General features: G+C 38.5%; 54 protein-coding genes, 3 tRNA genes, 2 rRNA genes and 2 pseudogenes (2 of these 61 only partly in view). 16 read left to right on the top strand and 45 right to left on the bottom strand.

Annotated elements, in window-relative coordinates; translation table 11 throughout:
* The 8 genes from NSU02_RS02525 to iolA form a co-directional block, all read right to left on the bottom strand.
* Positions 1–766: the 5' portion of a sugar ABC transporter ATP-binding protein gene (locus NSU02_RS02525; RefSeq protein WP_063387651.1), read on the bottom strand. The gene continues 719 nt to the left of window position 1, outside the view; the window shows 766 of its 1,485 coding nt (coding positions 1–766); its start codon is at positions 764–766; its stop codon lies off the left edge, out of view.
* 102 nt (positions 767–868) lie between these two features.
* Positions 869–1,888, bottom strand: coding sequence for an inositol 2-dehydrogenase (iolG, locus tag NSU02_RS02520; protein ID WP_094245025.1), 1,020 nt, complete (start codon positions 1,886–1,888; stop codon positions 869–871).
* 13 nt (positions 1,889–1,901) lie between these two features.
* Positions 1,902–2,900 carry a Gfo/Idh/MocA family oxidoreductase gene (locus tag NSU02_RS02515; protein WP_066248129.1) on the bottom strand — a complete coding sequence of 333 codons (999 nt, stop codon included), beginning with the start codon at positions 2,898–2,900 and terminating at the stop codon, positions 1,902–1,904.
* 157 nt (positions 2,901–3,057) lie between these two features.
* A complete protein-coding gene (iolE, locus tag NSU02_RS02510) occupies positions 3,058–3,951 on the bottom strand; it encodes a myo-inosose-2 dehydratase (RefSeq protein ID WP_339194106.1) in 894 nt (297 codons plus the stop codon).
* 15 nt (positions 3,952–3,966) lie between these two features.
* Entirely contained in the window at positions 3,967–5,877 is a 1,911-nt protein-coding gene (gene iolD / locus NSU02_RS02505; RefSeq protein WP_144598228.1) for a 3D-(3,5/4)-trihydroxycyclohexane-1,2-dione acylhydrolase (decyclizing), read from the bottom strand.
* 25 nt (positions 5,878–5,902) lie between these two features.
* The gene (gene iolC, locus NSU02_RS02500; RefSeq protein ID WP_063387633.1) at positions 5,903–6,880 is read right to left on the bottom strand and encodes a 5-dehydro-2-deoxygluconokinase; all 978 of its coding nucleotides are present in this window, start codon (positions 6,878–6,880) and stop codon (positions 5,903–5,905) included.
* Between the two features lie 26 nt (positions 6,881–6,906).
* Complete coding sequence (gene iolB / locus NSU02_RS02495) at positions 6,907–7,722, bottom strand: 5-deoxy-glucuronate isomerase (protein WP_144598227.1); 816 nt, start codon at positions 7,720–7,722, stop codon at positions 6,907–6,909.
* A gap of 179 nt (positions 7,723–7,901) precedes the next feature.
* The gene (gene iolA, locus NSU02_RS02490) at positions 7,902–9,365 is read right to left on the bottom strand and encodes a methylmalonate-semialdehyde dehydrogenase (RefSeq protein ID WP_063387635.1); all 1,464 of its coding nucleotides are present in this window, start codon (positions 9,363–9,365) and stop codon (positions 7,902–7,904) included.
* Between the two features lie 311 nt (positions 9,366–9,676).
* On the opposite strand from iolA, the gene NSU02_RS02485 reads away from it, so the two are divergent.
* Positions 9,677–10,441, top strand: coding sequence for a DeoR/GlpR family DNA-binding transcription regulator (locus tag NSU02_RS02485; protein WP_063387636.1), 765 nt, complete (start codon positions 9,677–9,679; stop codon positions 10,439–10,441).
* 793 nt (positions 10,442–11,234) lie between these two features.
* On the opposite strand, the gene NSU02_RS02480 is transcribed toward NSU02_RS02485, so the two are convergent.
* Positions 11,235–11,876 carry a cupin domain-containing protein gene (locus NSU02_RS02480; protein ID WP_339194102.1) on the bottom strand — a complete coding sequence of 214 codons (642 nt, stop codon included), beginning with the start codon at positions 11,874–11,876 and terminating at the stop codon, positions 11,235–11,237.
* A gap of 678 nt (positions 11,877–12,554) precedes the next feature.
* Here NSU02_RS02480 and NSU02_RS02475 point away from each other — a divergent pair.
* Entirely contained in the window at positions 12,555–13,724 is a 1,170-nt protein-coding gene (locus NSU02_RS02475; protein WP_021292746.1) for an ISL3 family transposase, read from the top strand.
* Between the two features lie 753 nt (positions 13,725–14,477).
* Here NSU02_RS02475 and NSU02_RS02470 read toward each other — a convergent pair.
* Both NSU02_RS02470 and NSU02_RS02465 read right to left on the bottom strand, forming a co-directional pair.
* Positions 14,478–15,032: a stage II sporulation protein M gene (locus tag NSU02_RS02470; RefSeq protein WP_339194100.1), complete on the bottom strand. Its 555-nt coding sequence runs from the start codon at positions 15,030–15,032 to the stop codon at positions 14,478–14,480.
* Positions 15,029–15,754, bottom strand: coding sequence for an ABC transporter ATP-binding protein (locus tag NSU02_RS02465; RefSeq protein WP_339194098.1), 726 nt, complete (start codon positions 15,752–15,754; stop codon positions 15,029–15,031). The genes NSU02_RS02470 and NSU02_RS02465 overlap by 4 nt, the downstream gene beginning before the upstream one ends.
* Before the next feature lie 108 nt (positions 15,755–15,862).
* Between NSU02_RS02465 and NSU02_RS02460 the strand changes: the two genes are divergently transcribed.
* Positions 15,863–17,009 (top strand): IS3 family transposase gene (locus NSU02_RS02460; RefSeq protein WP_339194096.1). Its coding sequence is split into 2 segments (ribosomal slippage): positions 15,863–16,132 and positions 16,134–17,009, totalling 1,146 coding nucleotides; the frame shifts between segments, so codons are not numbered across the junction.
* Positions 17,010–17,220: 211 nt separating this feature from the next.
* On the opposite strand, the gene NSU02_RS02455 is transcribed toward NSU02_RS02460, so the two are convergent.
* From NSU02_RS02455 to NSU02_RS02445, 3 genes are all read right to left on the bottom strand, one after another.
* On the bottom strand, positions 17,221–18,846 hold the full coding sequence (locus tag NSU02_RS02455; protein WP_339194094.1) for a hypothetical protein: 1,626 nt from the start codon (positions 18,844–18,846) through the stop codon (positions 17,221–17,223).
* Positions 18,847–18,971: 125 nt separating this feature from the next.
* Positions 18,972–19,103: a hypothetical protein gene (locus NSU02_RS02450; protein ID WP_339194092.1), complete on the bottom strand. Its 132-nt coding sequence runs from the start codon at positions 19,101–19,103 to the stop codon at positions 18,972–18,974.
* Between the two features lie 1,085 nt (positions 19,104–20,188).
* The gene (locus NSU02_RS02445) at positions 20,189–20,899 is read right to left on the bottom strand and encodes a M48 family metallopeptidase (protein WP_339194090.1); all 711 of its coding nucleotides are present in this window, start codon (positions 20,897–20,899) and stop codon (positions 20,189–20,191) included.
* Between the two features lie 125 nt (positions 20,900–21,024).
* Here NSU02_RS02445 and NSU02_RS02440 point away from each other — a divergent pair, with 125 nt between their 5' ends.
* Complete coding sequence (locus tag NSU02_RS02440) at positions 21,025–22,194, top strand: ISL3 family transposase (RefSeq protein ID WP_021292746.1); 1,170 nt, start codon at positions 21,025–21,027, stop codon at positions 22,192–22,194.
* 524 nt (positions 22,195–22,718) lie between these two features.
* Here NSU02_RS02440 and NSU02_RS02435 read toward each other — a convergent pair.
* Entirely contained in the window at positions 22,719–23,117 is a 399-nt protein-coding gene (locus NSU02_RS02435) for a hypothetical protein (RefSeq protein ID WP_339194088.1), read from the bottom strand.
* An 800-nt stretch (positions 23,118–23,917) separates the two neighbouring features.
* On the opposite strand from NSU02_RS02435, the gene NSU02_RS02430 reads away from it, so the two are divergent.
* Positions 23,918–24,745 (top strand): sugar phosphate isomerase/epimerase family protein, encoded by an 828-nt coding sequence (locus NSU02_RS02430; RefSeq protein WP_339194086.1) that lies wholly within the window; start codon positions 23,918–23,920, stop codon positions 24,743–24,745.
* Positions 24,746–25,793: 1,048 nt separating this feature from the next.
* Here NSU02_RS02430 and NSU02_RS02425 read toward each other — a convergent pair.
* Complete coding sequence (locus NSU02_RS02425; RefSeq protein ID WP_257790163.1) at positions 25,794–25,925, bottom strand: hypothetical protein; 132 nt, start codon at positions 25,923–25,925, stop codon at positions 25,794–25,796.
* 95 nt (positions 25,926–26,020) lie between these two features.
* Entirely contained in the window at positions 26,021–26,332 is a 312-nt protein-coding gene (locus tag NSU02_RS02420) for a transposase (RefSeq protein WP_339194083.1), read from the bottom strand.
* Positions 26,333–26,849: 517 nt separating this feature from the next.
* Between NSU02_RS02420 and NSU02_RS02415 the strand changes: the two genes are divergently transcribed.
* The gene (locus tag NSU02_RS02415; RefSeq protein ID WP_339194081.1) at positions 26,850–27,032 is read left to right on the top strand and encodes a hypothetical protein; all 183 of its coding nucleotides are present in this window, start codon (positions 26,850–26,852) and stop codon (positions 27,030–27,032) included.
* 44 nt (positions 27,033–27,076) lie between these two features.
* On the opposite strand, the gene NSU02_RS02410 is transcribed toward NSU02_RS02415, so the two are convergent.
* The 3 genes from NSU02_RS02410 to NSU02_RS02400 all read right to left on the bottom strand — a co-directional run bounded on the left by NSU02_RS02410 (position 27,077) and on the right by NSU02_RS02400 (position 29,386).
* Positions 27,077–28,654 carry an IS66 family transposase gene (locus NSU02_RS02410; RefSeq protein ID WP_094245431.1) on the bottom strand — a complete coding sequence of 526 codons (1,578 nt, stop codon included), beginning with the start codon at positions 28,652–28,654 and terminating at the stop codon, positions 27,077–27,079.
* Between the two features lie 61 nt (positions 28,655–28,715).
* Complete coding sequence (tnpB, locus tag NSU02_RS02405) at positions 28,716–29,072, bottom strand: IS66 family insertion sequence element accessory protein TnpB (protein WP_003352857.1); 357 nt, start codon at positions 29,070–29,072, stop codon at positions 28,716–28,718.
* A complete protein-coding gene (locus tag NSU02_RS02400; protein WP_003352856.1) occupies positions 29,066–29,386 on the bottom strand; it encodes a hypothetical protein in 321 nt (106 codons plus the stop codon). The genes tnpB and NSU02_RS02400 overlap by 7 nt, the downstream gene beginning before the upstream one ends.
* Positions 29,387–29,410: 24 nt before the next feature.
* Between NSU02_RS02400 and NSU02_RS02395 the strand changes: the two genes are divergently transcribed.
* Together NSU02_RS02395 and NSU02_RS02390 are read left to right on the top strand one after the other, a co-directional pair.
* Positions 29,411–29,758 carry a hypothetical protein gene (locus tag NSU02_RS02395; RefSeq protein ID WP_339194079.1) on the top strand — a complete coding sequence of 116 codons (348 nt, stop codon included), beginning with the start codon at positions 29,411–29,413 and terminating at the stop codon, positions 29,756–29,758.
* Positions 29,759–29,792: 34 nt separating this feature from the next.
* Positions 29,793–30,260, top strand: coding sequence for a hypothetical protein (locus NSU02_RS02390; protein WP_094245007.1), 468 nt, complete (start codon positions 29,793–29,795; stop codon positions 30,258–30,260).
* A gap of 28 nt (positions 30,261–30,288) precedes the next feature.
* On the opposite strand, the gene NSU02_RS02385 is transcribed toward NSU02_RS02390, so the two are convergent.
* Complete coding sequence (locus tag NSU02_RS02385; protein ID WP_157727888.1) at positions 30,289–30,498, bottom strand: hypothetical protein; 210 nt, start codon at positions 30,496–30,498, stop codon at positions 30,289–30,291.
* Positions 30,499–31,072: 574 nt separating this feature from the next.
* Between NSU02_RS02385 and NSU02_RS02380 the strand changes: the two genes are divergently transcribed.
* A protein-coding gene (locus NSU02_RS02380; protein WP_339194075.1) for an IS3 family transposase occupies positions 31,073–32,235 on the top strand; the annotation gives its coding sequence in 2 pieces (ribosomal slippage) (positions 31,073–31,328 and positions 31,328–32,235; 1,164 coding nt in all).
* A gap of 345 nt (positions 32,236–32,580) precedes the next feature.
* Positions 32,581–32,802, top strand: a complete 222-nt coding sequence (locus NSU02_RS02375) for a helix-turn-helix transcriptional regulator (protein ID WP_339194073.1) — start codon at positions 32,581–32,583, stop codon at positions 32,800–32,802.
* Between the two features lie 72 nt (positions 32,803–32,874).
* On the opposite strand, the gene NSU02_RS02370 is transcribed toward NSU02_RS02375, so the two are convergent.
* Complete coding sequence (locus NSU02_RS02370; RefSeq protein ID WP_339194071.1) at positions 32,875–33,441, bottom strand: transporter substrate-binding domain-containing protein; 567 nt, start codon at positions 33,439–33,441, stop codon at positions 32,875–32,877.
* A 504-nt stretch (positions 33,442–33,945) separates the two neighbouring features.
* Between NSU02_RS02370 and NSU02_RS02365 the strand changes: the two genes are divergently transcribed.
* Together NSU02_RS02365 and NSU02_RS02360 are read left to right on the top strand one after the other, a co-directional pair.
* On the top strand, positions 33,946–34,452 hold the full coding sequence (locus NSU02_RS02365) for a hypothetical protein (RefSeq protein ID WP_339194069.1): 507 nt from the start codon (positions 33,946–33,948) through the stop codon (positions 34,450–34,452).
* 193 nt (positions 34,453–34,645) lie between these two features.
* Positions 34,646–35,763 (top strand): annotated as a pseudogene (locus tag NSU02_RS02360) (IS3 family transposase).
* Positions 35,764–35,953: 190 nt separating this feature from the next.
* Here NSU02_RS02360 and NSU02_RS02355 read toward each other — a convergent pair.
* From NSU02_RS02355 to groES, 10 genes are all read right to left on the bottom strand, one after another.
* Complete coding sequence (locus NSU02_RS02355; RefSeq protein WP_339194067.1) at positions 35,954–36,097, bottom strand: hypothetical protein; 144 nt, start codon at positions 36,095–36,097, stop codon at positions 35,954–35,956.
* Positions 36,098–36,365: 268 nt separating this feature from the next.
* Positions 36,366–37,976 (bottom strand): IS1634 family transposase, encoded by a 1,611-nt coding sequence (locus NSU02_RS02350; RefSeq protein ID WP_339192846.1) that lies wholly within the window; start codon positions 37,974–37,976, stop codon positions 36,366–36,368.
* A 146-nt stretch (positions 37,977–38,122) separates the two neighbouring features.
* Positions 38,123–38,614, bottom strand: a complete 492-nt coding sequence (locus tag NSU02_RS02345) for a hypothetical protein (protein ID WP_339194065.1) — start codon at positions 38,612–38,614, stop codon at positions 38,123–38,125.
* Positions 38,615–39,074: 460 nt separating this feature from the next.
* Positions 39,075–39,383: a type II toxin-antitoxin system PemK/MazF family toxin gene (locus NSU02_RS02340; RefSeq protein WP_339195643.1), complete on the bottom strand. Its 309-nt coding sequence runs from the start codon at positions 39,381–39,383 to the stop codon at positions 39,075–39,077.
* Positions 39,384–39,450: 67 nt separating this feature from the next.
* The gene (locus tag NSU02_RS02335) at positions 39,451–39,618 is read right to left on the bottom strand and encodes a hypothetical protein (RefSeq protein ID WP_339194063.1); all 168 of its coding nucleotides are present in this window, start codon (positions 39,616–39,618) and stop codon (positions 39,451–39,453) included.
* A gap of 96 nt (positions 39,619–39,714) precedes the next feature.
* Positions 39,715–39,789: transfer RNA gene (locus NSU02_RS02330), tRNA-OTHER, on the bottom strand.
* Between the two features lie 301 nt (positions 39,790–40,090).
* Positions 40,091–40,300: a hypothetical protein gene (locus NSU02_RS02325; RefSeq protein WP_063388697.1), complete on the bottom strand. Its 210-nt coding sequence runs from the start codon at positions 40,298–40,300 to the stop codon at positions 40,091–40,093.
* 95 nt (positions 40,301–40,395) lie between these two features.
* Positions 40,396–40,695 (bottom strand): hypothetical protein, encoded by a 300-nt coding sequence (locus NSU02_RS02320; RefSeq protein WP_339194060.1) that lies wholly within the window; start codon positions 40,693–40,695, stop codon positions 40,396–40,398.
* Positions 40,696–40,888: 193 nt separating this feature from the next.
* Entirely contained in the window at positions 40,889–42,511 is a 1,623-nt protein-coding gene (gene groL / locus NSU02_RS02315) for a chaperonin GroEL (RefSeq protein ID WP_063388690.1), read from the bottom strand.
* A 53-nt stretch (positions 42,512–42,564) separates the two neighbouring features.
* Positions 42,565–42,849 (bottom strand): co-chaperone GroES, encoded by a 285-nt coding sequence (gene groES, locus NSU02_RS02310; protein WP_063388689.1) that lies wholly within the window; start codon positions 42,847–42,849, stop codon positions 42,565–42,567.
* Positions 42,850–43,221: 372 nt separating this feature from the next.
* On the opposite strand from groES, the pseudogene NSU02_RS02305 reads away from it, so the two are divergent.
* The 3 genes and pseudogenes from NSU02_RS02305 (at position 43,222) to NSU02_RS02295 (ending at position 45,753) form a co-directional block, all read left to right on the top strand.
* Positions 43,222–44,587 (top strand): annotated as a pseudogene (locus tag NSU02_RS02305) (ISLre2 family transposase).
* 226 nt (positions 44,588–44,813) lie between these two features.
* Complete coding sequence (locus NSU02_RS02300) at positions 44,814–45,545, top strand: type II CAAX endopeptidase family protein (protein WP_339194057.1); 732 nt, start codon at positions 44,814–44,816, stop codon at positions 45,543–45,545.
* Positions 45,546–45,549: 4 nt separating this feature from the next.
* A complete protein-coding gene (locus tag NSU02_RS02295) occupies positions 45,550–45,753 on the top strand; it encodes a YdiK family protein (protein ID WP_063388687.1) in 204 nt (67 codons plus the stop codon).
* A gap of 92 nt (positions 45,754–45,845) precedes the next feature.
* Here NSU02_RS02295 and tatC read toward each other — a convergent pair whose 3' ends face one another.
* The 3 genes from tatC to NSU02_RS02280 are packed head-to-tail and all read right to left on the bottom strand — an operon-like array spanning position 45,846 to position 47,444.
* Complete coding sequence (gene tatC, locus NSU02_RS02290) at positions 45,846–46,592, bottom strand: twin-arginine translocase subunit TatC (RefSeq protein ID WP_066248101.1); 747 nt, start codon at positions 46,590–46,592, stop codon at positions 45,846–45,848.
* 22 nt (positions 46,593–46,614) lie between these two features.
* Positions 46,615–46,788 carry a twin-arginine translocase TatA/TatE family subunit gene (locus NSU02_RS02285; protein ID WP_063388685.1) on the bottom strand — a complete coding sequence of 58 codons (174 nt, stop codon included), beginning with the start codon at positions 46,786–46,788 and terminating at the stop codon, positions 46,615–46,617.
* Positions 46,789–46,802: 14 nt separating this feature from the next.
* Positions 46,803–47,444 (bottom strand): redox-sensing transcriptional repressor Rex, encoded by a 642-nt coding sequence (locus NSU02_RS02280; RefSeq protein ID WP_063388684.1) that lies wholly within the window; start codon positions 47,442–47,444, stop codon positions 46,803–46,805.
* 311 nt (positions 47,445–47,755) lie between these two features.
* On the opposite strand from NSU02_RS02280, the gene NSU02_RS02275 reads away from it, so the two are divergent.
* Entirely contained in the window at positions 47,756–49,678 is a 1,923-nt protein-coding gene (locus tag NSU02_RS02275) for an ABC-F family ATP-binding cassette domain-containing protein (RefSeq protein ID WP_066248100.1), read from the top strand.
* A gap of 304 nt (positions 49,679–49,982) precedes the next feature.
* On the opposite strand, the gene ltrA is transcribed toward NSU02_RS02275, so the two are convergent.
* From ltrA to NSU02_RS02225, 10 genes are all read right to left on the bottom strand, one after another.
* Entirely contained in the window at positions 49,983–51,242 is a 1,260-nt protein-coding gene (gene ltrA, locus NSU02_RS02270; protein ID WP_094245397.1) for a group II intron reverse transcriptase/maturase, read from the bottom strand.
* A gap of 597 nt (positions 51,243–51,839) precedes the next feature.
* On the bottom strand, positions 51,840–52,859 hold the full coding sequence (gene tsaD, locus NSU02_RS02265; RefSeq protein WP_339194054.1) for a tRNA (adenosine(37)-N6)-threonylcarbamoyltransferase complex transferase subunit TsaD: 1,020 nt from the start codon (positions 52,857–52,859) through the stop codon (positions 51,840–51,842).
* Entirely contained in the window at positions 52,859–53,338 is a 480-nt protein-coding gene (gene rimI / locus NSU02_RS02260; RefSeq protein WP_063388681.1) for a ribosomal protein S18-alanine N-acetyltransferase, read from the bottom strand. The genes tsaD and rimI overlap by 1 nt, the downstream gene beginning before the upstream one ends.
* Positions 53,308–54,003, bottom strand: a complete 696-nt coding sequence (gene tsaB, locus NSU02_RS02255; protein WP_066248096.1) for a tRNA (adenosine(37)-N6)-threonylcarbamoyltransferase complex dimerization subunit type 1 TsaB — start codon at positions 54,001–54,003, stop codon at positions 53,308–53,310. Before tsaB ends, rimI begins: the two co-directional genes overlap by 31 nt.
* The gene (gene tsaE, locus NSU02_RS02250) at positions 53,984–54,460 is read right to left on the bottom strand and encodes a tRNA (adenosine(37)-N6)-threonylcarbamoyltransferase complex ATPase subunit type 1 TsaE (RefSeq protein ID WP_144598518.1); all 477 of its coding nucleotides are present in this window, start codon (positions 54,458–54,460) and stop codon (positions 53,984–53,986) included. Before tsaE ends, tsaB begins: the two co-directional genes overlap by 20 nt.
* Positions 54,447–55,454, bottom strand: coding sequence for a thiamine-phosphate kinase (gene thiL / locus NSU02_RS02245; protein ID WP_144598519.1), 1,008 nt, complete (start codon positions 55,452–55,454; stop codon positions 54,447–54,449). The genes tsaE and thiL overlap by 14 nt, the downstream gene beginning before the upstream one ends.
* A 152-nt stretch (positions 55,455–55,606) precedes the next feature.
* Positions 55,607–55,682: transfer RNA gene (locus tag NSU02_RS02240), tRNA-Asp, on the bottom strand.
* 2 nt (positions 55,683–55,684) lie between these two features.
* Positions 55,685–55,761: transfer RNA gene (locus NSU02_RS02235), tRNA-Met, on the bottom strand.
* Positions 55,762–55,792: 31 nt separating this feature from the next.
* Positions 55,793–55,908, bottom strand: a 5S ribosomal RNA gene (gene rrf, locus NSU02_RS02230).
* Between the two features lie 139 nt (positions 55,909–56,047).
* Positions 56,048–57,671: ribosomal RNA gene (locus tag NSU02_RS02225) — 23S ribosomal RNA — on the bottom strand; it runs 1,308 nt beyond the window's last position.

Genomic DNA, 57,671 nt, shown 5'->3' with positions numbered 1-57,671 from the left:
GAAAGCCTTCTTCCCCTAACGTAAAGGTTTGTTTTGGATATTTTTCTTCAAGAGTTCTACCTACCATCAATTCAATCCAATGATCCGTGCTCGTTGTCTTTACTGGAAGTGTATCGATTTTAAAGCCGTCTCTTAAAATAGTGATTCGATCGCCAATTCGTTTAATTTCTTCAAGTCTATGAGAAATAAATATGATAGCAATTCCTTTTTCTTTTAATTGTTCGACCGTTTTATATAACTGTTCTACCTCCGACTGGCTCAAACTCGCTGTTGGTTCGTCCATGATAATTAATTTCGCATCTAAAGTAAGAGCTTTCGCAATTTCAACTAGCTGCTGCTGACCTATTCCTAAGTAACCGAGCGGCTGCTCTGCAATAGCTGGATCTTGTCCAAGCATCTGCAAAAATTGCTTCGCGCTTTCTTTCATTTGTTTGTGGTTGATAAATGAAAATTTTCCATTCCCTTTAATTTCCCGGCCTAAAAATATATTTTCATAGACTTTCAGCTCTGGAATCACGTTTAGTTCTTGGTATATCGTTGCTATTCCAAGCTGCATGGCATCCAAAGGTGAGCTGATTTGAACCGGCTGGCCTTCCCAATAAATTTCTCCTTCATCTTTTTGATAAGCTCCCGTCAAAATTTTAATCAACGTTGATTTACCAGCCCCATTTTCGCCTAACAGCACATGAACTTCCCCAGGTTTCACTTCAAAATCAATGCCCTTCAAAACATGATTATTTGAAAAGCTTTTTTTAATGCCCTTCATCACCAGTAAGCTTCCTTCAGCACTAGCCAATGTTTTTTCCTCCTTTCTCTGCGTATAGGAACTAATCTATTAAGAGAATCAACAGCTATTCTGAAGACAAAATCATAATATTTTAGATGTTTTCAAGGAAACTTTTTCTTGCTTAAAAAACGATTCTTGTGCCGCAACAGCAATTTCTTGAGCTTTTACTCCATCTTCAACAGTTACTTTAGGTTGATACCCCTCTAGTAAAGCATTGAAAAAGTCTTCCAGCTCGAGATAATAGGCGTCTTTAAATCTAGTCGGAAAATCTTGAACAATATCATGAACTGCGCCAGAACTGGTCAAAACTTGAATGTTATGTTGACGCAAGCCGCCAATAAAAATCGTTCCTTCCGTACCTATTACTTCCGCACGTATATCATAGCCATAATGGGCATTTCTGCTGGATTCAACGTCACCAACGGCTCCCGATTCAAATTCTAAATAACAGAGAGATTGATCCACATCTTGATATTTGGACATAAACGGATATTTTAAAACTTTGCCGTGAGCTGATACTGCTTCAACGTCTGATTCCATTAAATACCTTGCAATGTCAAAATCATGAATGGCCATATCAATAAATATACCGCCGCTATTTTTTATAAATTCTTCAGGAGGCGATGCTGGATCGCGGGAAATTCCCCGAAAATAAATTGGTTTTCCGATATCTCCTCTTAAAATTCTTTTTTTGGCTTCAGCGTATGCTGGATCGAACCGTCTCATAAAGCCGACCTGACAAATTGTGTTATGCCGCTTCATTATTGCAAAAATTTCTTTCGCTTCGTCTAAATTGCTGACAAGCGGTTTTTCAACAAAAACTGCTTTATTGCTAAAAGCTGCTTCCTTCAACAGTTCAAAATGCGTACTCGTAGGAGAAGCAATGATAACAGCCTCAATCCGATCATTGGAAAAAATATCACTTGGATTTGTAGTGAAGTTAGGAACATCTAATTCTATGGAAACTTTTTTGGCAAGCTCTTCATTTCTATCACAAATGTATACTAGTTCGGCGGATTGGATTTTTGTCTTAACGTTTACGGCATGCCAATATCCAAGACGTCCTAGCCCGATCACTGCACAGCGAATTTTTCTGTTCATTTTCATTACCTTCCTAAAATTTATTTAGACTTGCTACTACGGATTGATTGCGCAAAGATTCATAACCTTTTTCTATATAATGAATAACTTGAATAGAATTTCGGATTCCATAAACTGGTTGTTTTCCGTTGATAATGCAATCATTTACATGCTCCACTTGATTGAAATACTGATTATCTTTATATGTTTCAAACAGTATTATTTCGTTATTGTCATCTTTTACAATTACTTTGCCCTTTTGATCTGATGACACATCAGGCCGAAAAGAGGAATCTACTAAAATGGTTCCGCGCTCTCCTATAATTTCATACCGATTAATAAATGGCAGCTTCATGCTGGCGGTAATTTCGGCTGTTCTTCCAAACTCATCTACAAAAATACAAGTTGATAACATATCCACTTTATGTTCAGGGTCAACTTCCCCCAACATAACAACTTTCTCTGGTTTTATTCCGATGATCTGGCTCATCGCATGAACTCCGTAACACCCGACATCCCACATAGCTCCTCCGCCTAATGCGGGGTTTAAACGAATATCATCCCGGTCTTGCAAACTCCAAGAAAAATGTGATTTTACATGCAATATGCTTCCGATCATCCCCGAAGCCAATAAATCCTTTACACGTGCATGTTGTTTATGGAATTGATACATAAAGGCTTCCATAAAAATTACGTTGTTTTGCTCTACAGCTTCCTGAACCTTCAATAATTCTTTCGTACTAACAGCTGCAGGCTTTTCTACTAAAATATGCTTTCCCTTCTGTGCAGCTTTTATTGCCCATTCGGCGTGCAGGGCATTTGGAAGAGGAATATAAACTACATCAATCGATTCATCTTCTAACAATTGATCGTAATCACTATAAACCTTTGGAATATTGAATCGGGCGACTTTTTCTTTGCTTCTGCTCGCAATCGCTACAACTTCGGAACGAGAGGATTGTCTCAGGGCAGGAAGAAGCTGCTCGTAAGCAATATTAGCTGCACTCATAATTCCCCACTTTACTTTTTCCATTTTGATCACCTTTCACAAAATTTTCTGAACGGCAAAGGTAAAATCATGACCGCCCAGCATCCCATTACAATCAAAGTTACGAATCGATTGTTTCGATTAACGGGTGACATTTTTTTAAAGAGCGAAACTGTTGTTTGTTTCATCCTCCATGCCCTGCTTAAGAGTTGTTTAATAATTTTTCATTTATATACTTACGAGCAATTAAAGCGTATTCCAATGGATGGGCTATTGACGGATCTTGTTCGGCTTCAACGATAATCCATCCTTTGTATTGATGGTCCAATAGTTTTTGATAAAGTACGGTAAAATCAATGCAGCCGTCCCCTGGTACCGTAAAGATTCCGCTTAAGAAGGACTTCATGAATGATTTTCCCTCTTTTTTGCACTCCTCCATTATCTTTTTTCTTACATCTTTAAAGTGCACATGTTTTATGCGGTCAATATGCTTGTTTAATAGCTGCTGGCAATCTTCATCGGAAACATAGATGTGGCCTGTGTCATAGAGCAGGTGCACGTAGTTTGCATCAGTGTTTTCCATTAACCGATCAATCTCCGGAAGGGTTTGAACCCCCGTTCCCATATGATGGTGATAAACTAATTTCAAACCGTACTGCACAGCGATTTTTCCCAGTTCGTTCAGGCCTTCGCACAATTGGGTCCACTCGGCATCTGTAAAGTGCGGCTTTTCGGAAAAAACATTTTTATCGGTACCTTGAATGCTGTAAGTCTGCTCAGAAACTACTGCCACATCTGCATGAACTTCATACAAGTATTGACAATGCTGATGGAAAGCCCGTTTAGCTTCTTCTATGCCGTCGCGGATAATAAAACTGCTAAACCACCGTCCTGCTATTTTTAAGTTTCGCAGCTTCAATTCCTTGTTTAACACTTTCGGCTCAGGGAAAAAGCCGCCAACTTCGGTGCCTTCAAAACCTGCGACAACAATGTCGCTTAAAAGGTGCTGCAACGTATTTTCAGCTCCGATTTCCGGTATATCATCATTTCTCCAGCCGATCGGCGAAATTCCCCATAAGATGTCTTGCTCTCCCATTGTTTGTCTCCTTCTTTAATATTGTTTGGCAGTTTTTAAATTTTCTTGTTTTTCTTTAAATGCTTTTTGCACACTTTCCTTTTCAGAGACTTCCGCAACCCCGACATGCCACCAGCTTTCATAGCCATTTGTCATGGTCTTTGGAAGCACTTTCATTTCTATTAAAGTAGATACATTTTGTTTCTTGGCATCTTCTAATGCTGCTTTCAATTCTTCGACTGTATTGGCACGGTAAGTTTTGGCTCCGTAGCCTTCAGCCACTTTTGCATAATCAATGTTCATGATTTGATTGTCATGTGTTCGGAATTCGCAATAATAGCTTCCCATTCCATTGCCCATTTGCAGGTTGCTAATACAGCCAAATCCTGAGTTGTCAAACAGCAAAATATTAATTTTATGATTATATTGAATGGCTGTAACCAATTCAGAATGCAGCATGAGGAAGCTGCCGTCGCCGACCATGGCATAAACTTCTTTGTTAGGCTGCGCAAGCTTGATTCCTAAAGCACCCGACACTTCATATCCCATACACGAATACCCGTATTCCATATGGTATGTGTTAGGTTCTGTTGAATGCCATAAGCGTTGAAGATCTCCAGGCAATGAACCAGCTGAACCGATGATGATACTGTCAGGCGAAACCGCTTCATTAATCGCCAATAATGCAGTGGTCTGCGCCAATTCTGTATTTAACGCATCTGCATATTCATTCAGCACTTCTTGGGAAAACTGATCTTTTATTTCCGGTGTAAAGTTTTCCCTGTCAAACACTATCTTGCTTAAACGGTCGCGCTCTCTCAGCCACTCCTCTTTTAATTCGACAATTTGATCTCCGAATTCGCTTTTATACCCGTCCAACAGCGGGAATAACAGCTCCAAAGTTGTTTTGGCATCTGCGACTACTTGAAAACCATCCATTTTATAAGCCTGCAAACGGCTGACATTAATGTTCAAAAACTTTGCCTGTTCAAAATTGAACGCTGTTTTCGACGAAGTCGTAAAATCTGTATATCTTGTTCCCACTCCAATAATCAAATCCGCTTCTTTAGCCGCTTTATTGGCAGCTAATGTTCCGGTTACTCCGATTCCGCCCAAATTATTTTTAAATGTTGATTCGACTGTCGATTTTCCGGCTTGCGTTTCGACAAGCGGAATATCGTGCTTCTCGGAAAGCTTGATTAAAATATCCCTCGCTTGGGAATATTTTGCACCGCCGCCCACAATGATAAGTGGTTTTTTGCTTGATTTTATTAATTCTGCAGCTCCCTTTAGCTCTCGATCGGTCGGCAATTTGCGGTCAAGATAGTGCACCCGTTTTTCAAAAAATTTCTCATCAAAATCAAACGCTTCCCCTTCGGCATCTTGCGAAATGCAGATGGTCGCAGGACCCGCTTTGGCCGGATCTGTCATCACTTCAAAAGCTCTGATTAAACTTGACATCAACTGTTCAGGGCGTGTGATCCGATCCCAATATCTTGATACGGGCTTGAGCGCATCATTGGTTGTCACCGCCGTACTATATTCATGTTCCACTTGCTGCAAAACAGGATCAGGCTGGCGGGTTGCAAAGGTATCTGCAGGGAGCAGAAGGACGGGAATATTATTGGAAAGAGCTGTACCCGCTGCCGCGACCAAGTTGGCCGACCCCGGTCCAACCGACGTGGTGACGGCAAATATTTTTTGCCGAAGCATTTGTTTGCTGTAAGCAATGGCTGCATGCGCCATTCCTTGTTCATTTTTCCCTTGAATCACTTTTAAATGGCCGGGATCTTGCTCAAGCGCCTGACCAATTCCTAAAACATTGCCATGTCCGAACACATTGAAGATTCCTTCCACAAAAGGAAATTCTTTACCGTCAACGTGAATGTATTGTTGGTTCAAAAATTTGATTAAAGCTTGAGCTGTTGTCAACCGGATAGTTCCCATCTTTTTCACCCCTGATCGTATTCAATTATGATCTTTCGGCAATGAGTTGTTCGATTTCTTCTGCTTTCGGCATTGCATCAGAAGAGCTGTGTCTGCTGACGACAATAGCTGCTGAGGCGCTCCCGTATTTTAAAGCCGTCTCAATGTCCTTGCCTGTAATTAGCGCATACAAGAAGGCTGAAGCGTATGCATCCCCTGCACCGAACGTTTTTAATACTTTTGTCCGATAAGCATTCGCTTGAAATGTTTCACCTGATTTCGCATACGCATAAGAGCCTTCAACGCCATGCTTAATGATAATCAGGTCGGGCGAATGCTGAAACAAATAGCGAACGGTCTCCTCGTTTTTCCCGTCTTTTGTTCCTTCCATGATATCGTATTCGTCGCGGGTGCCGATCACAACGTCTGCCTTTTCCGCCACCAATGAATAATAAACAGAAGTTTCATCAGTAGATATCCAAGTGTACGGGCGATAATCCAATTCAAATATGACTTTCACATCATGTTTTTTCGCCAGAGAGATCGCTTTCAAAACAGCTTCTCTCGAAGGGCTTTTAGATAGCGCCGTACCGGAAACAAGCAAAATTTTGGATCTTTTGATATATTCCTCATCTACCTCGGACGGTTTCAAATAGAGGTCTGCTACATTTTCACGATACATTAAGATGCTGCAGTCTTCCGGACTTTTAATTTCTGTAAAAGCCAATCCGGTTTTATGCCCCTCCTGATCAACGACCATATGGGATGTGTCAACCCCAACATTGCGCATATACTGCTCAATAAAACGGCCATGCTGATCGTCTGAAATTTTTCCGATGAATCCAGCCTTCAGCCCTAATTTTGAACAGCCAATGGCAATATTAGCCGGAGAGCCTCCAACATATTTTGTAAAAGTCATCGTTTCTTCCATCGGACGGTTGTATTCCACAGCGTTTAAATCAATGCATGCACGGCCAATTGCAATGATGTCAAATTCTCTGTCGGTATTGAAATCATATCTCATCTTTGATAAACAGCTCCTTGTATTTTTTAACGTTTCAATATCCATTCATGATCAGGGTCATTGTAAAATTTCCAAATCCGTTTCGGGCCTGCCATAACATTTAAATAATAAGAGGTATAACCGTCTGGTACGCCGACCGGATGATATCCTTTCGGCACGATGACAACATCACCGTTTTCAACTGTCATCGTTTCATCTAGTGAACGATCGTCCGTATAAACTCGCTGAAAAACGAATCCTTGAGGCGGATCCATTTCATGATAATAGGTCTCTTCCAATAGCGACTCATTTGGTAAGTTATCACGGTCATGCTTATGCGGAGGATAGCTTGACCAATTGCCGCTTTCCGTAAACACTTCCACCACTAAAAGACTATTCGCACTTGGATCTGAATCAGGCAAAATATTGTGGACAAAACGTTTATTGTTAAGTATCCCCCTATGCTCGATTCCTACATTTTCTGCTTTAATCCATTTCGTAGGCAGCTGACGTTCAGACGGGGAATAGCATAAGGCAACGCGCGCTTTTGTTACTCCTTCAACCTCAAAATGGCGCTGATTGGAAACATATACGCTGTCCGTCGGGATCTTTTCAAAAACACTTTCCCGCGTGCCTAAATTTTTGAAATTTTCATCACCGACTGAAACATTAATTTTTCCCGTTAAGGCGACGATGCAGCATTCTTGGTTTCCTAATAATTCCGAATATTTTGCGTTCGGATCTAAATCAATGACTTTAAATCCCACATATTCCAAAGGAGAGTTTTCTGATGTTACTTCATGAACAACTATTACTCCCTTTTCGATTTCTTTATTGTTCGGTTTTCGCAGCAAATGACTCATATATACCTCCCTCACATGGCGGCGGTTTTCTTTTTCTTAAAGGAAAGAAAACCGAAAAAACAATTGTTTTCTTAAAGCTTTTGACAAAGCCGTCGCGCTCTCTTTTCCGATTCATTTTCAGGCTCATGAAGCTGAATAATGAGCCTGAAGGATGAATCTTCTATCACATTACCAATCTATTATTCAAAACTTGGCGTTTTATAGCGAGCTGTGACAACCTTTTTGCGCGTATAAAAATCAACGCTGTCTTTTCCGTTGGCGTGCAATGTTCCAAAGAACGAAGACTTCCATCCGGAGAACGGGAAGAACGCCATTGGAGCCGGCACTCCTAAGTTAACGCCTAGCATACCTGCATCAATATTTTCGCGGAAATAGCGAATGGCTTGAGCGTTCGTTGTAAAAATACATGCGCCGTTGGCAAACTCAGATCTATTTGCAATTTCGATCGCTTCTTTTAAATGTTTCACCCGAATGATCGATAAGACAGGTGCAAAAATTTCGTCCTTCCAAATGGTCATATCGGTTGTAACATTGTCAAAAATCGTAGGTCCGATAAAAAACCCGTCGTCAGTTGCGCGATTGCGTCCGTCACATACCAAGGTTGCGCCTTCTTCAACACCCTTTTCAATATAACGGATCGTGCGTTTTTTATTTTCTTCTCGGATGACCGGTCCTAGCAAGACACCGTCATCAAGGCCGTTGCCCATTTTAATATTTTCTGTTTCTTCTTTTAACTTGGCGATAAATTGATCAGCAATTTCTTCCTCCACCGTCACAACTGAACATGCCATGCATCGTTCTCCTGCTGATCCGAATGCTGAAGAAATAATGTTGGTAACAGCATCATCCAAGTTGGCATCCTTTAACACAATCGTATGGTTTTTCGCTCCAGTCAACGCCTGAACACGTTTTAAATTTTCACTAGCCCGTTTATAAACGTATTCGCCAACCGGCTTGGAGCCAACGAACGAAATCGCTTTGATATCCGGATGATCCAAAATTCCATTGACAACATCATGCGCTCCATTTACCACATTTAATACACCTTTTGGAAGACCCGCTTCTGTAAACAAGTTGACTAATTTTTCGATTAAGAGCGGTGTTCTTTCAGATGGTTTTAATATAAAAGTATTGCCAAGCGCTATTGCCATTGGGAACATCCAGCAAGGCACCATCATCGGGAAGTTAAACGGAGTAATCCCGCCGACCACGCCGATCGGATAGCGGTAATTGGTCGCCTCAATATCAGTCGCAATCGTTGATAAGGAATCCCCCATCATTAAAGTAGGCGCTCCTGCCGCAAACTCTACATTTTCTATTCCGCGCTGAACTTCTCCTAATGCTTCAGAATAACTTTTTCCATTTTCAATCGTAATGATCCGCGCTAATTCTTCCCTATGCTTTATTAACAGCTGCTGAAAATTAAATAGAATTCTTGCACGGCGAGGAACAGGGACGTTTTTCCATTCCTCAAAAGCTTTTTTGGCAACTTCTACAGCTTCATCCACTTCCTCTTTTGTAGAAAGCGGAACTTGGCCAATTACTTCTTTTGTAGCAGGATTGTAAACATCTTCATATTTTGTTGCTTTACTTTCAACCCATTCGCCATTAATGTAATTTTTTAATTTTAATGCGTTAGACATTTTCTGTCCCCCTTAATTCATCAACACTAGTTGATCATAAATAGTTGGTATGTTTTTTAAAAAATTGATGATATTATTGTTATATATTAGTTATATTTTGGTTATATCTCGATTTTTATGATAATATTAAAAGCGTTTTCAGTCAACAAAAATTTAAAAATATTTCTGCGACTAATCGGCTAAATCTTCATTATTATTGAACTTATAGGGTAATATAGATATAATTAACGTTGATGGTTAAGTTTTGGTTAACTTTATAATTTGTTTCAAATATTAGCCAGTGAAAACTAAAGAAAGCAAGAGGGATCCACATGTTAAAATCTAAACGAATAGAACAAATAGAAAAATATGTTTTTGAACATCAAACCGTTTCGTTGGACGAACTTGTTAAGGAATTCAATGTGTCAAAAAACACCATCCGGCGCGATGTTCAACAATTAGTTGAACGGGGAACGATCAAAAAGGTGTACGGAGGAGTTGCTGTTAATCATACAACATTAGAATCATTTACGGTCAGACAAACCCGCAATCAAAAGCAGAAAAAAGCCGTTGCCAAAGCAGCCGCAAAATATGTTGAGGACGGCGATATTATTTATATTGATTCGGGAACAACAACATTGGAAATGGTGGAATATTTGCAAACAAAACAGGTTACGATCATCACAAACAACTTGGACTTTATTATAAATTCGTACCCTTATCCAAACTTAAACGTTCTGACAACAGGTGGAGTATTTGAACGTAAAACGAAATCGTTCGTCAGTCTCAAAAATATGGATATATTACAAAGCTACAATATTAATAAAGCTTTCATGGCATCAACCGGCATCTCCATTTCAAATGGCGTAACGAACTCTTCCCCGCTTGAAAGCGAAATAAAACAAACAATTGTAAAAAGAAGTGAACAAGTTTATTTATTGGTAGATCATGATAAATTTGATAAATACGCTTTAATGACTTATTGCCGTCTTGATGAGGTTGATTATATTATTACGGACACTGCTCCGAGCGAGCAATACCAGGAATTTGCCAAAAAACACAATATCCAGCTTGTCATTGCTGATAATGAAAATTAAACATAAAACATCGTTGACAAGCGGCTAGCAGCTTTTTCTTTTGTCAAATTGTTTTTGAGGTGACTGAATCCTTGTTCTCATCATGACTTCCTCAAGCTTGTTCACCTTTTAACGATGGAGACATATTTTAATAGATTTTCGAAATCGTTCCTGCTGTTCTATGGAACAGGAAGTAATTGATTCATTCAGTAGATAAGTGTAAATGTTTTTATTTTAACGGACACAACAGAGTGAAAGCCATTCGATTATTCTATTTTCAAGCTGCTGGTCGAACCAATTGGCAAAAAGGATTTAAACCTGCGGTTACAATTGGACAATTTGCAAACAGAGAAGCCCTCCCTTCAACACCGCTTAATCAAAAATCAACTTAGTTATGCAAAAACCCCCGCCTTTTTTTCGTTTTGGGAACTGTTGCAAAGTATGTATAAAGATTTTTAAGGCAAATCATGAAAACCTCCTTCGGCAAACATAAAACCCTTGGACAAATCCTTTTACTGGATTGCCCAAGGGTTTAAGAATATTTGCGAAACGAATTCATGAGTTGAGGAGCTACACCACATGTCGCTCACCGCCGCATATTGGCTCTTCCTGAAATATTCTTCCGGTGATTATACCCCAACAGCTTACAAAGCAATGTTTCCAACCACCTTTTCCTCATCTAAAAGATGGTTTCAACAAAAAAAGAGAATTGCCATAAGATTTCTATAATCAGGAACTGTATCATACGACTGGAATTTTTAAATCCCTAAACAAAACCTGCCAAAGGAAAAATACCTCCTTTAAAGGCTCTGTCTTAGAAAAGACTGGGACTATAAGATGCGAATGGGTAATTATAAGGGTAATGATGGATATAATTTGGATTTTGGCGAGTCGATCTAGTTTGATCATTTTCATATTTCTTACGTTTACAGTTTTTATGTGGGCCGATAAATGTGTTCGGTTGAATAGGAGCTATAGTTTTCTTCCATTCCTGTTCATTCAGGCAATAAGTATGCGCCATGATATTTGACGGAGTAAGCTTTAAGATATCTGAACCTAAAATCACCTCAGGAGTCGGGGCATCAAATATTGCCAGAAGGTGTGTATTATCCTTGGTTGCTACTTCGTAATGCCACCATGCTTGCGGGATATTTACCACCTGCCCCGGCTTAATTGGATAGTTATGAATTTGTTTTGTAAATGGGTTCAACATCGAGACAGTGGCAGCACCGGAAATACAATAGACCAGCTCAGCTGCATTTTGATGATAGTGAGGTTCTATAACATTATTTTTGCTTAAAAAAATATCCAATAAAGATATGTTTTCTAATGTGTTTAACTGTTTAATTCCCAAGATATTTATAAAGTTGTGTTTATCCTTTGTGAACGATCTACTCTTGTTGACATCGAAGGTGAATTGCGTTTTAGGTGATGTGTAATCCAAATATGCAACCATGTGCACTCATCCTTTGTGTTTAAATATTTCACCATAATCTATGCAGACACGTATTAGTAGTGCAAGTACCTAAATAAAAAAGCCAAAGATCTCCCCGTACCTAAAATATAATTAGGGATAATCTTTTCCAGAAAGGGTAATATGCCGAAACTTCCTTGAGCTTTCTCGCAGCCAAAGGCAATTTTCCCCTTGACCGATTCGCTATATATGCAGGATGGAATTTTGTCATGAAGACGTACACATTAATCGGAGCGAAATAGTTGAACTTTTATCGTTGCAAAAACATCAAGCAGCTCAATATCAACGTCATCTCTATTTTGTGATTTGGCCAGTTATTTTTCAGTGAAAATCATTTTTGAAAACAATAATGACTTTGTTTTAATTCGAAAATAGTTGCACAACTGACCAATGTAAGACTATACTTTTTGGGATAAGCAAATCACATACTGCCTAAGCCTTCCTTGGTCAATGGTTATAAATTCAGCATTCTGTTTGAAAGAAGAGTACTTCCTAATTGTAAAAAATAAAATGTTAAACAATAACTAATAATAATTTTTTTGGCTCTTCACCACAAAATGTACTTGACAATCAGGTTGTTTTCTGATCAAGGGTACAAAAAATGCGAAATTTCCTGTATGGTAAAGGTGACCAAACCATCAACCATGGAGGAAATTTCGCATGCAATCTCAGTTTATCAAAGATTTGATCACTTTACCAGGCTTTCTTATTCATGGAGAACGAAAAGAGGGAGAACGATGGATTTTTGAACTTTCCCTCCCTCCTCATTGTCCGATCTGCCCGACTTGCTTCGGACGGACAACCAAAATATCATCGAAACGAAAACAATGGATTCATGGCTATACAAATACGGTCGGTTTATTTTGGATTGAACTTCCCATAGAAAGACGGCGTTGCCAAGCCTGTTTTCTGACGTTCACCGTTTCTTATCCGGGACTTCCGTCTCACAGTATCGCGACGGAATCGTTTCAACATTGGGTCGCCCAGTTATGCATCGGAAAAACGATTCAAGAAGTCGCTCGCTTGTTACAACTCGCCTATACGACAGTAGAACGCTGGTTTTATCAATATGCCCCGGCTCTTTTACCAACATCGAATCCTACAGTAGTATGTGTGGATGAATTCGCTTTCCGAAAGGGACATGATTACGGAGTAGCGGTGATGGACACACAGACTCGGAATGTCCTTTCCATTGCTTCTGGAAAAAATGAAGAAGCCATTGTGGAGGCGCTTCAACCCGTCGCCTCCAAAGTGAAGTATGTTGTCAGCGACTTGGCTCCTGCCATGAGAAAAGCCATTGAAAAGGTATGTCCAAAAGCCATCCATGTTCTTGACCACTTCCATGTGATTCAGTTATTCACCGATGCACTGGAACGTTGTCGCAAATACCTTGCCAAAGGCGGAACCAAACATGGAAGCGTTCGCCGCGTGTGCCGATTGTTAAGCCAACGTCCAGAAAAATTAACAGAAGAAGAGAGACAGGAAGTTCGACAATGGTGCCAAGAAAGTGCTTATTTACGTGATGTCTATCAAGCACTTCAACATTTCCGTTACGTATCCAAAAGCCAAACAAGAAAGCAAGCCGAAACTCGTTTGACCCAATGGTTTGACCGGTACCTTTTTAGCGACTGTGCCGCCGTACGCAGTATTGCCAAGGCACTCATCACCCGAAGAGACGCAGTGCTTTCTTGCATCGTTTTTTCTTACTCAAATGGTCCAATGGAAGGAATCAACAACAAAATAAAATTGATCAAAAGGCGAGGATATGGGTATCGAAATATCCAGCGTTTTACTTTGCGTGTCCGTCTAGAGACCTCTATCACATTTTAACGTAAAAATCAAGTACATCTTTTGGTGATGAACCATTTTTTTGGGTACATCGTATTTAAGTAATAGTTTGTAGAAAACAAAAATAGATAACAATAAGAAAGGGTTAAATAAAGTAAATAAAAGATTATTGCTAACCAAAACAATATTATTTGAGTCATTTATAAAGTTTGCCAAAGCTATGGGAATCTGAATGGAAGTGTTCACCAACATAACTATACTACAAATAAATAAAAATTCTCGCTTAGTTATCCCAATACGAAATATTCGACCAAATATATACGCTATAATGCTTAATATCAGAACCCCTATGAAAATAGAAGCTAAATTAAGAATACCAATTATAGAAACCAATATGACCGAGACCATACTGTCTAAATCCGGTAAAATGCTTTTCATATAATTGTTTAAATAATCAAAAATACTTAAATAAAGCAATATATAGTTTACCAATATTCCAAACCATACTAACTTGATACTTGGTTTATTCATTTATATACCCCTCGTAAGAAGATGATTTATTAAAAAAATGAGAGTATAAAAAGAAACAGAAATTCAAAGCCCAAAAAAATGAATTTTAACATTTTATTGTTTATCTTTCCTCCTAATTGCCAAGCAAGAATAAACATAGATAAAATTAAGGGGAATAAACTTAAATATAGATTTTTAGTTAGTACTATAACGATCAATGCTAAGAAAAAAAGGGCAGTTGATAGAAAATTTGCAAATTTTGCACTCATGACATGACCTCCAATATTATAATGGGGTTATATACCATTCTATTATTGCTGCCAATGTAAGGAAAATTAATATTATACTGGTTAATAGGGCTATTTCAAATAACGTCTGTTTTATTAGCTGTTTTGTACTTAAAGAAGTACGGAAAAATTCAATAATAATTGATACGCCTTTTAATCCAATGATTCCACTTATTAATATCGCAGGTATCTCAAATATTCCATGCGGGATTAGCTTTACAAAAATACTTGAAATAGACAATCCAAGCTCCAATTGCTGCTGAATAGAGGAACCGACTATTAACCCATTAGTTATCAAAAATATAACAGTAGAAATACCAAGAGAAAGTAATCCTGAAGCAATAACTAGTGATGCCTTTATATTATTAAAAAGTAAGTTTTCTACATCAGAAGCCTGTATATAGTTTAAGTCTCCTCTTACTGCATCTATTCTAAACAAATACCCCCCTGCCATCCCCCCAAAAAATAAAAGTAAAGAAATGACAAACAATATTTTGTTATTCGATACAAGCTTACGAACAACATCTTTTATACCCCTTCCCTGAAAATTCATTTGCTCATCATTTCTCCAGAATTTTTACCTAAGTAAACTGATGTAATACGCTTTTCTATTGAATCGAGACTTAATTTATTGGTTGAAAATTCCTCGACAATTTTACCTTTATGTAAAATCCCTATTTTATCGCATAGAGAATGTGCCAATTCAAGTAAATGTGTCGTTAGAATAACTGTTTTATCTGCTTTTACAAACTTTTTTATATGTTGTCTTATAATATGTGAATTGATTAAATCGATTCCTGTCAAAGGTTCATCTAATAATAATATATCTGGATCGTTCAATAATGCTGATGCAATAGATACCTTTTGTTTCATTCCGTGGCTATATGTCTTAATCAATTCATCTTTTGCTGATGTTAAATTGAAGAGGTCAATTAAATAAGAAACTTTATCTTTTCGCAACTCTTTCGGAACATCTAAAATAGATGCAAAGAACAAAAGATATTCTTCCCCGCTTAAATATTCATATAAAGAAGCGGAATCAGGAACAAAACTTATTTTTTTATTACTATTATTACCAACACGTTTTATGTTATCAATGTATATTTCACCATGATCTGGTTTGGATAAACCTGCAAGGATACGTAGAAAGGTAGTTTTCCCAACACCATTCGTACCAACAATCCCATAGATACAACCCGTATCCACTTGGAAATTAAGGTTATCTAAAACGATATTTTCATCATATCTTTTAGATAAATTTTTCACCTTAATCATTTTTTAAGAAAACCTCCCTGACTGAAATTTGTTTAGTATACGCAGCAACGATATAATGCTCCCATAAGGTGAGACACATGAGCGTGATAAATAAGTTATAATGATACCATGAAAAAAAGAAACCGATATACCGCAGAATTTAAAGCTAAGGTGGTTCTTGAGGTGTTGCGTGAAGAGCAAACCGTCAATGAAATAGCCGCCAAATATGAATTAAGCCCAGTCATGGTCAGTCGTTGGAAAGCAGAATTTCTAGAACGATCCTCGATGGTCTTTGAAAAAGGCTCAAGCGAAGTGGATAAAATCCGTAAAGAATATGAGGCCAAACAAGAAAATTTAGAGAAATTGGTAGGTCAGTTAACGGTTGAAGTTGACTGGCTGAAAAAAAAATCTGGACTCAAATAAGTCTGTTGACGAACGAAAGGCTATGGTCGAATTCAATCACCCATCGATCAGCATCAAGCGTCAGGCACAGTTATTAGGTATTCATCGTACTAGCGTGTATCGCCAATCAAAGGGGCAAACAGAAAGCTCAGAAAACATCATGCTCATGCACGAAATGGATATGCTTTATACAGCTCATCCCTACTTTGGCTACAGGCGCATGACTGCGAAACTTCGTGAGAAAGGATTTGATGTGAATCATAAACGCGTACGCCGTCTCATGCGCCTTATGGGTATACAAGCTATTTACCCAAAACCCAACCTTAGTAAGAGGCTACATGCCAAGTACTGCCGGCCTTACCTGCTCCGTGGATGGGAGATCACCCGTCCGAACCATGTATGGGGAGTGGATATCACCTACCTTCGTATGGGACGGGGCTTTATGTACCTGTTTACCATCATCGACTGGTTCAGCCGCAAAGTGATCGATTACGAGTTATCTAGTACGCTGGAGAAAGGATTTGTCATCGACTGTCTGAAGCGGGCATTGCGTCATGGTAAGCCGGCCATCATCAATAGTGACCAGGGCAGCCATTTTACAAACGCTGACTATCTCGGGCTGTTGAAAGAGTATGGCATCCAGGTATCAATGGATGGCAAAGGACGAGCAACAGACAATAGTCGTACGGAACGATTCTTTAGAGCTTTAAAGTATGAATGTATCTATCTCAATGAATTCGATAATCCTAAAGAGTTGCGAAAAGGCATTCGACGCTATGTTACGTTCTATAATACAGACCGACCTCACCAATCCTTGGACTATTTGACGCCAGCAACAGTGTACAAGCAACCTAAGATGGTTCAAGCATCCTAACCATCGAACGTGATGAGAGGCTTTATATGGAGAGACGGGCATGATAGGCTGTTTTAGCCATGCGATGTTATCTGTCCATCGCTCCAGCGCAAAAAATCGTGCCCGTAGAGGCTCCATGTCAAGCCTTTATCGCACACGCACCACATTCATAGCGAAAGGAGAGAATGGATAACTTAAATATTATCAATTTGTGTCTTGACAAAGGGGTGCATTACACGATGGCATAAGCGCAAAAGAAAAAAGCAACGAGAATTAATATAAGAATACATGCAACCATAGTGTTAAATTTTAATCCGAAAAATTGATCTGCGATCAGTAATCCTCCTATGAAAACCGTGTATAGATAAGTTAGACCATTATTTAAAATGCTTTCTATAAAATTAGCTTTATGGGATTCACCAATTTCATAGGGATGCTCCCAATTTATCCGTGGGTATAACGCTGTTGAGAATATTTGAAATAAACCACTCAGTCCACCATAGGTGAGCATAATAGTGATTGATAAAGCATACAGAAAAATATTTACATTTATAAAAACAGAAGATAATAAGACGACGAAAAAAGTGACTAGAAATGTAAAAATAAAATATATATACCATTTTTCTTTGACAATATCCCACATTGTATATTTGGTATAAACAAGCAAGTGTATATTCTTGGCCTCTGTATCAATCGCTAATATCATTTTTAGTGATTCGCCAACAATTTGAAATATGGCAAAAGCAAATACTGTTATAATGGATAAAAAAAACAACGGTGATGTTGAATCAATAAAATGTTGTACGACTGGCAAGGCGATTCCGATAAATACTAGCAAGCCTAATATAGTTTTTCCTATATGCCCAATAAACCATGAACTAACACGCTTAATATGAAGTATGTCTTTTACAAAAAAATATTTATTCGTATTTATGAACTTATCTTTATCAGATATAGAGCTTTTACGGGTACGAATTTGGTAATAAGGTATTAAATCTAAATGATTTAATGTTTTGATCCATATCAAAGTGAATACACCAGCTATGGATAGCATGAAAAGAAAAACGATGAAAAGTATATGAAATTCCAGATTATATATGTCCTTAGGCAGACCGAGTTCCATTAAAAAAGACTGATATTTTATCACAATATCTGCTAATTTAATTCCAAATTTTTGTGAATTGAATAACAGTGAAGCGATCGTGAAGGGTAATAAAAAAAATAAGAGCCCAACGACTATAAATAGAAAAAAGCGATTTAATAAACGCAGTGATTGTATATAAAAAAAATGGGAAAACAAAAAGCGGAAGTATGAAAAAAACATAGTCATTATTAAACTTAATAGACTAAATAGCGGAAAATAGTAAATCAAAAATTTCAGCTCAAAACTTGGGTAATTTATATGTATCCCTAAAACTACAGGCATTAACAAAACGAACCACATTATCACTGTATTTTTCAATGAGTCACCATAAATAGAAGCAATGACTTGCAACACTCTATAACTTTTTAATTGAGACAACATTTTTGTCGTGTCATAATAAAAAATAGAAGATTTTTTATTAAAGAAACTTAATGAGTTGAAGAAAGCAAGAAATATTACAAAGCTCAAAAAGGCATTTAACCATGTATTTGCATCTAGATCCTTGATGATATAACCAGTTAAAAATACTGTGAAAAAAAACAAAGCACTCATAATAAAAATCACAATGAGTGTAATCCATCTATATATCTTTCTAAGATCAATTTTATCCAGCTGCCAGTCTGCTAAAAATTTTCGCAGAGCAGATTTTCTGTTATATTTTATTATATTGATCATTTTATCTATAAAAGAAAAGACAGAATTACTAGTAAACATTATTGAATTGGCACCTCCTGACTAGGTAAACAGAAAAAAGAAGTGGCATGTTAATTTTAGTATTAGCTGCGAATACAAGTTTTGCCGGATTTCCGCAGCTTGGGCTTGTACTCTTTCAGCTTTAATTACAAAGCAATAGCAAAGTCTCTTCCTGAATTTTGAATAACGGCTTTAATTGCAGTAATACCTCCAATTGCGCCGCTAAGTCCAGCTACTGCCGCAACAATCGACCAAAGAGTTGAACCTCCAGAAACCAAATCAATAATAAGCCCTGCTGTAGCCTGTTTAATTCCGAGTTTAGTAGCTAATCATGCGAAAGATGAATTTACAGTTCCTATTTCAGTAGTAACTTGAGCTGCCATTAAACCTAATGCAAAAGTTAAAAGACTAGCAAGTAATCCTTTTTTTCAGGTCTACACATTGCTTCATTGTTACTATCTCCTAAATTAGCAATTTTATACAAATCCCTTCAATCCCCTAGATTACCATATATAGGGTTGATTGTAAATTAAATTCCATATAACACTTGTAAAATAGGAACTACTAACTATTATCATGCTTTCATCCTGGTACACAATTTTATTAATAGTTAACCGTGTCCGATTGTTCCATATAAGCCAAATTTTTTTTCATATAAGTCCCCATTTCTCAAAGCCTTGTTGTTATAAGACCTTCAATTAACGCTGCCAAGAGAAGAAAAAATACATAGAGCACAAACAGTATAGACATATCTTTAAAATCTCTTTTTTTGGAAAAAGGGCTTTTTTAATATAATGCACTTAAAAGTCACTACTGCAGGCTTTAGTGCGAATGCCCCAACAAGTATAATTGCTAGGATTTCAAAAACACCATGAAAAAATGTATATTTAAATACAAACCAAAAAGAGAATGGGGGTGTTTAATAAGTCGTTTTTACGGCTTATTGACGCCCCCATTAATGCTTTAGAAACGTTGATATATCGGTGTTTATGATTTTTTGTTTTCTATGGCGATTTGACTTTCAAAGACAGCCCCTACTAGTACTTAATAAATATCCTTGTAAAAGGATATACCAAAAAGAAACGAAACCAAATGAAAACACACCAATACATGCTGGCAATAAAATCATGAAATTATGAAAAAATATAGACTGCCACGTAAGCTCCTCATCATCGAGGTTTTCTGAAACTATTACTACAGCCTCCTGTTCCGTGTCTGTTGCTTCTCTTCATCAGTTAACTGCAAATAAATCATTGGTCCACAAAAACTTATTAAAACAATTAAAAGTGAAATAAAAAAACATCTCGATTTCTTTCCAAAAATGCCATACCAAACACCTTAAGTCGAAATATATTTTTCACGTTCATACCAAGTCCTTGATAAAGTTAATTCTTTTTTGGAAGGATGGATGAGTTTCTTTCCACTCTTTCCTTTTGAAGTAAAACTCGTCATTCTCTTTTTCACTGATTCGCTCTAACTTCATTAATGTTTGAATATATAACTCCTTATTCCCCAATTGCCTTACAGCAAATTCATCTGCTTGGTGTTCAAACATTTTACTAATTTTATTCGGAAGCCATTCTGTGAGCCCTATTAAAGCGATTATACCAACTGGAAAAATAAGGATATACTGTCCCCATCCAAATCCTAGCATAATTTTTCTAGTAAAGAACATCAGCAAACTAATAAGCGTCGCTACTCCAAAAGTAATAAACAGTATCCAACGACCATGCTTTCGTTTGATATGTCCAATTTCGTGAAATAACACTGCCTTTACCTCATCTAAAGTAAATTTTTTTATCAAACCTTCTGTCATGTAAATGTTAATGCTTTTTTTAGATGCAAAAGGAGTACTATACACCCAAGCATTCGTCTCATTCTCGGACTCTTTCTTCGTAAATAGGTTAACGTTTATACTACATGCAGCTTCTATCGTTTTTTTCAAAGAGTAAAATTGCTCGGTGAATCCCACATTTTCATAGTTCCCCATGAAACGATGTATTACAGTATAAACTAGCATTATAATAAGGGTTAACGATAAATACCAAGCAGCAAATAAATACCATTTGTCCACAATTTTGGCTCTTCACCACAAAATGTACTTGACAATCAGGTTGTTTTCTGATCAAGGGTACAAAAAATGCGAAATTTCCTGTATGGTAAAGGTGACCAAACCATCAACCATGGAGGAAATTTCGCATGCAATCTCAGTTTATCAAAGATTTGATCACTTTACCAGGCTTTCTTATTCATGGAGAACGAAAAGAGGGAGAACGATGGATTTTTGAACTTTCCCTCCCTCCTCATTGTCCGATCTGCCCGACTTGCTTCGGACGGACAACCAAAATATCATCGAAACGAAAACAATGGATTCATGGCTATACAAATACGGTCGGTTTATTTTGGATTGAACTTCCCATAGAAAGACGGCGTTGCCAAGCCTGTTTTCTGACGTTCACCGTTTCTTATCCGGGACTTCCGTCTCACAGTATCGCGACGGAATCGTTTCAACATTGGGTCGCCCAGTTATGCATCGGAAAAACGATTCAAGAAGTCGCTCGCTTGTTACAACTCGCCTATACGACAGTAGAACGCTGGTTTTATCAATATGCCCCGGCTCTTTTACCAACATCGAATCCTACAGTAGTATGTGTGGATGAATTCGCTTTCCGAAAGGGACATGATTACGGAGTAGCGGTGATGGACACACAGACTCGGAATGTCCTTTCCATTGCTTCTGGAAAAAATGAAGAAGCCATTGTGGAGGCGCTTCAACCCGTCGCCTCCAAAGTGAAGTATGTTGTCAGCGACTTGGCTCCTGCCATGAGAAAAGCCATTGAAAAGGTATGTCCAAAAGCCATCCATGTTCTTGACCACTTCCATGTGATTCAGTTATTCACCGATGCACTGGAACGTTGTCGCAAATACCTTGCCAAAGGCGGAACCAAACATGGAAGCGTTCGCCGCGTGTGCCGATTGTTAAGCCAACGTCCAGAAAAATTAACAGAAGAAGAGAGACAGGAAGTTCGACAATGGTGCCAAGAAAGTGCTTATTTACGTGATGTCTATCAAGCACTTCAACATTTCCGTTACGTATCCAAAAGCCAAACAAGAAAGCAAGCCGAAACTCGTTTGACCCAATGGTTTGACCGGTACCTTTTTAGCGACTGTGCCGCCGTACGCAGTATTGCCAAGGCACTCATCACCCGAAGAGACGCAGTGCTTTCTTGCATCGTTTTTTCTTACTCAAATGGTCCAATGGAAGGAATCAACAACAAAATAAAATTGATCAAAAGGCGAGGATATGGGTATCGAAATATCCAGCGTTTTACTTTGCGTGTCCGTCTAGAGACCTCTATCACATTTTAACGTAAAAATCAAGTACATCTTTTGGTGATGAACCACAATTTTTACATATAGGGATAGTGGAAAAAGGAAAAATGAGAAAAAGTAAGCAAGACTTCCTATAGTGAGTACAAAAATTATAACTTTTTCCCTTTTTGAAAATTCAAGGAAATCTGATTCCTCCATTTCAGACTCTCCTTCAATATCCTCATCACTTTTTATCGTCCATTGGTATATAGCAGTTGTCAATGAAACTGATAAAAACGTCGGGAGAAAGATACATAACAAAATGCTCCAAATGTATGATTTTGTTAAAAGTAGTGCGTAACCCATCGAAAAATGATAGTTTAATATCAATGGAAGGATTCCAGCTAAGATAAACGGAACAAACAATGTAAAAAGATTGCGCCATGGAAGAACCTTGTTAATAAACAATGCCAAAAGAAAAGGCAATAAAAATGAACAACCATATATCAAAAAAGTAAGAGTTTTACTAAACTCCGTCTTCAATTGGATGGAGAATGATCCATCATTTTTTGCAGCACGTATTATATATTCATTAAAAAAAATTTCCTCTTACTAGACTGAATCGTCACTTCCTTACTAAAAGACGGTTTAACCCCTCTTCTCGTCATAACAGTCAGCTCTTCTCCAGCAGGTAAGATAATGTTTTCTGTATTGACTTTGGTAAATTGATAATCAATAGGTCCAATATGAAAAGCGAGCGGACGATTGGTAGAGTCTTCTTCAGTATTTTCAATATCTAAAAGATAGTCCCCTTGGTAGATGGAATAGCCAGTTAAAAGCTTCTGGACTCCTACATTTTTTTTTGAATCGAGAAGAATAAATGGCGATAAAACAGCTGAACGGATACTTAACTCAACCATAATAACCGAAACTGTAAAAAACGCCGTGACCAATAAAAATATGAGCATTCTTTTTTTCATAATAACTACTCTCCTTAATTTATAGGAAACTTGTCATAATCGATGGAATTGTTTTTAATGTCAAGTTTGCTACAAAGATAATACTTACAATAAGTAAAGGAGCAACCCGTCTTTCAGATTTCAATAATGCTTTAACACCAAAATACAATAAGACAAACTGCCATATTAAAAAAGGCTCAACTTGATTAAGAAGAGCAACAGCCACATCATGATCTAGATTTGGAACCAGAACCTGCAGTCCTACCGGTTCAAATACTTCTCCTGCAATTAAAACAAGTGTAGCAAAAGATATTGTTTACAGAAAATGATGAAGAGATGGCAATTTTTTTACATGCCCTTTATTTATCAATTACCATATATAGGGTTAATTGTAAATTTTATTACAGGAAATACGTGTAAAACAGGAAATATGAACTATTGGAAAGAAAGATGAAATAATAGGCCGGAAGAAGCAGAAAATCTGATATAAGAAGAATTAGACTATCTTGTAAATGAAGAAAGAACAAGCTGAGGACTTACCTGTTTGAAGCTGCAAAACAATGAATGGAAGAAGGAATTAAAGTTATAGATTCTGAATCGGAAATTACTATTATATTTGATCCGCCAACTGTAAAACTAAGAAAAATTAAGTTAATAGGACGAGATCCGTTTCAACAAAATTGCAATAACTAGTATTGAATCTGTGAAAGCTTAACAGATTCAAAATCTTATAACTTATAGTGTTCAGAATATTTCAGATTTTGATACAATCTATAAATAATAGAATTGTATAAATGACTACTTGCCGGAGGGAAAATAATATGAAAAGAGATTATGGTCTTTGTTTATGGACGTTTGGAGATATAGATTTTGAAGAGAAATGTAAAATATCCAAGAAGATTGGTGTTGACGGAGTGGAAGTCCAAGGGGATTTGTCACAATCTCCGGAAGAGTTAGCAGCGATTTTAAAAAAATATGACTTGAAGGTATTGTCCGTAACACCTGAAAATGTAGACATTTCCAGTTCTGATGAAAATATTCGAGCTAGTGCCGTACAATATTTTTTAGACCTAATCAGTTGGGCGAAAAATTTAGGCGCCAACAGAATCTGCTTACATGGTGATGTTGGGAAAATACATGGATGCGGAGATTTAACAAAAGACTGGGATTTGCTTGTAGCTAGTACGAAGGAGATTGTAAATAAAGCGGAGGAAGTTGGCCTTCAAGTTGTATTTGAAGTACTCAATCGGTATGAGAACCATCAAATCTTAACAGCAAAGGAAGCGATTTCATTAATTAATGAAGTAAAAAGCGACAACCTTTATATATTATTAGATGCATATCATATGAATATTGAGGAGGCTTGTCCAATTCAGGCAATCAAGGACGTAGGGAATAAGCTGGGTGTTTATCATGTCGCTGATTCCAATAGGCAAGCCATAGGTAACGGACACTCTGATATTAGAGGTCAAATAAAAGCTTTAGATGAAATTGGTTTCAAAGGACCGATTATAATGGAAATGGTCGCAGAAGGCCCCAATCCATTTACGCCGATTAAGCATGGAAACTATTTAGATGTGGTGGTCAATTACTATAAAGAATCTTTAAGACAACTAAAACAATGGGATGAAATGAAAGTTCAAGTATAAAGAAATCTCCTGACAGAAGTCGTTTTATTTCGATTGATATGATTTCATTTCAAAAACATTTTAATCCCTGTTTAGACTTTTGAAATCACTTGTGAATCATTGAGTTTTTATACAATCAAAGCCTTGTACAGTGGCATCATATTCAACATGTGGGGCGGGTGTGGTGATAGACTGGTCTGTATGCCTTGCAAAGTCCTATCACCTGCCCCTCTTTGCAAAAGCTCATGCCTGAATATAGAAATGAATGTTATACAGGAAGGGAATGTTTTGGTTTTTCACAATCGGACTCCATACCAAGTCTATTTACAGGAATTAAATGGACAGCGCTTGCGGGCTAACTAAAAGCAATGGATTTCGTCGAAAGCGCCATTTGGTCATTCACTCCGTTTAAGCAGCCACATAAATCAATACGTTTTGAAATTTGATTCAAATTTCTGTATTTTTAAGTATTTTGTAATCTTCCATATCACTATTAAACAAACTTTCTTCTGAAAAAACTAAATTATCAAAAAACGATCCAGAATTTCTTATCTAAACTATGATAATAAATAGGCTACATGGTATTTTGTGTATGCTCTATCTATTATTTTTTTACATAAGTAAATATCAATACTGAATGCAAGTTAAAACGGGAAATGACAGATGCAAGCAAAGATGTCCTTATCGTTGCTAAAAACAAGCATATATAAGAGTTAGAGGAAGAAGTCAAACGGTTAAGGTATTCTGGCACAGATATTGTGATGATTACGATAAAGGCATATAATGACAATAGTTAATGCATATTTATTGCGTATTAGTAAGAAATAGCGAAGTAAAGATTATTTATAAATCTATAAAAGGAGCATTCCTGTTAGAAGTTTTTTCGGGGACTTGAATAAAAAAAGCCCTCTTGGTATGATTCGGGGGTGTCAATCGGATGAATTGACCCCTAATTTGGATACCAAGGAGGACTATACATGAATTCTATCTCAAACAAGAAGATTAATCAAGTCACCGATCAAACGCTCGTCGTTGGCATGGATATCGCGAAAAAGAAGCATTATGCCTGCTAGTTGAAGCCATCGCCTGCAATTTCCTCCAGCAGGAATTCTTTGATTTGTTCGTCTGATACTTTTCGCCCGTCTTCTGTGAAGGAATAACCTGGTGCCGGACGCCCCTCACTCACTTTTTTCTCTTCCACTCGGTAGCTCTTTTGATAATAGTAGGTGGAACGAGCAATCCCTATAATCTTTAGCACCTTGGAAATGGAATAGCCTTTTTGGATCCAGTTGTCGGCTACTTCAATTTTTTCAGCAAGTGAGGGTTTTTCTTTTTTATCATGTCGCGTAAGATCGCGATTTCAAGGTCTTTTTCACCAAGCAATATTTTGAGCTTTTCATTTTCCTTGGATATTTCTTTCGGGTCAAGGCCCGGCAAAACAGTGACATCAACATCACCATATTTGCCATCTTTATATTCCCGCACCCAACGGGATACCATGTTGGAATTCAGTTCATAACGGCGGGCAACAAGGCTGTTATTGCCTGTCTCCTGTGCCTCTTTGATGACTTGTAATTTAAACTCCTTGGAGTGTTTGGTTCGTGTCATGTTGTTTAGCCTCCTTGGTACATTAAGCAGTATATTATTTTTTACTCTTATTGTCCAAGTTCATTTAGGGGCTAAATAGGTATTGTAAATTCTCCTTATCTGCTAAGAGAAGGATTTAGCTACCTTTTTGTTATCTGTTTTACCCTTAAAAAGATAATTTTATTGATGCAAAAGGCTTTTACCATCTTTCCCTCTACTGTAATTGTTTTTTCACTTAGAAAACTTTTTCTAAAAAGTTATCTTTATGTTTTTTACATGGTTTCTGTTATTAATACTTAAAACTTCTCCGATATGACAAATACATTATTATCCGCAATTACACTTTTTGAACTTTTTTAAGAGTGTAAATTATGTAAATAAATATTGTTCCTTTTTCCTATTCACCTATATTTTTCCTGTTGATAGAATGATAACAAGGAAGAGGTGGGAATTTATACTAAAGCAAACAATTACAGGTTGTAACCTAAATACATGGTCATTGGTTTGCTACTAATTATACGACTAATTAGGGGAGGAAATGAGCATCAATAGACTAGCTAAAGGATTCATAGTAACTGCTTCTTTAGCCCCTGCCTCTACTTCTTTTGTCCAGTCACCTCAAACTAAAGAAAATGATACCAATCCCACTGGAATAGCTTCATCTGTTGTTTATACTATAGATAATCAACCATCAAAGATTCAATTACTCATTGAAAAGTAAGCGTAAAATAATCCCCACCTTTTAATGATAGGGATTAAATACTATTATTGTGATAAGTTATTAAAAACCCGACAATTCAAAGGAATTGTTTTGGACCAAGGAAGTAGTTGATCAAGCTCATCCATATTGCTTATATCCATATTGGGAAGCCTTTCAAATAAGTAGCGAAGATAATAAAATGGATTTAATTTATTCTCTTTTGCTGTCTCCACAATACTGTAAATGATTGAGCTGGCCTTAGCTCCTTTCGGAGTATTGCTAAAAATCCAGTTCTTCCTTCCGATCACAAATGGTTTAATGGATCGTTCACTTCGATTATTATCGATTTCTAAACGTCCATCCTCTAAAAATGCCACGAGTTTTTCCCATTGGTTGAGGCAGTATGTAATGGCTTGACCTAATAGACTCTTTGGTAAAACATTGCTTTTCTCTGTTTTTAGCCATGCTGAAAAAGCCTCCAACAATGGTTGGCTGTGTTTAAGTCGTTTTTTATATCGTTCTTCTGGTGTACATTCTTTCAAATCACGCTCGATGGCAAATAGCTGATTACAGAAATTGAGTCCTTCCCGAGCTGTGACTGCTGAATGACGTTTGGATTCAGGAAGTACGTTTAAAGCCTCATCGAACTTTCTGCGGGCATGAGCCCAACATCCAACTAATGTTACGCCGGATACCTTATGGTATCCTGCATATCCATCGACATGCAGGTATCCTTTAAACCCTTTTAGGAATTCTTTGGCATGTTCTCCTGCTCTAGTTTCCTGATAGTCATAAAGGACAAGTGGTGGATCCTCTCTTCCAGTCCGATAAAGCCACATGTAAGATTTCGATGTACTTGACCTTCCAGGTTCATGTAAAACCTGAACAGTTGTTTCATCCGCATGTAGAATGTCTTTAGAGAGGAGATGCTCTTTCATTCGTTGATAAATTGGCGCAAGCCATTTTTCGGCACCATAAAGCATCCAATTGGCCATGGTTTGCCTGGATAAGATCACACCTAATCGTTTGAACTGTTGTTCTTGGCGATATAGAGGTAGCCCCTCTACATATTTTTGATTCATAATATAGGCCATGCTTGACGGTGAAGCTAAACTTTTTGGATACACAGATTTTGGGGCAGGTGCTGTAACGATTGGTGTCTCTATTTCATTACGCTCACAATGACGGCATCCATAGACATATCGAACGTGTTTTAAAACTTTGACTTGAGCCGGAATAATCACTAATTCTTGTCGTACTTCTGTGCTCATTTCGTGTGTTTTTTCACCGCAACACGAACAGACCTGCTCTTCTTCGGGTAAACGATATTCAATCGTTTCCATAGGCAGGTTTTCAAACGTAGCTTGACGTTGACCACGTTTCTTTTTACGACGATATGTAATTGTTTCAACAGTTGGCTCTTCGGCTTTTACATTAGACTCTACCTCTGCTTCATTGAATAAAGGTAGTTCTAATTGATTAGGATTTGTTTTTTCGCTTGAAGAGCCAAATTTTCGTTTTTGACTAAGACGATACTGTTCTTCATACCATTGTAATTTCGCCGTCAATTCAACGATTTGCTGTTGAAGTTTTTCAATTAATTCAAATGGGTTTTGGTTAGGATTCTTTAAATTTTTCATCATGTAGTAATAATTCGACGGTTTTAGCTATTTTCCTCCAAGGTTTTTGTTAAAAGTAAAAAATTCATATAACTGTTCTAGCCTTTACTTCTGGGTGTGCTTTCTTTTGCTCCATTGCAAGACCATCCAATAACCAGCGTAATTGCCGATAACTAATTTGTATCGTTCCAGTGTCATTTTCATTTGGCCATTGAAATTTTCCTTTTTCCAATCGACGATAATAAAGCCAAAAACCATTATAGTCCCAGTGAAGAATTTTTAATTTATCTCGCTTTCGATTACAGAACACAAAATAGCTTGATGAAAAGGGATCTAAATCAAATCCCTCTTTCACCAAAGCAGCTAATCCATCAATGGATTTTCTCAAATCAGTACTTCCTTTTGCCAAGTAAACTCGTTCAGCTCTTGTACCAACTAACATGTTGATTTCAACGTCCTAACCACTTCTGAAAGAAAGGCCGGATCGAAACCAGGTTTTACTTCAATTGAAATCCCACTAATTTCAATCCGTAATGAATTTTCAACTGTTTGTGAATGATCTTCTAGGGTAACGGATGCCCATTTTGTAGACTTTCCTTGATTTTTTATTGGATTTTCAATTTTTCTTAACCAGTATTTAAACTGGTGAATACTCCATTGATTTTCCTTGCACCAGTTTACTTGAGTTTGACCGCTTTTACGATAGTCAGCGATTCGTTGTTCCCAAACCTTTCGTAATTCAGGATTCTTAGGCATAAAAAAACCCCCTTCAATTTCATCTTGAGGAGATTATCTCATGAAATTAGCACATCAAGAAGGTGTGCAAGATTTGACGCTTACATTGAAAATCCTGTCAAAGATGCTATTAGAGCTGTACTAAAAAACAAAGCAAAGCTTTTCAAACTTATAGAAAAGTTTGCAGAAAAGAAAATAAGAACTGAGCTTGAAAAAAGGTTTTCAAAGTATATTGAGCCGGTACTGAGAGACCTTTTGGATGAGTATTCTGCTTTTGGATGGTCTGATGTCCAAAATAAGCTATATAAATCGCTTAAAAAGTCAGGACTTTCTGACTCAAGTGCTAAAGCTATGCCGCATTGGACAACCATTGCAATAAAAGCAATTTATTAAAAAATGTTCATAAAATAGTAGGAGGCAAATATATATGAAAAATAAAAAGAGAATAGCTTCAGTGGTTCTAAGCGCTACACTTCTTACATCTTTCTTAGGCACATCAGGTGCATTAGCATCTGAAAAAACAGCGTCATCTGCTCCTGTTCCTGTGAAAGTGACTGTTCATAAAGGGGTACAAAACGCTATCAAGTCACAGAATGTACCTGTTAAAACAGTAGCTACTGCTAATGGGAATTTTCAAACTCAAGGCGCAGTGTCCTGGAGTTATAAAGCCTTTAAATTAGCTCTCCGCTCAGGAGGATGGGCTTTATCGCAAATGCTAAGACCTTTGTCTCCAAAGGCCGCCGCATGGGTTAGAAAAAACTCTGCTAAAGTAGCTAAGTTGATGGATAAAGGCGAAAAATGGACAGAGAATCAGTTTTATAATGGACTTAGAGGCATTGGCTGTCCACCTGATGTGGCGAGAGCGTTGGCAAAATTCATTGTTGCGCTGATTTAACGCATTAAAAATTTAAGAAAAAGTGCTGTTAGTTCCCTGCTAATGGCACTTTTCTAATGGAGGTTAAAGATGACTTGACTATCTTTACAGCAATAACTCTATCTATACTTTCATGTTTGGTTATTTCCTGTGGTTTGTTTTTATTTTTGATTAAAAAGGGTGTTATAGATAATCCTCCAAACACCTTAGCATTTATATCCTTTATCCTCCTTATTGGCTTTTGTTTATTCTTTGTCATAGCTGTTACTAGCCTAATTATTTACTTTGTTTCTTTAGGTGTTAATCATTTCTTAGGCGACTATGTAAATTATAGCTCTCGATCCGATTTATATATATTTTCTTTATTGGTAAGCGCATTAGCACTTGTTTACATGCTTATACTTATGGCAGTTATAAAAGGACTCTCAATATTTCTCAGAATCCCTAAGTGGATAACTTACATATGTGAGTTTGCTGTTGCATGGATAGCTGTTTATTTCTCCATACAGTATGTTACAGATAGCCATCTAAGTAATGTATCCATATTTCAAGGAGGAGAGTTACTTTTATCCTTTTTTATTACATTTCTATTCTTAGGATGTGACATTCTTTTTTCTAACCTAGATGATATATCAAGGGAAAAGTTAGGATAGACATTATGAATGTTAAGAAGGAGTTATATTTTTAATCCTTGCGGGCTTAACAATAAAGTATTGCTGAATCAGTAATAGTTTTGAAGTTCATACTTTTCCAACAATGTCCAAATGATGCTAGTATAGTTTCATGGACACCCTTTAGTGAAATATAATATTAACGAAGGGATGTGTCCTGATATGGGTAACACAAGCGAAAAACGTAAAAGTTATCATGCTGAATTTAAGGAAATGGTGGTTGAGCTTTATCAAACTGGAACACCAGTAAAACAGATCTGCAGCGAATATGGCCTGCCTGAAACGACAATCTACAAATGGATCAGAAAACAAAAACCGGTTAAGCTGGATGACGGGGGCTCTTTTACCCCGGAAGAATTTCTGAACCTGCAAAAAGAATTGCACCGGCTGAAAGAGGAAAACGAAATCTTAAAAAAAGCTATGGCCATATTCGCAAAGAAGTAGATCAAACCACTGTTATATCCATGATTGACGAGATAAGAGCCAAACACCATTATGACCTTAAAACCATGTGTACGGTCCTTGGCGTGCCGAGAAGTACCTACTATCAATCCAAACAAAAAACAGAGTCAAAAACAAAACGGGAAAACCGGGAGCTGACAGACAGAATACGAAAAATCCATACGGAAAGCAAGCAGAGATACGGAGCACCGAAGATCCACCATATGCTTGAAAAAGAAGGGCTCAAAGTCAGCCTGAAACGGGTTCAGCGTTTGATGAAGGCTGCAGGCATTTATTCCATTATCAGAAAAAAGTACCGCCCCCATTCCAATAAGGGCAAGATGGAAGAACACGATAACCTGCTGAACCAGGACTTCTCAACGACAACCATCAACGAGAAATGGGTTACGGATATTACGTACATTCATACTTTGAGAGACGGTTGGTGCTACCTGGCTTCCGTAATGGATTTACATTCCAGAAAGATTGTCGGTTACGCTTTTGACCGCCACATGACGACTGAACTGGCTTTAAAGGCAGTAGAAAACGCTTATCAGGCACAACGTCCAGGTCCGGGATTGATCTTGCATTCTGATTTGGGATCCCAGTATACAAGCGAGAAATTTGCAGAATACATGGAAAAGAAGCAGTTCAAACACTCCTTCAGTAAAAAAGGTTGCCCATACGATAACGCCTGCATTGAGTCTTTCCATGCAATTCTGAAAAAGGAAGAGATCTACAGAGTCAACTATTTGAACTTTCAAGCTGCCAGAAGAGCCTTATTCGAATTTATAGAAGGCTGGTACAATCGGAAACGGATTCATAGCTGCCTGGGCTATATGACGCCACAAGAAACAGAAGACAGTATCAAAGGGGCAGCGTAGTGCTCTTCACAATTTTACAAGCATCCGCTTTACATGGAGTGGCGGGGCGTGGTAGGCTTGTTTGCCATGCGAAAGAAATCATTACCCCTTTCGCCCTTCGCATAACACCACGCCCGCAGAGGCTCCATGTCAAGCGACCAGCGATGTCATGAAAAATATGGCATGAGATCAAAATTAAATTTCACTTATTGGTGTCCAAAATATTGACTTAAATCCAAACATATATAAATCACAGTTATAAATATATTTAAAACATACTGACTACTTCCTATTTTAATTAAGATATTTACATTATAAAATAGTTACAAAAAAGTGTAAAGTAGTCAATGGGGATATTATAAAATAATGATTAAAGTACATCTTTCAAGGATAATGGGAGAGAAAAGGTTGAAGATTTCAGATGTGGCAAGAATGACAGGGTTGCATCGGAATGGAATTGCAAAGATATACAATGAGGGAACTGATGGAATAAAGTTTGATACTTTAAACAAGTTGTGTAAAACTTTGGATTGCAAAGTTGAGGATCTTATTGAATATATTGATGATGAAAAAGACCACTCGAAATGAGTGGTCTTAATTATTAACGCTATTGTCCATGTTAATATTCGTAAACGGTTACCTTTTTGAACGAAATTCTCTTTAATTTCGATCTCCTAGATATTCCTGTTGGATTTTTTCTAATTTACCTGTTTCTTTAAACTTTAAGATCATATCATTGAAAAATTTTAAAAGTTCTGTATCTTTTTTTCTTACTGCCATTGCATAGCTTTTCTTCGGTACAAACTCTTCTCCATTAGGGAGATATATAGCTCCCGTAAAATATGTATACGTCTTAGTTAAATCTGTTTCTACGAGGTTATCAATACCCGGCACAACATCAACATCTCCACGTTTTAAAGCAATAATCACATCGTCAAATGTAGGAAATTCTCTTAGTTCAACTGGAATATTATTTGATTGAGCCATTTCTTTTATTACTGCGATATTAAAGTCTCGATATACTTTTAAATCGTTTGTCCATTCTGTCTGAACAGGAACAATAATTTTATCTATATCGTACTTTGCCTTGTTTTCAATTTTACTTTGCACTTGTTGCTCTTCCTTTGTTTTATTTTCTTCAACAGTTTTTTCTGAACTGCAACCTATCATACTCATAAATACCAAACAAAATATTGTTAAAAGCAAATTTTTTTCAAACTTAATCACCTCTTTACGAAATTTTCCTACTAATTATAACATTACTATGTGAACCAAAAAAGGAACGGTAACTTACCGTCCCTTATGAGCGTAATTTTAGTCCATTTACTTGGACAATACGAAATGGATAATCTTTTTACATTAACTCTTTTTATTTATAACTGTATTATTTATTTTGGACGAAGGAAAAAATGAAACGAGTGGAATTATTTTAAATGGTGATGAGTGATGAAAAAATACAAACTGAAAAGCAATATTGGGGAACTAATTGAAAAGAGTGAATTGCGGAATGATTACATACGAAAACACGTAAATGTGCAACAAAAACAGCTTTGGAATTGAAAAAATGGAGTAAGTTTCCCGACTTTAGAGAAAGCCTTTATTTTAGCGAAAATTGTAGGGTATAAAGTGGATGATCTTGCGGAACTGGTTGAGGTTGAAGAGGAAGAATAAACTTTTATGAGTAGACTTCAATCCTAATGTTGTACAGTACAATAATAAAGGAGTAAGTATATGAAGTTACTTTTGCCATTCATGATACTGATAGGAGTTGTACTAGGCTTTTGTTTAATAAATTTAATTAATATGAAGTTATTATTACCCTTCATGACATTAATTGGTGTTGTATTAGGTTTTTGTTTAAATTTAATCAAAGATTATATTCAAAATAAGCCTAAAATTAGAACTGGGATCAATGAGTCATCTGGAAAATTTAATTACTATAAAAATTTTGTAAATGAAAATGGTTTTGACGTAGAAAAGATAGCAACTCCCGATGAAGCTTCATTTTTAGAATTAAAAATAAAAATTGACGTTTATAATATTGGAAAATCCGATACTGCTATCAAAGATTTAATGATTGACGCAACAGCTAACAATACTACAATGAGTTTTCAACCTGAATTAAAGATTAATGGAGAAACCAACAAAGACTACACATTTGAATCGGCTACACTTAACTGGACAATAAAATTAAGGTCAAGTAGACTAAACACCAAATTTGGGTATACTGCTTATTAAACATAAAGGATCCGTACTAGAAACTTTACGTGGAGTGGCGGGGATGCTAGCCTTGTCGGCGAGACAGATGAACACATCATCTGACTTCCTGGCTGGGAAAGCATGCCCGCAGAAGCTCCATGTCAAGTTTCGTCGCAAACCCACTGTTTTGGTGGTCTACTTCAACACTACCACAGTTAAGGAGAGTTTAAAAATGAGAAACAGACGAACATTCACTGTAGAATTCAAGGCTCAAATGGTCAAGCTTTATGAAAATGGGAAACCAAGAAAAGATATTATTCGTGAATATGATTTAACGCCTTCAGCCTTGGACAAATGGATCAAACAAAGCCAAACATCCGGTTCATTTAAGGAAAAGGACAATCGTTCTCCAGAAGAAAATGAATTGATCCAGCTTCGAAAAGAAAACAAGCGTTTATTGATGGAGAATGATATTTTAAAGCAAGCCGCGCTGATACTAGGACAAAAGTAAATGTGATCAAGAATAACAGACACAAATACTCGATATCAGCAATGTGCGATGTCCTACAACTTCCAAGAAGCACCTATTATTACGAAGCAAAAGAAAAAAGTAATGCAGAAGATAAACTGACAGCCGCCATTCTGGAAATTTTCCAGAAAAGCCGAAAAAACTATGGTACACGTAAAATCAAACATGAATTAGAGAAGCTTGGTATGATTGCCTCAAGACGAAGAATTGGCAGAATCATGAAAGAAAACGGGCTAGTATCAAATTATACGGTTGCCCAGTTTAAACCTCATGTAGATAAATGCAATGAATCAAAAGTTGAAAATGTGTTAAAACGAGAATTTGATCAACAAAAAGAATGAACAGTTGTGGTTAGTGACTTAACATACGTTAGAGTAGAAAAAAGCTGGCATTACATCTGTTTATTTGTCGATCTTTATAATCGAGAAATTATTGGTCATAGTGCAGGCCCAAACAAAAATGCCCAGCTAGTCTACCAAGCTTTATCGACCGTGAAAGCAGATTTACGGCAAATTCAATGATTCCACACAGACAGAGGCAATGAATTCAAGAACAAGACAATTGATGAAGCTCTAGATACTTTTCAGATTAATCGGTCGTTAAGCATGAAGGGCTGCCCCTATGACAACGCAGTAGCTGAAGCAACCTTTAAAATTATCAAAACAGAATTTGTTAAGGGTAGATATTTCGAAAATTTAGACCAATTGAAACTGGAATTAGATGATTATGTTCATTGGTTTAATCATATTAGAATACATGGAACACTTGGGTATTTAAGCCCGGTGGAGTACAAAGAGAAACACCTCAAAAAAATTGTCTAGTTTAGTGTTGACATACCAATTTAATGTAAAAAGTGGGAGTATTACTACTTTGGATTATACTTAAAAATTCACAGAGATGAAGACAACGAATATCTATTTAATGAAAATGTAACATTGTTACCAGATGAAAAAGGATGTTTTATATAAACATATAATAATTCACTTATATAATTAAAAAAATAAGAATTGTCTACAATTTACACACGCCATCTAAAATACAATCAAAAACAATTCCTTTCATAATCTGTTCCAGTTCGCTAATACTCCTCTCCATATAGTCTTTACCAAAGTTTTTTACAAAATATTTTTCTTCTCCTTTATGTATAAGCTTCACTATAACCTTAAACTCCTCATTATTAATAAATTCGATCTTCTCAACACAAAAATTCTTCATATATCATCTCCTAACACAGCGTATTTATCATCTATTTATCAATTTAAGTTGATCACTTGTTATATTATTTTTCGGTGAATTATTGATAATTTCTTTTAATTGTTCAAGTTCATCATCAGTCAGACTCAAGTTTGACAGAGTACACTAAAGAAAAGCCCGAAAATACTGGTGTTTTGGACTTTACCCACAACACGTACCACTACACTTGTTAGTGGCACGTGTTTTTTTCTAATACTCTAGGAGGCGCTTGTGTGACAAGTGCTTCAAATGCTAGATTTGCTTGACCTTGTAATTCTGTACGAACGATTTGCTCTTCACCATTCACGCGTATTTTCGAGGCCTTCATCTGGCTTACATCATGCAAAATATCCTTTACACTTGTTTGGCATCCTATTTCTTTTAGCTTATAGGCCAAAAAGGATTCCATGACAAGCGCAAGGAAACAAACCATGATATGGCCTCGAATACGAGATTCCACTCGATGGTACATCGGGCGAAGTTCTAGATTCGACTTCAGGTTACGAAAGGCTTGTTCCACTCTCCACAACTCTTTATAGGCAAGTGCTGCCTCTTCATCCGTTAATGACGAGTTGGTCCGAATGGCGTACTTTCCGTCAAACTTTTCGTCATTGGATACCTTCTCTTCATCAATTTTGGCCGATGCTTTTTCTATCGTTAAAAACTTGGAATACGCACGGTTTTTGACGAGTCCAGATGGACCGAGTTCATCAAGCTTCGATTGAAGGTTTTCTAACACGACTTGACGACTCGCTCGATCACGTTCTTCAGCGTCCGGATTGTAACAGAGTACATACGTTTCGCCATCGATTTTCTTTGACTTCACTTTTAGATTCGGGAGAACCTTCTTATATGGCCCACGGATGGATAATAGCTCTTGGGCTTTCTTCGACTTTCGTAATTTGACACCCACAATATATTCCATGCCCAGTTCACGAATTTGATCTAAGTTGGCTTCACTAACCATTCCGCGGTCTCCCACTAGAATGACTTTCTGAATAGGATAGCGCTTCTTCAGGTCTCCAACCACCATGCCAAATGTCTTCGTATCATGCATGTTTCCAGGGAAGACTTGATGCCCAATCGGAATCCCTGTTTTGGTCATTAATAAGCCAATCACGACTTGTTTTCGATCTCCACGATGATCTTTGGAGTAACCATAGTGAGCCAGCAGTTCGTCTGCTTCCTCTCCTTCGAAATAGGTGCTTGTCGTGTCGTAAAACACGATATCTACTTCTAATGAGGTTAAATCGGTTAAATGTCCATAAAGTTGTTCCTCAATTTTTTCTTTTTGTTCACTTAAGAAGTCTAATGCACGATAGTAGTGATGGAGTTGGATGTCTGAAAGACCTTCTGCATAAATCGTGTCGATCCATTGTTTGAAGATATAATGCTTACTATTGGGATCCATGAGACGGTTTAACACCATGGCAAAAATGGCTTCGTCATACTGAGAAGCAGCCTCGGAATCATCCATGATTTTACGTAATAGCCGACCAAGCCCTAACTTTTCCCATACCTTTCGGAACAGATAAACCGGCCCAAACTCTTTTGTCCAAAGCACGGAGACAGAAGAGGAAGACCCTTGCCCGTGAATTCGGTCAAAGTAACGCTCTGAAAATTTGGCTAATCCCTCGATTATGTTATCGACAGAGCCATTCTCTAATAAATGTTCTAACCTCCCTAGATTACAAAGCGTTTGTTGCCGAACTTTATTGTCTACACGAAATGTACGACATATTTGTAGATATTGACGAACAGAACCATTTTTATTTTTTTGCTTATTAATTCGAATATACATAGCACTAATAGTATAACATATATTACATATTATTGGATATACAAAAGTTATCCACATAACACTACATAATGATTATATTTTCGATAAAAAAAGTGGATAACTATTGGTATAATCACCTTTAGTTATCCACATGTAGTGAAATGGTGTCAAACTTGAGTCAGAAAGCCAAGATTTTTGAGTACAAATTTTATTCCCTTTTCGGTTAATGAAGCATGTCGATTTGATTCATTCACAGTATCACAATAAAGGTCGATATAACCCTTCTTATGAAGGTAATCATATTCTTTTTTATTATTTCGATAATCTTCATGTACTGATACAATTTGACGAAGGTTATAATCATTAGCAATACAAATATCACGAAGAACTCTTAATATTAACAAATGATTCTCATTTAATTTAAGAAAGTATTTCAAGTAACATTTTCTTACTTTATTTTTATTTCGTTCATTTTCTTCCCTCCTGATAAATTGCATCACCACTAAATCAATATCGCCATTGGCAAAATACTGTACTGCTCCAATGTACTGCCATTCATCTGTTCCTTTTAGCTTTATATAATGAGCAAATGTTACACTATAATCAGATTCACTTACTGTTTCCGTCTTTATTTCAAACAAATCACTGGCTTTTATCATCTTCTTCCCTCCAAATAAAAAAAGCACCCTGAAAAAAGGATGCTTATACACAATTTTTATTAATTTTTTGATTAACTATTGAATTATACGTTAGCATAATTCAATAGGGCATTACAAAATTCCTTCTTTTTTAAAAAATTTACAACGAAAAAGACCTCCATATGGTTATTGAGGAGGTCTTTAATGACTGATAAAAGCAGGAGACAAAACTCCTGCCCCATTTCAAAGATACACAAAACTTCCATTTGGAAGCCTATTGTCACTAAAGTGACTAAATAATTTTTTGAAATGGTGTAAATATTTTATGCACTGTTGACAAAAATATGATTATTAAATGAAATTGGGGAAGACAATTTCTCCCCCTAACAAAACTCAAAAGATTGAGCCATTTGCCTTGTTTAAGGCTAAATAAATTTTATGAGTCCATTTTAAAGTATTATATAAGGGTTTGTCAATAGATTTATTTTAAACCTAATTGATTTTTTACTTTTTTATTTATTTCTTTGAATAATTCATTTTTTATCTTACCTACTCTTTTATCTAATCGAGCTTTATCAATTGTTAGTATTTCTGTAACATTTATTCTAGATGGATCTTTATCTAGTTTGCCATAATACATATCATTATTAGTGAGTTTGACATGAAACGTTTCGTTAATATTATTTCCATCACCTTTAATCGTTAATACATTAACGGTATCAGCAAACATATTTCCGGTGTCGTTTTGTAATATTAAGACCAAATGATTTTCACAGAGTTCGCTACCTATATTCTCTCCAATTAGAGCATTGTAAATTTGACCTCGTTTAACTTGAATAGGATGAATTTTATTAGGATTAGCATTTCTTTTTTTTTTGATTTTGAATTGCTAATTCATGTAATGAGCATTCAATAGGTATATTTTTTATAATCCCCTCTGCTTTAGGAAAGTATTCTTCTTTCATTTTTGGTTTTAGATCTTGAACTTCCTTAACAAGTTTTGACATTTTTTCTTCAATACTCATTCTATCATCCTCCAATCTTCTCTATATTTTACCATATTTCGAGAATGATAGGAGGAATTTCCTAGTAACTTCGACAAGAGAAAACACATTTTACGGTGAACTCGGCAGGATTCGAACCTGCAAACCGCACAGTATTCAAACTGGCTGCTCTAACCGTTGAGCTACGAGTCCAAAAAGAAAAAATAAAAAACCACATTCCCAGAATGTAGTTTTCATCACCAATTCTTTTCAATCTCATTACTAAATTTCTTCATAAACAAATATTGGTTCAACGCAATCAAAAACAATAACACATAAATAAACACGCCAATTCCACCAGCTACATAATAATTAACATTTACTTTAAATAGCGTTTCAATCAACCAAGCAATTCCACACGCTAAAGCCGCAAATACAGTACACCACATCAAAGAAATAATAGCTGTGATAACTTTTTGTGATCTATCATTTTAAACATTTGATTTATTCCCTTTCACTTAGCATGATATTCTTCAATTACCTTGCATAAGTAAACATCTACACCATTTTCGTTTTCATCATTTTTTCTTCGTTCAAATTCTGCCTTTGCTTCCTCGTATGTATCAAATATTTCTTGCCCGGCATCACAATAATCACTAAAAACAGCATGTTTATCCTTAAAGCCATTCTCCCAATCCTCAAACGAACACTGTCCACATTCCATTTCTCCAGCTTTCTCATACGGGATTTTTAAACCACATTTAGTACATTTAAACTAGGAATTTCAATTTTTTTCATTCAATTCACCTTTCTAATTGATTATATTACCTTCTTAATCTCAAACTCTATCCAATCGCCTTGCTGCAACAACTTCAAAGTACAATAACGGTAAAAATCATCATCAAAAGGAACTTCTTTATACTGCCTAAAATTAATTATGTAATGCATATACATTTCCGCATATTCAGGTTTATCATTAAAAAACTCAATCACATTCTTTTTCCATTGTTCGTCTATGTAGGCATGTGCAGCTTTTTCATCATAATTAAATTTCTTTAAAATATCCTCATTCGGCTTAAAAAGTTCTTCTTCCTTATAAGCATATTGACCATCAATCAATAGTTGATAAATTCACCTAGAAGCGTTTCATAATTTCTTATGTTCGCTTTTGTTGTGTTTTTGAATTTCCGATCTTCTAAAAAATCTTGATATGCAAATTTGAGCAACAAAAAAGGACTACCTCCCTTCTTTATAGGAAGTAGTCCTTACGATTGAATATATTTGTTTCTGCGACTAGTTCTCTTGGCAATTATTACATCATTCCGCCCATGTCAGGCATGCCTGGGTTGCCGTTACCTTTGTTTTCTTCTGGTTTGTCAGCAACAACTGCTTCAGTTGTTAAGAACATAGCGGCAACGGATGCTGCGTTTTGAAGAGCAGAACGAGTTACTTTTGTTGGGTCAACGATACCAGCTTCGATCATGTTCACCCATTCGCCTGTAGCAGCGTTAAAGCCGATTCCAACTTCTTCTTTTTTCAAGCGTTCAACGATAACAGAGCCTTCTAAACCAGCGTTGTGAGCGATTTGGCGAACTGGCTCTTCTAAAGCGCGAAGAACGATGTTTACACCAGTTTGAACGTCGCCTTCTGCTTCAATTTCAGCAACTTTTTTGTAAACGTTAACTAGAGCTGTACCACCACCGGAGACAATTCCTTCTTCCACTGCTGCACGAGTGGAGTTAAGAGCGTCTTCGATGCGAAGTTTACGTTCTTTCAATTCTGTTTCAGTAGCGGCACCAACTTTGATAACTGCTACGCCGCCAGCTAATTTTGCTAAGCGCTCTTGAAGTTTTTCTTTATCAAATTCAGAAGTTGTTTCTTCCAATTGAGCTTTAATTTGATTTACGCGAGCTGCAATTTTGTCGCTTGCGCCTGCGCCTTCAACAATTGTAGTTGTTTCTTTCGTTACAACAACTTTTGCAGCGCGGCCTAATTGAGAAATAGTAGCGCTCTTAAGATCTAAACCTAAATCTTCTGTAATAACTTCACCATCTGTTAAAATGGCGATATCTTCTAACATTGCTTTGCGGCGGTCACCGAATCCAGGAGCTTTTACAGCTACAGCATTAAATGTACCGCGAAGTTTGTTCACAACTAATGTTGCTAAAGCTTCGCCTTCAACATCTTCAGCAATGATTAATAAAGGTTTGCCTTGTTGTACAACTTGCTCAAGAACTGGCAAGATTTCTTGGATGTTAGAGATTTTCTTGTCAGTAATTAAAATGTATGGATTTTCAAGAACAGCTTCCATTTTATCAGAATCTGTTACCATGTATGGAGAAGCATATCCGCGGTCAAACTGCATTCCTTCTACAACGTCAAGCTCAGTAGTGAAACCTTTAGATTCTTCAATAGTGATAACGCCATCGTTACCAACACGTTCCATTGCTTCAGCAATTAATTTACCTACTTCATCATCCGCAGCAGAAATAGCAGCAACTTGAGCAATTGATTCTTTTCCTTCAATTGGTTTAGAAATTGCTTTTAATTCTTCAACAGCTGTAGCAACTGCTTTTTCAATTCCTTTACGTACACCCATTGGGTTTGCGCCAGCTGTTACGTTTTTAAGTCCTTCGCGGATCATTGCTTGAGCTAAAACTGTTGCAGTAGTTGTACCGTCCCCAGCAACATCGTTTGTTTTGCTAGCAACTTCTGCAACTAATTTTGCACCCATGTTTTCAAATGGATCTTCTAATTCAATTTCTTTTGCAATCGTAACGCCATCGTTTGTAATTAACGGAGAACCGAATTTTTTCTCAAGAACAACGTTACGGCCTTTTGGTCCTAAAGTAACTTTAACCGCATCTGCTAATTTATCCACACCACGCAGCATTGCACGACGTGCTTCTTCACTGAATTTAATTTCTTTTGCCATGTTGCGAAAACCTCCTCAAAATTTAAATTGTCTATGATATTGGGCTGTCTCTATTAGCCGATCACAGCCAAAATGTCGCTTTCACGCAAAATTAAGTATTCTTTGCCGTCATATTTTACTTCTGTGCCGGCGTATTTTGAGAAGATAATGCGATCGCCAACAGCAACTTCAACTGCAACACGTTCACCGCTGTCTAATACACGACCAGTACCAACTGCTACTACTTTACCTTCTTGAGGTTTTTCTTTAGCTGTGTCAGGCAATACGATGCCGCTTGCTGTTTTTTCTTCTGTTTCAACAAGTTCAATTACAACGCGATCACCTAATGGCTTTAACAAGGGAAACAACCTCCTCAAATATCTTTTGAGATTTTCAAAATTTATTCCTTATTCATTATTAGCACTCATTGCTATCGAGTGCTAACACCAATTATTATATTAAAGAAACCTCCTCTATTTTTCAAGTCTCTTTTAAAAAAATTTTAACATCCTCCATTAAGTGCTTTCCTTGTTAAAAGTGTGAGTAAAATGTTTGTGGGAGAAATTCTTAGAAGTTCCCCGATGAGGGGGTTGGGAACGTAGGTTCGCAATCCCCCTCATCGGGGCCAGCAAGCGAAGCGCGGTAGGATCCCAAGCAGGAAACATGAAAAAGGACTCTCTCCCTGGTAAGATGATCATTGTCCACACCATCAAACAGGAGGAGAGAGTCCCATGAATATTCAACAACATCTTACCACAAATTCGTTGACATGGAAAGAGATCGAACTTGATTTGTTTCGAGCCTTGCAAAACGCCTTCACCGAGCTGTTTACGGCTTTGTTGGAGGACATCGACCGACAATTGGCGGAAACCCGGGACAAGCGCCGGTACCACTTGAAAGACAAACGACGCACCACGATTCAAACCCTGTTTGGCGAAGTTACCTTTGAGCGAAACTACTATTTAGACCGAGAACAAAACCGTTACACGTTTTTGCTTGACTCCTTTTTAGCGTTTGATGGATCACAGTCAATCAGCCCTTGTCTAGAAGAAACAGCGGTGGGATTGGCTGTGGAGTGCTCTTCCTATCGCAAAGCGGCTCATACGCTTGCCCAGATGGTCGGGTATCCGGTGATGAGCCATGAGGCGATCCGCCAGTTGGTGCTCGAGGCTGAAGTTCCGCTGCACTGCCCGGTTGACCAGCGATATGGACGGGTGCTGTTTGTGGAGGCCGATGGACTGTTTGTCTCTCGCCAAGGGAAGGGAAAACGGGCCAAGGAAGACAAAATCCTGACCGTTCACGAAGGGTGGAAGCGCAACGGCTCACGGATCGAATTCGTGAATCAGCGCCATTACGTCCATGAGGGCAAGAGGGAGGTGTGGGAAGGCTTCGAGGAATTTTTGATGAACGAATATGCCTATGATCCGTGTCGGGATCTTCTTGTCATCAACGGGGACGGCGCTCCATGGATTACCGCGTGCCAGGAGTATTTCAAAGGACGGGTCTGCTTCCAATTGGATCGATTCCACGTGGCGCGTGAGTTGCGCCAATGCCTCTCGGGCCATCCACGGTGGCAGGCGATTCGGCAAAAGCTGGCGAAGCAGGATGAAGAGGGGTTGCTTGTGGAACTGAACAGCGCCCTCGGCACGCTGGGGGACGAAGCGAAAGAACAACAGCTGGCTGCCTTGATCCACCGGATTGAATCGATGCCGGGATGCATCCGTGATTACCGGGAATGGCTGAAGGAGCAAGGAGTGGACACAACGGGCATGTATCCGATGGGGAGGGCTGAAAGCGTGATGAGCCAGCTGGCGTATCGGGTGAAATACCGCCGCAGTTGGACAGACAAGGGACTCAGGACGTTTTTCAAGGCAATGATTGCCCGGATGGATGGGATTCGTCTTTTCGGACGTCGTTTCGGAGAAGAATCGTCGCATCCGGCGGAGGAAACGGCATCTACCAAACAGACGATCGTGAACAAGGCGAAACAACGCGTCCGCCGTCTTCTTCCGGAGGTAACGCGGAAACAAGCCATATTTACAGCAATCGTCCGGGACTCCGATCTATCATGCCCTGTCTGAACTCAAGGGATGGTAAAAAAAGGTATACATATCGGTCTGTCATGGCAAGGGATGAGAGTCCGAAAGCGCTTACGGATGAAATTCAAAAAAATGGTTCGCCAATCTATGACTTACACCTGTTTTCAGCGAACCAAAAAAGTTCCCACAAAGTCTTGACTGACTCTTGTTAAAATTGTTTTTCTTTCTTTAAAACATTGTGTGTTAAAATAGTCATATGAATCTTTTATAAAGGAGAACTATTCGTGAAAAATCAATATTGGTGGATCATCATTACGTACATCATTATGCAGCTCTCATCCTATATTGGAGTTCCCCTTTTTTATGAACTGGGTGTTGGCGACGATGAAAATCTCAATGCAGGACTTTTTCAAGCGCAAGCATATTGGTCGATTACAAGTTTTACTGCTGCGTTCGTCATTATTTTATTTCTCCTTCGTCATGAACGGAAAAATAATGTCCGGATTGAAAAAGCTTCTTTCGGCGAATCTGCCATATGGGCTGTTTTCGGAGTTTTTTTAGCTTTTTTCATTCAAACAATCGTTGGCAATATTGAAATATATGTACTTAAAGTTAATCCGATGTCGGAAAATACTCAAGTTATTATGGATTTAATTGAAGCAACGCCTTATTTGATTATTGTCACATCAATAATAGGACCGATTCTTGAAGAAATTATCTTCCGAAAAATTATTTTCGGGGTGATTTATCAAAAAACGAATTTTTGGATCGGCGCGCTTGTCAGCTCGCTATTGTTCGGCATCGTGCATGGGGAACCTGAACTTTTATTGCGTTATACAGCAATGGGGTTTACGTTCGCTTTTTTATATTATAAAACAAAACGCATATTAGTCCCTATTTTTGCCCATACAATGATGAATACAATCGTAGTCATCATTCAAACAATTTATCATGATGAGATTGAAAACATGATGAAGCAAATGGAACAAATACAAATCATTATTGGAGGCAGCTAAGATTATGAATTTTCATCCCGTTTCCATGGGACTCTTCTATTTTATCATGGGAGTTCTATTTACATATTTAGCAATTCATCATGCTGAAAATGGTATGTGGACAGCTACAAATATGATTTTAATGATTTTAGCCACGTTTGATTTTGCTGTTTCCATCCGCATGTTCACTTTCTCATATAAAATTCGGAAAGCAAAAAACAACCGATGAGGTGTAATGATATTATCCCTCTTGTGTAGACAGTAGGAAAAAAGCCTATACTGTCTTCACAAGAGGGATATGTTTATAACAGCCCATCGGTTTTACTTTTGATCTGATTCTTTTATTTGAGAAGACTGTGCTTTTTTGTAAGCAAATCTTGAAACAATGATACTTATTTCATACAAAATGAATAGCGGAATCGTGACCATTAAATGCGACACAATTTCAGGCGGCGTAATAATCGCTGCGATAACAAGCAATACAAAATACGCATATTTTCTAACCTTTGCCAAAAACGCCGGATTGATGATCCCGAGTCTTGTTAAAAACATAATGACAACGGGAAGCTGAAACAACAGTCCGAAAGGCAATGTTAACTGCAGCAGGAAACGAAAGTATTCATTTATTCCTATCATTTGTTGAATGTTTAAATCATTGGAAAGCCGCCCCATAAAATCGATGACAAAAGGAAACAAAATAAAATAAGAGAAGCTTATTCCTAAAAGAAATAAAGCAACCGACAACGGTATATAGCTTAATGTGACCCGCCTTTCTTTTTCATACAGTCCTGGGCTGATAAACGCCCAAAGCTGGTACAATAAAACAGGGAAAGTTAGAATTAAAGCAATAATAAATGTAATCTGCATATAAACGATCAATGGATCTGCAGGACGAAAAGCATTTAAGGCGAATTGCTTTGCTTCATCAGTTTGCTGTAAAAAAACAATAATTGGCTTCGCTATGAAAAAGCCAGTAATCATAGCAACGAAAAAGAAAACGACTACAATAATCAGCCGTTTTCTAAGCTCCGCTATATGCTCCAACACGGACATTTTTTTTTCGCTCATCATTATTCATCCATTCTTCTTGCTATTCATTTTTCTTGTTTTCTTCATCATCGTCTGCTAAGCCCTTCGTGGCACTTTTAAACTCCTTTAATGATTCTCCTATAGCTTTTCCAAGCTCAGGAAGTTTTTTCGGCCCGAAAACAAGCAGAGCTGCAAATACAATCAACAGCAAGCTTCCAATTCCAATTGTTGGCATTTAATATCACTCCTTCAATCTTCATTCGAATAATGTTTTAAAAAATATGCAAGAGCCTGAAGTTCAACAGATAGATCGATATGATGAATCCGAATTTTATCCGGAACATTTAAGCGAGCCGGCGTAAAATTTAAAATGCCTTTTATGCCTTTTTCCACTAATCGATCCGTTATTCCTTGAGCGGCGGTTGCCGGGACCGTTAATATCGCAACAGGCACATCATCAGGCAATTCACTTTCTAGCTGATCCAAATGATAAATTGGAACTCCACCAATTTTCATTCCTACTTTTCGTTTATTAATGTCAAATGCAATAACAATTTGTGTGTTGTTATTTTTTGTAAAATTGTAATTTAAAAAAGCTGTTCCCAAATTTCCGACGCCAATGAGGGCAACTTTGGTCAACTCATCTTGGTCAAGAGTCTTTCTAAAAAATGATAACAAATAATTGACATTATATCCATAACCTTTTTTGCCCAGCGCTCCGAAATATGAAAAGTCCCTTCTAATTGTCGCAGAATCTACTTTTACTGCTTCACTCAGTTCTTGAGAGGAAACACGTTGTTTTCCCGAGGCATGTAAATTTTGCAAAAACCGATAATATAGAGGTAATCTTTTTGCAGTTGCTTGCGGTATCTTAGATTGATCTTGATTCAATGCTCATCCCTCGCAATCCAAAACAACCTGACTAATTTTGTTTTTAACTATGTTTTCTAGCAAGCGGCTGCTCGCCTGTATGAAACAATATCAGACTGATAACGCTTCCATCCTGATCTTCTTCTTCGTCTACATTTCTTTTTATTTGTTTTTTCTCCAAACTCTCCTTATATAAAAACTATACACTATTTTTTTATTCGTGTCTTTTGAACGATTGTTACAATTTCTTGTCCTTTTGTTCATCAGGTCAGTTGCCTGCAGTCAAATATATAGGCTACACTTATTCTAGCAAAGATTGAGGTGAACTATGGATGATTTTATTGCAGTTAAACAAAATCACAAAATATTATGGTGCTGACCTTATTTTATCGAATATTAAGCTGGAAATCCAAACAGGAGATAAAATCGCCGTTGTAGGCCGCAATGGAGCCGGAAAATCAACATTATTGAAAATCATTGCCGGTGAAATGCCCTTTGATTCTGGTGAAATTGTGAAGCCAAAAGATTTAACAATCGGCTATCTGGCACAAAACACAGGATTAGAATCAACTAAGTCGATATGGGATGAAATGCTAACCGTTTTTGAAGAGTTGCGGAACATCGAAGCTGAGCTGCGAAATATTGAACAAAAAATGGCAGCTATCTCCTCAGCTGGAGATTCTCATGCTTTGCAAAGCTTAATGAAGGAATATGATTCACTCCAACATTTATATAAAGAAAATGGCGGATATCAATATGAGGCGGATATCCGTTCTGTGCTGCATGGATTAGGGTTTGCTGATTACGACTATTCAACTAAAATTTCGGTTTTGAGCGGAGGACAAAAAACCCGGTTAGCACTCGGAAAGCTCCTGTTGAAAAAACCGGATCTGCTCATACTCGACGAGCCGACAAACCATCTTGACATGGAAACATTAAACTGGCTCGAACAATATTTACAGCATTATAATGGAGCGGTTCTAATTGTTTCCCACGACCGGTACTTTTTAGATCGCGTTGTCAACACTGTTTATGAAATATCACGAACAGTTTGTACGAAGTATGTTGGGAATTACAGCGCTTATTTAAAACAAAAAGCGGAAGCGTACGAAAGGGAATTAAAACAATTTGAAAAACAGCAAGAAGAAATCGCGCGGATGAAAGATTTTATTCAACGAAACTTAGCAAGAGCATCGACAACGAAACGTGCGCAAAGCAGAAGGAAAATGCTTGAGAAAATGGAAATACTGGACAGACCCGCTGGGGACGAGAAGTCAGCCAGCTTTTCCTTCGAAATCGAAAAGCAAAGCGGCAATGACGTGTTAAAAGCCATTGATTTGTCCCTTTCCTACGATCAAAAAACTCCGATCGTGAAAAATATTAACTTTTCGATCAACAGGAAGGACTCAATTGCCTTAATAGGGCCAAACGGAGTTGGAAAATCTACCTTATTAAAAACGATCATCAACCGCTTAAAGCCGCTGAGCGGAAAAATTCAGTTTGGATCTAATGTCCAAATCGGATATTATGACCAGGAACAAGCGGATTTGTCTTCATCTAAACGGGTTTTAGATGAATTGTGGGATGACTATCCCGAAAAAACAGAAAAAGAAATCCGAACGGTTTTAGGGAATTTTCTTTTTTCAGGAGATGAAGTGCTGAAAACCGTCTCGTCTTTAAGCGGAGGAGAAAAAGCTCGGCTCGCTTTAGCGAAATTAATGCTAAAAAAAGCTAACTTTCTGATCATGGATGAACCTACGAATCATCTGGATCTCGACAGCAAAGAAGTATTGGAAAACGCTCTGATAAATTTTCCTGGAACAATCTTGTTTGTTTCGCATGATCGTTATTTTATCAACAAAATCGCGACCAAAATTTTTGAATTATCCACAGAAGGCATTGCCGAATATATCGGGGACTATGATTATTACATTGCAAAAAAAGCGGAGATGATCGAGCTTGAACAGTTGAAAGAACCAACTATCGAAACCAAAGAGCAAAAACAAGGAAAATTATCTTATGAACAAGAAAAAATATTGAAAAAAAAGGAACGGCAAAGACAGCGCCGCATTGAAGAACTTGAAAACAAAATAGCAGAAATTGAAGAAGCGATCGCTGAAAACAATGAAATGCTTTGCGATCCAAATATATACCAAGATCATGAAAAAGCTCAAAAACTTCATGATCAAAATGTCATGTTAACGGAACAACTAGATCAGCTGATAGAGGAATGGGAATCACTTCTTTCTGAATAACCGGCTCATGCCGGTTTTTTATTTATTTTGTTTCCTTCAGCATGTTTCTCTCAAACAGTTATCCACATCATTAGTTCCTTACCTTATAATATTTTTCTTATTTGTTCACATTATCCACAACAAACCCCTTTAGTTATCCACATGTTTCACCTTGTTTTTTCTTCTTCTATTTCAATGTTTCGTCTTATTTATCCAAAATGAAGATTTTCTTTGTGGATAACCTGTGGTTAATCGAGTAGGAGGGGGTGACTAACCCCCGACCTCTCACACCACCGTACGTACCGTTCGGTATACGGCGGTTCAATTAAGTATGACGTAGTGCTTGATATCTTTCGAATAGACTTCTTAACCCTCGACGCTTCCAATAGGAGTTGTCGAGGGTTTTGTGTAGAATGGGACTGCAGGCAATCCGCCAATATTTCTTGCGTGTATTGCCCCATTCGAATGCTTTATGGCTTGGAACTTCTAATCCTCTGAGTTTCCGAATTCTTGTTTTCGGGGTTTTCCATTCTTTCCACAAACACATCCGAAGCCTTCGTCTAATCCATTCATCAAATTCTTTGAACTTACTTGGTGTTTCTGCCAAGGCAAAATATCCGCACCATCCCATTAAATACTTATTCAGTTTCTCAATCCTTTTCTCCATTGGATACGGTTTCGACCTTGATGTAATTTCACGAATCTTGTTCTTCAAACGTTTCACACTTTCGTTCGCAATCCGTACCTTTGGAGTCTTATTGAGTGTGAAGCTGAAACCGAGAAACTTCCGTTTCCAAGGACGGTCTACCGCCGATTTCTCTTTATTTACCTTGAGCTTTAACTCCTTCTCTATAAAGTTCGTAATGGAGTTCATGACACGAATTCCTGCTTTCTTTGTTTTCACATAGATGTTACAGTCATCCGCATACCGAACAAACTTATGTCCACGTTTCTCAAGCTCTTTATCCAATTCATGAAGCATGATGTTTGATAAAAGTGGACTAAGCGGGCCGCCTTGAGGCGTTCCCATGTCCGTTTCCATTACCACTCCATTGATCATCACGCCTGATTGAAGATACCGGCGAATTACCTTCAGTAGAATTCGATCTTTGATCGTTTTCGCCAAGATCCCCATCAGTTTGTCGTGATTCACCTTGTCAAAGAATTTCTCTAGGTCTATATCGACTACCCAACGATATCCTTCTTTGATATAACCCTTTGCTTCCCTAACCGCATCATGTCCCCTTCTACCTGGTCGGAAACCATAGCTATGGTTCGAGAAGGTCGGATCAAAGATTTTCGTCAACACTTGGGCAATCGCTTGTTGGATGAAACGATCCGTCACGGTAGGGATCCCTAGAAGTCTTACTCCACCGTTCGGTTTCGGGATTTCGACTCGACGGACGGGTAAGGGCTTGTAGGTTCCTTCTCTCAACGACTGTCGAATGGAGTCCCAATTTTCGTAGAGGTGTCTTCGTAGGTCTTTTACGGACATGCCATCTACTCCGTGACCTCCTTTATTCTGTTCGACTCGTTTCAGTGCCGCCAGGAGATTTTCCCGTGACAAAATCATTTCCATCAACATTGATATCCTCTCCACGTGAACGAATTCTTCTATTTGTGCCATCTTCTGCTCCACCCTCTTGAAGTCCCCCGTGGGATTCACCACTTCCTCCTTCAAGTAAGTCCTATCGGATTGTCTGCTTCCACACAGAAGGTGAACGCCTAGCGATTCGTTCTCCTTAATTGTTCAGTCCTTCCTCTTTCGTCTCGAGCTCGAAAAGAGTACTATGACTTCTGCTGACTTCTGACTGTTCAGTTATCTATCACTAGATAGGTTACCAAGGTTACTTGGCGTGCCAGCCAGACCTCCCCGGGTAAGTACATGCACTTTCACACCATCTATCCGCCTCATTTACTCGATATGACCTTCGACAGAAAGAGCTTTGTTTTGTTTCGCAAACTCACTCAATCATACCTAGCCTTATATGAGGTTCGTGTTCCTCGGACCGGTGTTTTGCCTCCAGCTTCCTTCAGATTCCGCGTCACCACGGACACCCTTGCTCTTGGCTAACCTCTACTTCTGTCTTCGGGGTTCGGGACTTACACCCTATAGTTCATGTACATGCCGGGCGCACAAACAAAAAAATAGGGCCGCTGTTCATTCGACCCTATTTTGCCTCTATATATATGACGTTAATTCCAATCCAGGATGAGCATTCATACGATAATCACCGAAAATTCCTTTTTCATAAAGTACATCAGCGAAAGCTGCAATCATGGCCGCATTATCTGTGCATAAGGACAATGGTGGAATGACGAGGTCGATCCCTTTTTTCTTTTTGAATGCTTTCTCCATAGCAGTTCTTAATCCTTTATTCGCCGCTACTCCGCCTGATAAAAGAACTTGCTTAGCTTGATACTTCTCACTGGCACGAACAGTTTTTTCCACTAAAACTTCTACAACACTTTGCTGAAAACTTGCAGCCATATCTTTCGGATCTATCGTGATCCCTCTTTGCGCCGCGTTATGAAGAGTGTTAATCACCGCTGACTTCAGCCCGCTGAAACTAAAATGAAACGAGCCTTCTTCAAGCCATGCTCGCGGCAAATCAATGGAAGCAGTTCCTTCATGTGCTAGCCTGTCGATATGAGGCCCGCCCGGATAAGGCAGGTTTAATGTTCGCGCTACTTTATCATAAGCCTCTCCTGCTGCATCATCAAGTGTTTCCCCAATCACCTCAAAACAACCGTGCTCCTTCATATAGACAAGCTCTGTATGGCCGCCGGAAACAACTAATGCAATCAGCGGGAAAGAAAATTCTTTCACAAGACGGTTCGCATAAATGTGTCCTGCAATATGATGTACTCCGATTAGTGGAAGATCATACGCAAAAGCTAAAGCCTTTGCGGCATTGACTCCAATCAATAATGCACCAACCAGCCCCGGTCCTTCTGTCACGGCTATGGCGTTCAAATCGTGATACGAAAGATTCGCCTGTTTTAACGTTTCTTCTAATACGAGAGTAATTTGCTCGACATGATGGCGTGAAGCGATTTCTGGAACGACTCCGCCAAAACGTTTATGGCTTTCAATTTGGGAAGCAACGACTTGTGCAACAATTTCTTTTCCGTTTTTCACAATGGCAGCTGCTGTTTCATCACAGCTTGTTTCAATTCCTAAAATTAATCGATCTTTCATTATAAATTCACCTGCATTAATATCGCATCTTCTTGGTTATCCGTATAATAGTTTTCCCGGATTCCGATTGGTTCAAAATTCAATTTCTTATATAATGATTGCGCAACCGTATTCGAAACTCGGACTTCTAATGTAACGGTTTTGGCTCCTTTTTCTTTTGCTACGTTTAAAACGCTTCTAAGCAGGGTCTCTCCCAGCTTTTTTCCCCGATACGCTGGAGAAATAGCAATATTGGTAATCTGCCCATCATCAACAATCACCCATAAACCGCAATAACCTACAACTTTTCCTTCATATTCTATTACTAAATAAGTAGCAAAATGGTTATGGACCAATTCCCGATAAAATGATTCCTTTGTCCAAGGAACCGAAAATGACAGCTGTTCGATTTCATAAACACGATGTATATCTTCAACTGTCATTTTTCGAACATTTACTTGATTATTAATCATGTTGACGTTTTTTGCTGCTCGATCCATTTCGCTTCCGCCTCTGCTAACCTTAAATAATTTGGCACAAACTGATGAACATTGACTGCTTCTCTAGTCATTCCCAGCAAACCTAGCAATCCCGGACGCGGCTGGTGCAATGACGGATCCCCGATGACTGCCAACTCACCCATTATTTCTTTGATCAGATCTAAATGAAGAGAAACATCATTCCCTAAAAAGAGCACCCGCTTTTTGAGCTGTTTTATTTCATTCAACCAATCTTCTAGCAGAATATTTCTGTCTTCTTTCACACAAAGTATGTTTTCTTTAAATTCATACAGCCCGGTATAAACTCGTCCTCTTCTTGCATCAAATAAAGGGCAAATCAATCCGTCAAAAAAACGCCCGTTCAGCGCAAGCACTTCAAGACTGGAAACGCCCGTTAAAGGAATGTTTCTAGCCCATGCAAGCGTCTTAGCAATTGTTACACCGATTCGCACACCAGTATAAGAGCCAGGACCTTGGGCAACCACAATCTTTGTTAAGTCGCTGGGCTGAACGTGGCACTCTTTCAAAAGATAATCAACTGCCGGCATTGCACGAACAGAATGGTTTTTTTTCAAGTTCGTCATATATTCGCCAATAATTTTAGTTTCGTCTACTAACGCAATGCCTAAACAGTCGTTTGATGTATCAATCGCTAATACCGTCATCAGTGAAAAACTCCTTACACAGCTTAATATATCTTTTTCCCTTCGGCCTAAAAATTAGAGATCTTGCATTGTCCTGAATGTAACGGATGAATATATCCAGTCTTTCCTCCGGCAGTTGATCTTCTATATAATGCGCCCACTCTACAACTGTTACACCGTCTCCATCAAAAAACTCATCAAACCCTAAATCCTCATCGCTATTTTCAATCCGATAAACGTCCATATGATAAAGCGGCAGTCTGCCGTCTGTATACTCCTTCATGATTGTAAAAGTAGGACTGTTCACTGTTCTGCCAATGCCCAAACCTTTTGCCAGTCCTTTCACAAATGTAGTTTTGCCTGCTCCAAGATCTCCTTCAAGCGTAATCACATCGCCCGCTTGTAAGTGCTGAGCCAGCTTCATCGCCATATTCCCTGTCTCTTCAGGATTTGTTGTTTTTATTTCAAATTGATCCAAATGAATCACCTTTTTTAAAATGATTGTAGCCTTTGCTTAATAGCCGTTTGCGAATATTTTTTTCTTGCAAATAAACCGATGGGCTGCCTTCAAATACTTCTCCGATCTTCGTTATGCGTATTCCTTCTTGCTCGCATTTTTTTTTCAATACTTCAAAGGAATGTTTAGAAGTCGTTCCTACCAGTTCAAAATCTTCTCCTCCAGTGATAGCCCACTCAAATTGCTTTTCTAACGGCAATAATTGTATTGAATCACTTAATGGAAGAAGATCTTTATGTACGACGATTTGTACGTTGCTCATGTCAGCTATCTCATTCAATTCGCTTGCAATACCGTCACTAATATCATTAAGGCTCGCCCGATCCACTTCAGAAATAATCCTGCCCGCTTTTACTTGCGGCTTCGGACGTCTATGGCGAGATACTAAATATTGATAATCTTCCTCCGGCAAATTGAACTCATCGTTTAATAGAAGGTGCAATCCAGCAGCTGAATCCCCCAGAGTACCCGTAACAAAAACCACATCCCCCGGTCTTGCTGAGCTTCTCAATTGGGCTTTCCCGCGTTCAACTTCTCCAATCAAGGTGACGGTGATGACGAGGTGATCAGCAATAGAAACAGTATCTCCACCGATTAAATCCACTTTATATTTTTCTGCGGCATCTGCCATTCCTTTGTATATAGATTGTAAGTCTTTCTCGTGCCATCGAGAGGGAATCGCAATGGAAACTAAAAAATACTTTGGAATCCCGCCCATTGCGGCAATATCACTAATGTTCACTGCCAAACATTTAAAGCCGATATCAAAAGGCTCCATTGTTTTACGTAAAAAATGAACCCCTTCGACCATTGTGTCTGTGCAGACTATTTGCTGAAAACCTTTATTCGGTGTGTAAACTGCGGCATCGTCACCTATTCCGACAACAAGGCCTTCATGAAAATAATGTGCTGGCCGAATACTTCGGATAAACTCAAATTCATCCTGAATTGACATATAAAACCTCTTTCTTTAAAAGATGCTCTCCTAAAGAATCCAATTCAATCCTCTTGTATAGTTTACCGCATATGTTTAGCTTATCCAAGATATTCATAAAATAAAAAAACGAAACGTTGAACGTTTCGTTAGTTGTTCGTATATTGTTGTAATGGCGGTCCCGACGGGAATCGAACCCGCGATCTCCTGCGTGACAGGCAGGCATGTTAACCGCTACACTACGGGACCATTGGTTGCGGGGGCAGGATTTGAACCTGCGACCTTCGGGTTATGAGCCCGACGAGCTACCGGACTGCTCCACCCCGCGATAATTTAGAAAGCTTATATTCAAATGAATTGCCTGGCAGCGTCCTACTCTCGCAAGGGACAAACCCTCACTACCATCGGCGCTGAAGAGCTTAACTTCCGTGTTCGGGATGGGAACGGGTGTGACCTCTTCGCCATTGCCACCAAGCAATTTTTTTCTATTCATTGTTCCATTCAGTTCGATGGACAACTACTATTATAACTTTTTGATCGCAGTTGTCAACACTTTTTTGAATATCATTCTTTCAAAACTAGATAACGGTTCCTTCACGAATAGATGCTCTTTCTTGGTTAAGTCCTCGATCGATTAGTATCCGTCAGCTCCACGTGTCACCACGCTTCCACCTCGGACCTATCTACCTCGTCATCTTCAAGGGATCTTACTCGCGTTTAGCGATGGGAAATCTCATCTTGAGGGGGGCTTCACGCTTAGATGCTTTCAGCGCTTATCCCTTCCGCACATAGCTACCCAGCGGTGCCCCTGGCGGGACAACTGGTACACCAGCGGTGCGTCCATCCCGGTCCTCTCGTACTAAGGACAGCTCCTCTCAAATTTCCTGCGCCCGCGACGGATAGGGACCGAACTGTCTCACGACGTTCTGAACCCAGCTCGCGTACCGCTTTAATGGGCGAACAGCCCAACCCTTGGGACCGACTACAGCCCCAGGATGCGATGAGCCGACATCGAGGTGCCAAACCTCCCCGTCGATGTGGACTCTTGGGGGAGATCAGCCTGTTATCCCCGGGGTAGCTTTTATCCGTTGAGCGATGGCCCTTCCATGCGGAACCACCGGATCACTAAGCCCGACTTTCGTCCCTGCTCGACTTGTAGGTCTCGCAGTCAAGCTCCCTTCTGCCTTTGCACTCTCCGAATGATTTCCAACCATTCTGAGGGAACCTTTGGGCGCCTCCGTTACCTTTTAGGAGGCGACCGCCCCAGTCAAACTGCCCACCTGACACTGTCTCCCGCCCCGATCAGGGGCGCGGGTTAGAATGTCAGTACAGCCAGGGTAGTATCCCACCGTCGCCTCAGCGCAAGCTGGCGCTCACGCGTCTCTGGCTCCTACCTATCCTGTACAAGCTGTACCCACATTCAATATCAGGCTGCAGTAAAGCTCCACGGGGTCTTTCCGTCCTGTCGCGGGTAACCTGCATCTTCACAGGTACTATAATTTCACCGAGTCTCTCGTTGAGACAGTGCCCAGATCGTTACGCCTTTCGTGCGGGTCGGAACTTACCCGACAAGGAATTTCGCTACCTTAGGACCGTTATAGTTACGGCCGCCGTTTACTGGGGCTTCGGTTCGCACCTTCGCTTTTCGCTAAGCGCTCCCCTTAACCTTCCAGCACCGGGCAGGCGTCAGCCCCTATACTTCACCTTACGGTTTCGCAGAGACCTGTGTTTTTGCTAAACAGTCGCCTGGGCCTTTTCACTGCGGCTCATCATGGCTTATCACCTTGATGAGCACCCCTTCTCCCGAAGTTACGGGGTCATTTTGCCGAGTTCCTTAACGAGAGTTCTCTCGCTCACCTTAGGATTCTCTCCTCGCCTACCTGTGTCGGTTTGCGGTACGGGCACCTCTCACCTCGCTAGAGGCTTTTCTTGGCAGTGTGGAATCGGGAACTTCGGTACTTCCTTTCCCTCGCCATCACAGCTCAAGCACACGGCAAGCGGATTTGCCTGCTTGCCAGCCTAACTGCTTGGACGCGCACATCCAGCCGCGCGCTTGCCCTATCCTCCTGCGTCCCCCCATTGCTCAAACGGTGAGGAGGTGGTACAGGAATATCAACCTGTTGTCCATCACCTACGCCTTTCGGCCTCGGCTTAGGTCCCGACTAACCCTGAGCGGACGAGCCTTCCTCAGGAAACCTTAGGCTTTCGGCGGAGGGGATTCTCACCCCTCTTTCGCTA

It is taken from the genome of Aeribacillus sp. FSL W8-0870 (genome assembly GCF_037963755.1).
In the GTDB taxonomy this organism is placed as follows: Bacteria; Bacillota; Bacilli; order Bacillales; family Aeribacillaceae; genus Aeribacillus; species Aeribacillus composti.
Note: the sequence above shows the minus strand (reverse complement) of the source record. Positions and strands in the feature narration are given on the sequence as shown.

What these genes read in the sequence shown, in the direction of transcription:
- iolG (WP_094245025.1), bottom strand. Translation starts at nt 1,888, where the DNA reads ATGAACAGAAAAATTCGCTGTGCAGTGATCGGGCTAGGACGTCTTGGA.
- NSU02_RS02515 (WP_066248129.1), bottom strand. Translation starts at nt 2,900, where the DNA reads ATGGAAAAAGTAAAGTGGGGAATTATGAGTGCAGCTAATATTGCTTAC.
- iolE (WP_339194106.1), bottom strand. Translation starts at nt 3,951, where the DNA reads ATGGGAGAGCAAGACATCTTATGGGGAATTTCGCCGATCGGCTGGAGA.
- iolD (WP_144598228.1), bottom strand. Translation starts at nt 5,877, where the DNA reads ATGGGAACTATCCGGTTGACAACAGCTCAAGCTTTAATCAAATTTTTG.
- iolC (WP_063387633.1), bottom strand. Translation starts at nt 6,880, where the DNA reads ATGAGATATGATTTCAATACCGACAGAGAATTTGACATCATTGCAATT.
- iolB (WP_144598227.1), bottom strand. Translation starts at nt 7,722, where the DNA reads ATGAGTCATTTGCTGCGAAAACCGAACAATAAAGAAATCGAAAAGGGA.
- iolA (WP_063387635.1), bottom strand. Translation starts at nt 9,365, where the DNA reads ATGTCTAACGCATTAAAATTAAAAAATTACATTAATGGCGAATGGGTT.
- NSU02_RS02485 (WP_063387636.1), top strand. Translation starts at nt 9,677, where the DNA reads ATGTTAAAATCTAAACGAATAGAACAAATAGAAAAATATGTTTTTGAA.
- NSU02_RS02480 (WP_339194102.1), bottom strand. Translation starts at nt 11,876, where the DNA reads ATGGTTGCATATTTGGATTACACATCACCTAAAACGCAATTCACCTTC.
- NSU02_RS02475 (WP_021292746.1), top strand. Translation starts at nt 12,555, where the DNA reads ATGCAATCTCAGTTTATCAAAGATTTGATCACTTTACCAGGCTTTCTT.
- NSU02_RS02470 (WP_339194100.1), bottom strand. Translation starts at nt 15,032, where the DNA reads ATGAATTTTCAGGGAAGGGGTATAAAAGATGTTGTTCGTAAGCTTGTA.
- NSU02_RS02465 (WP_339194098.1), bottom strand. Translation starts at nt 15,754, where the DNA reads ATGATTAAGGTGAAAAATTTATCTAAAAGATATGATGAAAATATCGTT.
- NSU02_RS02455 (WP_339194094.1), bottom strand. Translation starts at nt 18,846, where the DNA reads ATGTTTACTAGTAATTCTGTCTTTTCTTTTATAGATAAAATGATCAAT.
- NSU02_RS02440 (WP_021292746.1), top strand. Translation starts at nt 21,025, where the DNA reads ATGCAATCTCAGTTTATCAAAGATTTGATCACTTTACCAGGCTTTCTT.
- NSU02_RS02435 (WP_339194088.1), bottom strand. Translation starts at nt 23,117, where the DNA reads ATGAAAAAAAGAATGCTCATATTTTTATTGGTCACGGCGTTTTTTACA.
- NSU02_RS02430 (WP_339194086.1), top strand. Translation starts at nt 23,918, where the DNA reads ATGAAAAGAGATTATGGTCTTTGTTTATGGACGTTTGGAGATATAGAT.
- NSU02_RS02420 (WP_339194083.1), bottom strand. Translation starts at nt 26,332, where the DNA reads ATGACACGAACCAAACACTCCAAGGAGTTTAAATTACAAGTCATCAAA.
- NSU02_RS02415 (WP_339194081.1), top strand. Translation starts at nt 26,850, where the DNA reads ATGAGCATCAATAGACTAGCTAAAGGATTCATAGTAACTGCTTCTTTA.
- NSU02_RS02410 (WP_094245431.1), bottom strand. Translation starts at nt 28,654, where the DNA reads ATGATGAAAAATTTAAAGAATCCTAACCAAAACCCATTTGAATTAATT.
- tnpB (WP_003352857.1), bottom strand. Translation starts at nt 29,072, where the DNA reads ATGTTAGTTGGTACAAGAGCTGAACGAGTTTACTTGGCAAAAGGAAGT.
- NSU02_RS02400 (WP_003352856.1), bottom strand. Translation starts at nt 29,386, where the DNA reads ATGCCTAAGAATCCTGAATTACGAAAGGTTTGGGAACAACGAATCGCT.
- NSU02_RS02390 (WP_094245007.1), top strand. Translation starts at nt 29,793, where the DNA reads ATGAAAAATAAAAAGAGAATAGCTTCAGTGGTTCTAAGCGCTACACTT.
- NSU02_RS02385 (WP_157727888.1), bottom strand. Translation starts at nt 30,498, where the DNA reads ATGACAAAGAATAAACAAAAGCCAATAAGGAGGATAAAGGATATAAAT.
- NSU02_RS02375 (WP_339194073.1), top strand. Translation starts at nt 32,581, where the DNA reads ATGATTAAAGTACATCTTTCAAGGATAATGGGAGAGAAAAGGTTGAAG.
- NSU02_RS02365 (WP_339194069.1), top strand. Translation starts at nt 33,946, where the DNA reads ATGAAGTTACTTTTGCCATTCATGATACTGATAGGAGTTGTACTAGGC.
- NSU02_RS02350 (WP_339192846.1), bottom strand. Translation starts at nt 37,976, where the DNA reads ATGTATATTCGAATTAATAAGCAAAAAAATAAAAATGGTTCTGTTCGT.
- NSU02_RS02345 (WP_339194065.1), bottom strand. Translation starts at nt 38,614, where the DNA reads ATGATAAAAGCCAGTGATTTGTTTGAAATAAAGACGGAAACAGTAAGT.
- NSU02_RS02335 (WP_339194063.1), bottom strand. Translation starts at nt 39,618, where the DNA reads ATGAGTATTGAAGAAAAAATGTCAAAACTTGTTAAGGAAGTTCAAGAT.
- NSU02_RS02325 (WP_063388697.1), bottom strand. Translation starts at nt 40,300, where the DNA reads ATGGAATGTGGACAGTGTTCGTTTGAGGATTGGGAGAATGGCTTTAAG.
- groL (WP_063388690.1), bottom strand. Translation starts at nt 42,511, where the DNA reads ATGGCAAAAGAAATTAAATTCAGTGAAGAAGCACGTCGTGCAATGCTG.
- NSU02_RS02295 (WP_063388687.1), top strand. Translation starts at nt 45,550, where the DNA reads ATGAATTTTCATCCCGTTTCCATGGGACTCTTCTATTTTATCATGGGA.
- tatC (WP_066248101.1), bottom strand. Translation starts at nt 46,592, where the DNA reads ATGAGCGAAAAAAAAATGTCCGTGTTGGAGCATATAGCGGAGCTTAGA.
- NSU02_RS02285 (WP_063388685.1), bottom strand. Translation starts at nt 46,788, where the DNA reads ATGCCAACAATTGGAATTGGAAGCTTGCTGTTGATTGTATTTGCAGCT.
- NSU02_RS02275 (WP_066248100.1), top strand. Translation starts at nt 47,756, where the DNA reads ATGATTTTATTGCAGTTAAACAAAATCACAAAATATTATGGTGCTGAC.
- ltrA (WP_094245397.1), bottom strand. Translation starts at nt 51,242, where the DNA reads ATGTTGATGGAAATGATTTTGTCACGGGAAAATCTCCTGGCGGCACTG.
- tsaD (WP_339194054.1), bottom strand. Translation starts at nt 52,859, where the DNA reads ATGAAAGATCGATTAATTTTAGGAATTGAAACAAGCTGTGATGAAACA.
- rimI (WP_063388681.1), bottom strand. Translation starts at nt 53,338, where the DNA reads ATGGATCGAGCAGCAAAAAACGTCAACATGATTAATAATCAAGTAAAT.
- tsaB (WP_066248096.1), bottom strand. Translation starts at nt 54,003, where the DNA reads ATGACGGTATTAGCGATTGATACATCAAACGACTGTTTAGGCATTGCG.
- thiL (WP_144598519.1), bottom strand. Translation starts at nt 55,454, where the DNA reads ATGTCAATTCAGGATGAATTTGAGTTTATCCGAAGTATTCGGCCAGCA.